Below are 56,329 nucleotides of genomic sequence, written 5' to 3'. Positions count from 1 at the left end.
CACACCCTGGTCCGCCTCTTTCCCCTCTCGAATAATCTGGACCCGGAGTTCTTCACCTGGAAGCACATAGGGCTTCAGGGCGTTGGAGAGCTCGTTAATGTTGAGGACTTCCACGCCTTCGAGCTCGGCAATTTTGTTCAGGTTGAAATCGTTGGTGATGACCCGTGCCCCCATGATTTTCGCCAGCTTAATGAGTTTGGCATCCACATCCCGGATATCGGGGAAATCCCGATCGATGATGCGGATGTTGACCTTCTTTTCCTTTCTCATTCTATTCAGGATGTCAAGACCACGCCGGCCACGGTTCCGCTTGAGAGGGTCCTGGGAATCCGCAACCTGCTGGAGTTCCCGGAGCACAAAGCGAGGGATCAGGAGTTCCCCCTCAAGAAAGCCCGTCCTGCAGATATCCGCAATTCGCCCATCCACAATGGCACTGGTGTCCAGGATTTTCCCCGTCGCTCCCTGACCCCGCAGAAACCGCACCCGGGGAAGACCGGTGAGGAGGGACACTATGTCGTCCTTTCGCAAGAGAAAAATCGCAAGACCAAGAGCCCCACAGATAATGGTCACCACAAGCGGCAGTGCCGCATTCTTAAAGGGCAAAAAGGATATCGGATAGGTGAGGAGTACTCCAATAACCAGTCCGACAATGAGCCCTCCAAGACCAACGAGGATGTCGACCGCCGAAGTCCGGGACAGCACCCCTCCCACCACAGCGAAGGCCTTTTCCAGGGGTTTCACAAACCGCATGCTGACCACCATCACCCCTAAAGCAGCAAAAAGAGCAAAGAGCGTATTCCACAGACGAGAAGACCACAGAGCAAGAAAGAAGGAAAGCATAAAGACACATCCTGCCAGCAAGGCACAGAACACCAGGGAAACCGCCTTCCCCATACCCAACACCTCCACCCCGCTTCTTGAAAAACCCACATCCCAGCATCACGAAAACCTCCGAAAAAAGACGCTCCTTCCTCCATTATACCAATTTTCCCCAGGAAGCAAGGGTCTTAAGCACCAGAGAGGGCACAAAGGGGGATACCGATTACAGTCTGAGTCCTTCCTTTTCGAAGAGTTCAAGGATGTGACCACAGAAGGCGCACTCAATACCTGCAAGGCGGGGCGGGACTTTCTGTCCCCGCGCCAGGACAGCCCGGCGTATGCCCACCCGGAGTGCCTCCTGAAGGCGCTGCTCAAGGAGAGGGACTGACCGCACCTCACCGCCAAGGCCAACTTCACCGCAGAACACGGTATCCTTGCGGACCTCTCTCTCCAGGCGGGAGGAAACGAGGCTGACACACAGGGCAAGATCAAGACCCGTCTCGAGAGTGCGGATGCCCCCGGCGATACTCACATAAACGTCGTGTCGGGAAAAGCGTATTCTTGTGTTCTTCTCCACTACCGCAAGGAGGAGGTGCAGCCGGTTGAGGTCAATGCCGAGGCTCACCCGCCGAGGAAAATCAAAAGAGCTTGGGTGGACGAGAGATTGAATCTCCACCACCATGGCCCTCTTCCCCTCTGCAAGAACCGTTCGGGCCACTCCAGGGCAAGACCCCTCACCATCGAGGAGGAAATACAGAGAGGGATCGCTCACCTCCACAAATCCCTCCTCCCCAAGCTCAAGAAGCCCCACTTCCTGGGTAGACCCAAAACGGTTCTTCATTCCCCGGAGCATCCGCAGCGGACGGTTGGGGTCCCCCTCAAGGTACAGCACCACATCCACAAGGTGCTCCAGAGTCTTCGGCCCGGCAACCACACCCTCCTTGGTGACATGGCCTACAAGGATGCAGGCGATGCCACGCTTTTTGGCGATTCCCATGAACTGGGTGCTCAGTTCCCGCAACATCGCCACGCTCCCGGGGAGGAAATCGCTCTCCTTTCGAGAGAGGTTCTGAATAGAATCAACAATCACAAGGTGGGGAGAGAGGGTATCGATGGCGCTGAGGATGTCTTCAAAAACATCAGAGGAGAGGAGGAAAAGGTAGGGTGTTTTAGAGAAACCAAGGCGGTTCACCCTCAGGTAGACCTGGGCAAGGGACTCCTCACTGGAGACATAGAGCACCGTTTTGCCCGCCCGGGCGACGTTTTCGGCGATCTCAAGAAGGAGAGTAGATTTCCCAATACCCGGGTCTCCACTGAGGAGAATGAGTGACCCTTCCACCACTCCCCCTCCAAGGACCCGGTCGACTTCCCCAATACCAGAAGAGAAACGACGGTACTCCCGGAGGTCCGCCTCGTCCACCTCAGAGAGGCGCACAGGGGTGACCCCCGGAGGGGATAGTGATTTTTTGGGTTTTCGCTCCGTTTTCTCCTCAAAAAAAGTATTCCACCCTCCACACTGGGGACAGCGCCCCATCCAGTTGGGGGTGGAATACCCGCATTCACTGCAGAGATACCTCATCGTCAGGCCTGCAGAGACAGCTCAAGGGGTGCGAACTTCGTGAAGGAAATCTTCCCATCCTCAAGCGTCACGACGATGCGGTCGCCTTCCTTAAAGGCCCCGCTCAGAATGAGTTCCGAGAGTGGATCCTCCACAAGTCGCTGAATGGCCCGGCGGAGCGGACGGGCTCCAAAGTTCGGGTCGTACCCTTCCCGCGCAATGAAGGCACGAGCCTCCGGGGTAAGCTCAATGTCCATTCCGTGCTCCTTCAGGCGGTTCCTCGTTTCCTTCATGAGGAGCTCCACAATCTGCTCGATCTCCTTCTGCTTCAGCGGGCGGAAGACGATAATCTCATCAACACGGTTCAGGAATTCCGGAGTAAAGACCCGCTTGACTTCTTCCATAACCCGCTGCCTGATCTCCTGGTACGAGAGCCCCTCTTCTTTCTTATCCCCAAAACCAATGCTTCCCTGGGAGGCAATCATCCGCGCGCCAAGGTTTGAGGTCATGATGATGATGGTGTTCTTGAAATCCACAATCCTCCCCTGGGCATCAGTGAGCCGGCCCTCTTCCATAATCTGGAGGAGAATGTTGAAGATTTCGGGATTCGCCTTTTCAATCTCATCGAAGAGGACAACAGAGTACGGCCGTCTCCGTACCTTCTCGGTGAGCTGTCCACCCTCCTCATACCCCACATACCCCGGGGGTGAGCCGACAAGGCGAGAAACCGTGAATTTCTCCATGTACTCGGACATGTCCAGGGTGATGAGAGCGTCTTCTCTGCCGAAGAGAAACTCCGCAAGCGCCTTGGCAAGCTCTGTCTTGCCAACGCCCGAAGGACCAAGGAAGATGAACGAGCCAATGGGACGGCGCGGGTCCTTCAACCCAGCTCGGGAACGGCGAATGGCCCGGCACACTGCCTTAACTGCCTCTTCCTGACCCACAATGCGCTTGTGGATCTCCTCCTCCATGTGAACGAGCCGCTCCTTTTCCTCCGTGGCAAGACGTGAAACCGGTATCCCGGTCCAGTTCGAGACCACCGTGGCAACATCCTCCTCGGTAACAAGCGGCCTTGTGGCGTCCACTTCTCGCAGCCAGGCCTCTTTACTCTCCCGGTACTTCCGTTTCAGGCGCTCCTCCTCATCCCGGTAACGGGCAGCCTCCTCAAAATCCTGATTCCGAACCGCCCGCTCTTTCTGGCGACGAACCTCTTCAATCCGCGCTTCGAGCTCCTTGAGCTCTGGGGGGAGCACTGTGGCCCGCAATCGCACCCGGCTTGCCGCCTCATCCATGACGTCGATTGCTTTGTCCGGAAGGTACCGGTCCGAAATGTACCGCTGAGAAAGCTTTGCCGCTGCCTCCAGGGCTTCATCGGTGATGCGCACCTTGTGGTGCTCCTCATACCTTTCCCGGATGCCCCGGAGAATCGCAATGGTGACTTCCACCGAGGGTTCATCAACGTACACAGGCTGGAACCGGCGCTCAAGTGCCGAGTCCTTCTCGATGTACTTCCGGTACTCGGTGATGGTTGTTGCTCCGATAGCCTGGAGCTCTCCCCGGGCAAGGGCAGGTTTCAGGATATTGGCTGCGTCAATGGCCCCTTCCGCTGCTCCAGCCCCTACCAGGGTGTGTACCTCATCGATGAAGAGGATGACTTCCTTGGTCTGGACGATTTCCGAGATGATTTTCTTCAGACGCTTCTCAAACTCTCCGCGGTACTTGGTTCCGGCAACCACCGCGGCAAGGTCAAGGCTCACCACCCGTTTCCCTTTGAGGATTTCGGGAACCTCACCCCTGACAATCTTCTGCGCCAGCCCTTCCACAATGGCGGTCTTCCCTACTCCGGGTTCTCCAATGAGCACAGGGTTGTTCTTCGTCCTCCGGCTCAGAATCTGGATAACCCGCTCGATCTCCTTTTCCCGTCCGATGACCGGATCGAGCTTCTTCTCCAAAGCCAGCTGGGTCAGGTCCCGGCTGAATTCATCAAGAACAGGGGTTCGACTCTCCCGATGCGATGGGGGTGAGTCGGGAAAGTTCTCCTGAGAGGAGGAGCTTTCGTTGAGGAACTCGTAGAGTCTGTTCCGTACCATTTCAAGGTCAAGACCAAGACGGCGGAGAATCTGGGCCCCAACACCCTCCCCTTCCCGGAGAATCCCAAGGAGGATGTGCTCCGTGCCCACGTAGTTGTGCCCCATACGCCGCGTCTCATCAAGGGCAAGCTCGAGAACCCGCTTTGCCCGAGGAGTGAAGGCAACTTCTCTTGAGCCCTGGTACTCCGTTCGATCCACCATGTGCTCAAGCTCACTCCGAACGAGTTCCAGAGTGATATCGAAACTGTCGAGGATTTTCGCTGCCAGGCCTTCCCGCTCTCGCAAAAGACCGAGGAGGAGGTGTTCTGTGCCGATGTGATTGTGCTTCAGGCGAACTGCCTCATCCTGGGCCAGAATGATAACCTTCCGCGCCCTCTCGGTATACCGTTCAAACATCGTCTCGTATCCTCCCCAAAGATACCCCTAGAAATTCCAGTATATCCCCACACACCCCTCGCAGAGGAATGGTTTTCAGCCGCTCTTCCACCCATGTCCCGACGCTCATTCCATTACAACCCCGCCTCCGGGCAAATATTCCCTCCTCCTGCCCGAAACAAAGCAACGACAGGAAGTCCAGTATCTTCTTCCCCTTTGTATCGTCCTCCCGAGCGAGGTCTTTACCCGCTTCCTGCACCTTTTCAAGCAGAGTCCTACGGTGAAGGTCAGAATTCCGGAGGATTTCCCGGATGCTCCGTTCCCACTGAATCACCTTTCGCTCAATCCAGGACATTCCCCGGAAGATTTCCTCTTCCGTCACCCCCAGAGTGTAGCGGTTCGTGATTTCGAAAACGTGTGCCACAGGTTCTCTCGTTCCGCCATACCCTGAGACAATAAATTCCTGGCGCTCCCGGAACCACTGAAGGACCTGGTCCTCACCGTACACCAGGGAAAGGGCAGGGAGGTGGAGCCACACGAAAATTTTGAGGCCCGTTCCCATCCACTGGGGAGAGGCTGTGAGATACCCCCACTGAGGGTCAAAGGCGTAATCGAGGAAACGCTCAAGCCACCGGTCAAACCGCCGCACCACCTCGAAATCGGCACGCCGCAGAGGGGCCATCCTTTCTGAAAAGATTCGCAGGTGATCGCCGCTACCGAGCACCACCCCAAACTTCTGGCCCTTTCGCTCCCGAATGAAGGAAACCGTTCCCTCCTCATCCTGTCTGCGGAGAAACCCGAACCCCCGACCTTCTCCGCAGATGACCCCTGCAACCCTTCGTTCAACCTCCTCAGAGAAAAGGGGGCGGAAAAAGCGCGACGATGGGAAGGGAAGGCCCTCGAGATTCCGGGCAAGGACAATCTGTGTCTTTTCCCGTACCACCCCGAGAGAAGGAAGGGTTTTCTTCCAGGGAAGACAAATGCACGTCCTCATAGGAGCGACCGCAACCTCTCAATGAGCTTCTTCAAACGCTCGGCCTGCTCATACCGCTCTTCAGCCACACACCGCTCAAAATCTCGCAGTGCCTGGGAGAGGCTCTCCTGAATCTTCTTCTTCCGGACAAAGCGCCAGGGCATACTGCCCCGGTGGTGATTCCCTGCCTGCTCTTCCCGTGCCCACCGTTCTATTTCCCGGGAAAAGGCATTGTAGCAGTAGGGACACCCCACAAACCCGCGCTCAAGGACCACCCGCAAAGGCAAAAGGCAAAAAGGACAGCGCTTTCTCTGACGACCCAGGGTTCTTTCTTTCTGGATTCGACCGCTCCGGAGTCCCATTTCAAGAAGGTGAGCAACGGACACACGCATGGCACACTTCCGACACAAAAAGAGCTTATCTCCTGATCCTGCTCGTTCCTGGGCAAGGTACACCACAACCGCTGCCTCACGATGTCCGCAAAAGTCGCACCTCATCTACTTCCCCCAGCTCAGAATCTGCAGGAGCATTTCTTTCAATATCCTTGAGCGAAGCTGGTTCCGCTCCGCCCCAGGAGGAATACCAAGGTCGTCGACTTTCTCCAAAGCCTTAATCATTGCCGCCTTCATGAGCTGACCTTCACGATGCGTGATGAAATTCTCCCGCTCCAGCCAGCTCAGGAGGTCCTCAACGTCGCTCTCTTTGAGCTGCCGCTCGTACTCTTCAAGATAGGCCACAATTGGCTCAATCCGGTCAATAGGAATTTTCCTGATCCGGACGTAGCCACTACCCCCTCGCCGGCTCTCCACAATAAAGCCCCGAAAAACGCTGAAACGGGTGGCAAGAACGTAGTTGATCTGGGACGGAGCACAATCGAACTCACTGGCCAGCTTCCCCCGCTGGATGGTAACCACCTGGTCGGGAGAGCTTTCAATCAGGCGCATGATGTATCGCTCTATAGTGTCACAGAGGGAATACATGGCTCTCCCTCCTCTTGCCCCTTTTGACCATAACTGACATTTTTCATTATACCTGCCTCAAGGACTTTGTCAATCTCCGGCAGGGCGAAGGAGGGGAAAGAGAATAACCTCTCGAATGGAAGGAGCATCGGTGAGGAGCATAACCAGCCGGTCAATCCCAATACCCAGTCCCCCTGTGGGAGGCATCCCGTACTCCAGTGCCTCAAGGTAGTCCTCATCAATAGAATGCGCTTCGAGATCGCCTCTCTGGCGCTTTCGAGCCTGTTCTTCGAAACGCTTCCTCTGCTCGAAGGGGTCATTGAGCTCACTGTAAGCATTCCCGATTTCTTCTCGCCCGATGAAGAGCTCGAAACGCTCAGCCAGGCGAGGATCATCCTTTTTAGCCTTGGCCAGAGGTGAAATCTCTACCGGGTAGTCGAGTACGAAGGTCGGATGGACGAGCTCGGGTTGCACAAAACGCTCAAGAAGCTCGTTCACGAACTTTCCCCGATCCCAGCTCGCTTCCCAGGGCATCCCCAGCGCGTCTGCCTTCTTCTGCATGATTTCAAGAGAATCCCCGAGGATGTCAACCCCGGTTTTCTCCCGAATAGCTTCGGGCAAGAATAAACGCCTCCAGGGTGGAGTGAAATCAATGGTCATCGACTGATAGGTGATGGTGTACGTTCCAAGGACCCTCAAAACTACAGAAGAGAGGAGTTCCTCACAGAGGCGCATCATGGTCTCGTAGTTCCCGTAGGCCTCGTAGAGCTCGAGCATCGTGAATTCCGGATTGTGACGGACCGAAATCCCCTCGTTCCTGAAATTCCGGTTGATTTCGTAGACCTTCTCGAATCCCCCCACCACGAGCCGCTTCAGGAAAAGTTCCGGAGCAATGCGGAGGTAGAGCTCCATCCCCAGAGCGTTGTGGAACGTCTTGAAGGGACGGGCCAGAGCACCTCCAGGAATGACCTGCATCATGGGAGTCTCAACCTCTATGAAGCCTCGCTCATCAAGAAAGGCCCGGATTTCCCGGATGAGGCGGGAACGAAGGAGGAAGACGCTCCGGACCTCGGGGTTCATGATGAGGTCAAGGTACCGCTTCCGGTATCGAACCTCCACATCCCTGAGTCCATGCCACTTCTCCGGAAGAGGACGGAGACATTTCCCGAGAAAAACAAAATCTTCAACGAGGATGGTGAGCTCCCCAGCATGGGTTCGAAAGACTTTCCCCTCCACTCCCAAAAGGTCTCCAACATCAATCACCCGGAAAACCCGGAAGCGGTCATCGCCAAGAACATCCCGCTTGACGTATATCTGAATTCTCCCCGTATAGTCCTGAAGGTCAGCAAAGAGGGCCTTCCCATGCCGCCGAATGGCCATGAGCCTTCCGGCAGTCCGAACCCTGGTCTCACTTTGGATGAGCACTGCTTCGTGGTTACGGATTTCAAGGACTGTATGGGTCTTTCCAAAATGCCCGTTGTAGGGCTCTATGCCGAGATTCCTGAGTTCCTGAAGCTTTTCGAGTTTCTCGCCTGTTTCGACCTCCACGGGATTACCCTCCATAAGCCTCAGTCCCCTTGTTTTTCACCCTACGGAAAGCGTGCAAAAAACTCCCCACCTTCCGACACGTCACCTTCAAGCAAACGCCACCCCTACTCTTCCTTCCTGCGAATGTCCACTATGCGATACCGCACGACCCCTGCCGGAACCTTGATCTCCACGACTTCACCCCGGGCGTGGCCAATGAGTGCCTGGGCAAGAGGAGATTCAAAGGAAATCTTCTGCGCCGAAGGATCCGCTTCCACCGAGTCCACGATGGAGTACTCCACAACCTTCCCTTTGTCAAGGTTCTCAAGGACAACCCGTACACCCAGTCGGACACGGTCGAGGTCCTCTTGAGCATACTCTTCTTCGTCCACGATTTCTGCCCGGCGGAGCTTCTCCTCAAGCACCAGAATCCGTCCTTCGATGAACGCCTGCTCGTTCTTCGCCGCTTCGTACTCTGCATTCTCGCTGAGATCTCCAAAGGAGAGAGCGTGGCTGATTTTATCGGCGATTTCTTTCCGCTTCACTGTTTTGAGGTACCGGAGTTCTTCCTCAAGCTTCTGATACCCTTCTCGAGTCAATCGAATCTTTCCGTCTTCTTTTTTCTTTTCCATACGTTGCTCCCCCACATCTGAAAGGCCGTTACTTTCCCAATAAGGATATAGAAAGGCCTCCAGGCTGTCAAGTTTTTCAGTGCCGCGCAAGGCCGTCAATCCCCAAACCTTCCCGGGGAGATATCGGTCCACTCCCTGTTTTCCTCCGCAGGGCTTCACTCCTCACAAGCAACGTCCCCAGATACCCCACCCCAAAACCTGCAGGCACCGCCCAGAAAAGCAATACGGGGAGATAGAAAAGTAGAGCTCTACTTTGAACGTAGAGGGAAGCCACAACCCACTGCCCCAGGTTGTGAAACACCGCGCCAAGGAGACTTGTCCAGAGCAGGGAGGCGTTTCTCCTGCGAAGGACACTCATAATGCCGAGGCTGGTGAGGCCCCCACCAAGGCTGAGGAAGAAAGCAATGCCAAGGAGCGTTCCAGAAAATAGATTCCCCAGGACAATGCGAACGAGCACCACGTAAAGGACTTCCCGTCCACCAAAGAGGAAAAGTGCCACCAGGGTGACCACATTGGCCAGTCCCACCTTGATGCCGGGAAGGGGAACAGGGGGAGGGAGACACCCCTCAATCACGTGGAGAACGACTCCAAGCCCAGCCAGGAAACCAACAGTCCCGAGTGATACTGTCCTGCGAATGTCCAAAGACCTCCTGTCTCTCAGGGTACCACACGAGGAACGCTTTCGCAAGGGAAAACTCCCTACAGAGAGAAACGAGGAAAGACCCGAGGGTTCTCCAAAAGCAAATGGTGGAGATGACGGGACTTGAACCCGTGACCTCCTCGTTGCGAACGAGGCGCTCTCCCGGCTGAGCTACATCCCCATGTTGGAAAAAACACATGGTGGGCCTATCTGGATTTGAACCAGAGACCTCACGCTTATCAGGCGTGCGCTCTCACCAACTGAGCTATAGGCCCACATCCTGCACCTTGAGAAGAAAATATTCCGCCTACTTCCCTCTTGGCTCCTTAGAAAGGAGGTGATCCAGCCGCAGGTTCCCCTACGGCTACCTTGTTACGACTTCACCCCAATCATCAACCCCACCCTCGGCGCCTGCCTCCCTCTTGCGAGGGTTAGCCCAGCGACTTCAGGTGAAGTCGACTTTCGTGGTGTGACGGGCGGTGTGTACAAGGCCCGGGAACGTATTCACCGCGCCATGGCTGATGCGCGATTACTAGCGATTCCGCGTTCATGCAGGCGGGTTGCAGCCTGCAATCCCAACTGAGGCCGGCTTTCTGGGATTGGCTCCCCCTCGCGGGTTCGCGACCCTCTGTACCGGCCATTGTAGCACGTGTGTCGCCCAGGGCATCAGGGCCATGAGGATTTGACGTCATCCCCACCTTCCTCCGGCTTGTCGCCGGCAGTCCCCTTAGAGTGCCCGGGTTACCCCGGTAGCAACTAAGGGCAAGGGTTGCGCTCGTTGCGGGACTTAACCCAACATCTCACGACACGAGCTGACGACAACCATGCAGCACCTGTGCTGGCTCCCCTGGAAACCAGGGGTCGTCACCCTTTCGGGCTCCTACCACCAGCATGTCAAGCCCTGGTAAGGTTCCTCGCGTTGCATCGAATTAAACCACATGCTCCACCGCTTGTGCGGGCCCCCGTCAATTCCTTTGAGTTTCAACCTTGCGGCCGTACTCCCCAGGCGGGGTACTTAATGCGTTAGCTGCGGCACGGAAGGGGTCGAACCTCCCACACCTAGTACCCATCGTTTACGGCCAGGACTACCCGGGTATCTAATCCGGTTCGCTCCCCTGGCTTTCGCTCCTCAGCGTCAGGGACAGACCAGAGAGCCGCCTTCGCCACTGGTGTTCCTCCCGATATCTACGCATTTCACCGCTACACCGGGAATTCCACTCTCCTCTCCTGCCCTCGAGCTCCCCAGTTTCTCACGACCCTCCCCGGTTGAGCCGGGGGCTTTCACGTGAGACTTAAGGAGCCGCCTACGAGCGCTTTACGCCCAGTGAATCCGGACAACGCTCGCTCCTTACGTATTACCGCGGCTGCTGGCACGTAATTAGCCGGAGCTTTCTCCTGGGATACCGTCACAGGAAGGAGCTATTCACCCCTCCCCTCTTCTTCTCCCAGAACAGGGGTTTACGACCCGAAGGCCTTCTTCCCCCACGCGGCGTCGCTGGGTCAGGCTTTCGCCCATTGCCCAAGATTCCTCACTGCTGCCTCCCGTAGGAGTCTGGGCCGTGTCTCAGTCCCAGTGTGGCTGATCATCCTCTCAGACCAGCTACCCGTCATCGCCTTGGTAGGCCGTTACCCCACCAACAAGCTGATGGGACGCGAGCCCCTCTTGAGGCGCCAGCATGCGAAGCAGAGGCCAGCTTTCCTCCAGAGGCCTTGCGGCCCTGGAGTATATGGGGTATTAGCCCCCCTTTCGAGGGGTTATCCCCCTCCTCAAGGCAGGTTACTCACGCGTTACTCACCCGTTCGCCACTCAGCCTTCCCTTCCTCAGAGAGTCAGGGAAGCTGCGTACGACTTGCATGTGTTAGGCACGCCGCCAGCGTTCGTCCTGAGCCAGGATCAAACCCTCCATGACAAACCTGTGAAGGTCCTCACAGAGGACCTGATTTCCTGGTTCTCTGTACGGTACCACCTTCAGGAAGTAGGCGGAATATTCACTTGTCAAGGTGCGCCTTTTCGCCCTGGGGGAGCCAGGGCAAGAGATAATTTAGCACAGGGGTGGGGAATTGTCAACAAGAACAGAAGCCTCTTGGGAGGAGTTTTTGGCCATTTTTTTCAACCCATACCGGAACGACAAAGCCCACATCCTCAAGCTCCAATCCCTGGTATGGGTTGCAACGTTCGTACTGCACCTCCACAAGGTACAAGCCCCAAGGAGGGAGATTCAGGCGGCGGTAGGCATGATGGGAGGGGTAGGTGAGCATGTGCTCGAGGTCTGCGAGAGATACCCTCCCCATCCCAAGAAGCAGCAGTTCTCCAAAAATCATGCGTGCCATATGGTGGAGAAACCCCTCCGCCACGATGCTGAGAAGCACAAGAGGGAAGCGAAGCTTAACGTCAAGAGCGTACACCGTCCGTACTGAGGAGCACGGAGAGGGGGAACTGAAGGAGGCGAAATCGTGGCGACCGACGAAAAGCCTTGCCCCCTCCTGAACCAGAGTCCAGTCCACCTCCTGCCTAAGGGAATAGACATATCCCCTGAGGAATACTGGACACGTCCCGCAAAAAACGGCGTACACGTATCGCTTGCTCTTTGCCGACTTTCGAGGATGGAAATCCAAAGGAGCCTCCTGGACCCGAAGAACCCGCATGTCATCAGGAAGAAGGGCCTGCAAAGCCCTGTGGAGCATCTTACAGTCAACAGGTTTCTCGGTAGTAAAGCTCACCACCTGACCCAGGGCATGAACTCCCGCGTCAGTCCTCCCTGAAGCTACCGTGGTAACCGGATGACCCAGAATTGAGGAAAGCGATGACTCCAGAACTCCCTGAACGGTTATCCGATCCTTCTGGCGCTGCCATCCGGCATACCTGGTCCCGTCGTACTCAAGGACGAGGAGGAAGTTTCGCAACGGTGCTCACCACGTCAGCCAGGAAAGGCTCAGGGAAAGGGCAAAAACCAGGAAGGAAAGGGAGAGGAAAACGTAATCCCGACGTTCGAACCTTAACACCCGGAGGCGCGTTCGTCCAATACCACCCCGGTAACAGCGAGACTCCATCGCCACCGCGAGGTCTTCGGCGCGACGGAAAGCACTGACAAAAAGGGGAACAAGAAGGGGAACAAGACCCCGGATTCTCTTCATGAACCCCCCTGACTCAAAATCCACCCCTCGAGCCATCTGGGCTTTCATAATACGGTCGGCCTCCTCAAGAAGGGTAGGAATGAAGCGCAGGGCAATGGTCATCATCATAGCCAGTTCGTGAGCCGGAAACCCCCACCGTTTGAGAGGGCTCAGCAGACCTTCAATACCATCGGTGAGCTCTATGGGAGAGGTTGTGAGCGTGAGCAAGGTGGTCGCCACCACAAGGAGCACGAGGCGCGCGACGATAAAAAGCCCCTTGAACAGTCCTCCCAAAGAGACGCGGAGAAACCCAAAAAACACTAGTACCTCATCTGGTGTAAAGAACACGTGGAGACAAAGGGTGAGAACAAGAAGCACCCAGAGAGGACGCAGGCTCTTAAAGACGTACTGAAAGGGGAGGCGGGCAAAGAGGGCAAGGAGGGCAAAGAACCCTCCCAGAAGGGCGAAAGAAAGCCACGATTGAACAAGGAAAAGTGTCACAATTCCTAACGCCACAAAGAAGATTTTGCTTCGGGGATCCAGACGATGCATGGCTGAATCGAGAGGGATGTACTGCCCAATCACTACACTTTTGCCGAACACGGTTTCCTCCTTACAAGGACCTTCTCTTCAATCTCCCGGTAGAGCTCAAGGGGTGTCAGCGGGGGATTCACCTCAAACCCCCGTGCTTGTAGGAGAAAGGCTGCCCGAAGCAGGGGTGAGGGGATAATACCATACTGTCGCATCCGGTGCTCACAGGCAAAGAATTCCCGCACCGGACCATCGAAGACTACCTCCCCTCCTTCGAGAACCACAACCCTTTCTGCTATGCGTGCCACATCTTCAACGTTATGAGAGACAAGCACTACTGTTAAGCCCCACTGCTTGCGAAGGTCCTGGAGACGTTCAAGCAGGGTTGTCCTCCCCTGAGGATCAAGACCAGCAGTAGGCTCATCAAGGACAAGAACTTCGGGTTTCATGGAGAGAATGCTGGCGATGGCCACCCGGCGCATCTGTCCTCCCGAAAGCTCAAAAGGACTTTTGTCTTTCAGCGCCTCGTAGTTCAGCCCCACCGCCTCCATCGCCCAGCGCACCCGCGCCTCGAGCTCTTCACCTTCCACACCCATATTCCGCGGGGCAAAGGCTACTTCCCGAAAAACGGTTTCCTCAAACATCTGGTCCTCAGGGTACTGGAACACAAGCCCCACTTTCTGGCGAATCTCCCTGAGCGCTGCCCCCCGAACCCGGGTATCCACCCCATCGACTACCACTCTCCCCTCCTGGGGAACGAGAAGGCCGTTCAGGTGCTGGACGAGGGTGGATTTCCCGCATCCGGTCCGTCCAAGAATGGCCACGCTCTCGCCCCGGGAGATGGTCAGAGAAACACCCCGCAGTGCCTGGACAGCAAAGGGGGTATTGGCAAGATAGGTAAAGGAAACGTTCTCTACGAGTATGAACACAGGGCATCCACCAGTTCATCCGGAGAAAGGGGAAGAACGGAGAAAAGGTCAGGGTAATCCTTCCACAAAAGGAGCGCCACTTCTACAATCTGGGGGAGTTCCAGTCCCCACTTTTCAATGTCCCTCCCTACGAGGAACACCTCGCGCGGAGACCCTCCAGCCACAATCTCCCCGTTATCGATGACCATAACCCGATCGGCCAAGAGGGCTTCCTCCACGTTATGGGTAATATGGAGAATGCCAATGTCTTTTCGGAGTTCCCGAAGAAGCCGCAAAAGCTCTTCCCGACCCTCCGGGTCAAGCATAGCCGTAGCCTCGTCAAGAACGAGGTACTTCGGATGCATCGCTAAAACTCCTGCAATGGCCACCCGCTGCTTCTGCCCCCCGGAGAGCGTGTGGGGTTCCCGCTTCCTGTACTCACTCATCCCCACCCGTTCCAGGGCTTCGTCAACCCTTTTGCGGATTTCTGACGGAGGGAGACCCAGGTTCTCTGGACCAAAGGCAACGTCCTCCTCGACTGTCGTAGCAATGAGCTGGTTATCTGGGTTCTGGAAAACCAGGCCAACACGCCGGCGGATTTCCCAGAGCACTGACTCATCACGGGTGTCCATCCCATCAACACAAACGCGCCCTCTCCTGGGGACAAGAAGCCCATTGCAGTGCTTGGCCAGCGTCGACTTCCCAGAACCATTGCGACCCAGAAGAACGACGAACTCCCCTTCTCGGAGAACGAAAGACACACCCTGAAGCGCTGCAACTGCCCGGGGGTTTTCCTTTTCTCCGTACCAGAAGTGGACGTCCTCAAAACAAATCATGCCCTATTCCACAATCTCCACAAGCACAAGCGGGGCCCCATCACCGATGCGAAAGCCGGTTTTGACGAGACGACAGTACCCTCCCTTACGTTCCTTCATGCGGGGCACGATACTTCGAAGCAGGGTCTTGAAGGCTTCCTTGTCCCGTACCCAGGACACAACCTGCCGCATGGAGGCATTGTCACCCCTTATGGCCAGAGAGACCACCCGCTCGAAGTACCTTTTGAGCACCTTACCCTTCGCCTCCGTGGTCTCAATCCTGCCATTTTTGATGAGCGAGACTATCATATTGGCCAGCATGCTTTCCTTGTGAGAAGTCTTTCTCCCCAGCTTTTCGGTTCTCTTGCGATGCCTCATGGCTCAGTCACTCCCCGCTTCTCTCTTTTCCCCCAGCTGGTATCCGAGCCTTTCGAGCTTTCCAATAATCTCCTCATACGTCTTCTGACCGAGATTCTTAATTTTCTTCAGGTCTTCCGGGCGATTCTGGACAATCTCCAGGAGCTCCCGAACCGTGTTAATGCGAGCTCTCTTCAGGCAATTATACGCCCGCACAGAAAGCTCGAGCTCCTCGATGGTCATCTCCCGCTCCTCCGGAGAAGCTTTTTCCTCGCCGGGACCCACCCCAAGAGGTGGTTCTCCGATGCGCTCTTTCAGGAGGCTCAAAAGATGCGAGAACTCCTCCACAAGGAGTTCGAGGGCTCTCCGGAAAGCCTGCTGAGGGGTGATAGCACCGTTTGTCCAGATTTCGAGGAGCACCTTGTCGTAGTTGGTGAACTGCCCAACCCGGGTATCCATGACCTGGAAGTTCACTTTCCGCACCGGACTGAACATGGCATCAACCGGGATGATGTCGTAGGTATGGTAGGTGTCCTCCTCTGCCTCACGGTACCCTTTCCCTCTCCCAATGAAAATCCTCATGCTGAGACGGCCGTTCTCCTCGAGTTCCGCAAGATAATGGTCGAGATTAATGATTTCCACATTCGGATTTGGCCGGATATCACGGGCCGTAACCTTCCGAAGCGCACCAGGAGTTCCCCGAACATCAAGGTACAGCGTTTCGCTTTCCGAATACGAACGCACAACAAGACCCTTGAGATTCAGGATAAGGTCCGTAACGTCCTCCCGGACCCCCGGAAGAGGGGAGAACTCGTGGATGATTCCGTCAATCTGAACCGCCGTAACGGCTGCCCCTTCGATTGAGGAAAGGAGAACACGCCGCAGGGCATTGCCCACCGTTATGCCCCAGCCAGACTCAAAGGGCTCAATGGCGAACTTCCCGTACTGGGCGTGCGTCACCGGATCTTCTTGAAACTCAAGAAGCTCACACTTCATGAGACTCTTCAGGTCCTGCATACAGACACCTCAAATCACTTAGAGTAGAACTCCACGATGAGCTGTTCCTGAACCTGGAAGTCGATATCCTCTCGCTTCGGCTCACGAAGAACCACAGCCTTCGCCGAACCTCTGTCCACAGAAAGCCAGGAAGGAACTTGAAGGTCCTCCTTCTCCTCGAGGAGTTCTCGAATCTTCTCGTGCTCTTTCCCCCGCTCTGAAAGCTCGATCACGTCCCCCACTTCCACAAGGTATGAGGGAATGTTGACCCGTTTTCCATTCACCAGGAAATGCCCGTGGAGGACCATCTGGCGAGCCTCTGCCCGGGAGTCGCTCAGGCCCATCCGGAAAACAACGTTGTCGAGCCTGCGCTCAAGAAGCGAAAGCAGGTTCTCCCCGGTGAGCCCGGGCATCTTCGCAGCTATGTCAAAATACTTCTTGAACTGTCTCTCAGTGATACCATAGATGAAACGAACCTTCTGCTTTTCACGAAGCTGCAATCCGTAGCTTGAGAGACGCTTCCGTCCTCCCTTGTGAATACCAGGAGGGAACGGTCGTCGCTCAAAAGCACACTTATCCGTGAAACACCGGGGACCCTTCAGGAAGAGCTTCATCCCCTGCCGACGACAAACACGGCACCGCGGTCCAGTGTATCGTGACATCCTCTATCCTCCTTCAGACCCTTCTCTGCTTTGGTGGCCGGCAACCATTATGGGGTATGGGAGTCACATCCTTGATGGAGTTAATCACAAGTCCTGCTGCCTGGAGTGAACGAATGGCCGTTTCCCGGCCAGCACCAGGACCCTTCACCAGCACGTCAACCTCTCTCAGACCGAAATCCATGGCCTTCTTGGCCGCCTGTTCTGCCGCAAGCTGGGCGGCAAAGGGGGTTCCTTTTTTCGTTCCCTTAAAACCCACCGTGCCGCCACTCGCCCAGGCGATAACGTTCCCCTGGCGGTCCGTAATGGACACGATGGTGTTGTTGAACGTGGACTTAATATGGGCGATACCCTCGCGAACAATGCGCCGCTCTCTCTTTTTCTTCCGGGAAGGTTTTGCCAAGGTGCTTCAGACCTCCTTTTTTCAGGGCTCTTCTACTTCTTCCTCTTGACTCCCACTGTTCTCCGTGGACCTTTACGGGTTCGGGCATTGGTCCGGGTTCGCTGCCCACGAACTGGCAGACCTCTCCGGTGGCGCAACCCCCGGTAACACCCGATAGCGATGAGGCGCTTGATATTCTGCGAAACCCTTGCTCGAAGCTCTCCCTCAACCGGATACTGCTCGACGATTTTCTGAATCCGGCTGATTTCGTCATCAGTCAGGTCCTTCACCTTCACCGCTGGGTCAACCTTGGCCTCTTCGAGGATTTTCTTGGAAAGGCTTCTGCCGATGCCGTATATGTACGTCAGGGCAATGTCAATCCGCTTGTTCGGCGGCAAATCAACACCAGCAATACGAGCCATCTTGAGACCTCCTAACCCTGCCTCTGTTTATGCCGTGGTTCTGAACACACCACAAAAACTCTCCCTTTACGCCGCACAACCTTGCACTTCTCACACCGTGGCTTCACCGAAGCACGGACTTTCACGACCGCAACCTCCTTCCTTACTTGTGCCGGTAGACAATCCTCCCCTTGGTGGGATCGTATTTGGAAATCTGTACGGTCACCTTATCCCCGGGAAGGATGCGAATGTAATGCATGCGCATCTTCCCGGAAATATGTGCCAGGATTACTTTACCGGTCTCCAATTCTACTCGAAACATGGCGTTCGGTAAAGGTTCAATGACTGTACCCTTCACCTCAATGAAATCGTCCTTCGCCATCAGAAGAAATCCCCTCTCTCACTCACGGTAAGGATTTCGGGCTGCCCCTTGCGCACAAGAACCGTGTGCTCGAAGTGGGCAGATAACCCCCCGTCTTCCGTAACCACCGTCCATCCATCTTCAAGGATTTTCACCCTGTACCCCCTCTCATTCGCCATGGGCTCAATGGCAAGAACCATTCCTTCCTCAAGGATCGCTCCCTGTCCTTTCTGTCCAAAGTTCGGAATTTGAGGATCCTCATGGAGGCTTTTTCCTACCCCATGCCCCACGAGATCCCGCACGACGGCAAACCCTTCCCGCTCAATCGTCGTCTGAATGGCATGGGAGATATCCCCCACCCGATTGCCAGGAAGAGCCTGACGAATCCCCGCATAGAGCGCCTTCTTCGTTACCTCCACAAGCCTTCGGGCCACGGGATGACCATCCCCCACAACCATGCTGAAGGCCGCATCGGTGTAAAAGCCCTCAAACTCGACCCCGATATCGATACTGACCAGGTCACCACTTCGGATGACACGCTCCCCTGGAATCCCGTGGACCACCTCGTCGTTAATGGAAATGCACAGCGCTGCCGGAAACCCCCTGTACCCCAGAAAGGCAGGCCGTGCGCCACACCGCACGATAAACTCCCGAACCACTTCTTCGATAAAGGCCGTGTTCACCCCAGGAGCAAGGAGGGTCTTCACCTTCTCCAGAACGTTTCCCAGTATCCGTCCGCTTCTTCGAATCTTCTCAAGGTCCTCTCTCCTCGTCAGCTTAGCCATTGCCGTGTAACTTCTTCGCAAGCATCTCCTTCACTCGGGCATAGGTTTCCTCAATGGAACCCGAGGCTGGTACGGTGACAAGGAGTCCTTTCCGGGCATAGAACTCCACAAGGGGTCTTGTCTGCTCCTCGTACACCGCAAGACGTTTCCGGATAACCTCTGGAGTGTCGTCCGGACGCTGCACCAGCTTCCCCCCACAGCGATCACACACCTCATCAGACCGGGGAGGACTGGAAATGAGGTTGTACGGGGTCTGACAGTTCTCGCAGACCCTCCGAGCCGAGAGCCGTCGAACAAGCTCCTCAGCCGGAATGTCAAAGTACAGCACAGCGTCAATGGCTATGTGGAGCCCTTTCAGTATCTCCTCCAAGGCTTCAGCCTGCCTGAGCGTTCTCGGAAATCCGTCGAGGATGAATCCCCGTCGCACGTCGTCACGGGAAAGCCGCTCCTTCACCACCCCGATGACCACTTCGTCGGGGACAAGCTGTCCCTCCCGAACAAAGGGTTCAGCCTTTTTTCCCCACTCCGTTCCTTCTCTAATTGCCAGGCGGAGAATATCCCCTGTAGCCAGTTGGGGAATCCCAAATTCTTCCTCGATTCTCTTTGCCTGGGTACCCTTTCCTGCCCCTGGAGGTCCAAGGAGAATGATTCGCATGGCTTCTCCCCCTTACCGTCGAATGAATCCTTCGTAATGTCGCATGAGGAGCTGTGCCTCAAGCTGTGTCACCGTTTCAATGGCCACTCCAACCATGATGAGGATGGCCGTGCCGCCGAAGTAAAAGGTGGTGACCTTGGTCAGCTCCACGAGGATATTCGGCACCACAGCAATGAAGGCGAGCACCAGCGCACCCCAGAGGGTGATGCGGGTGAGACAGCGGTCAATGTACTCCACTGTCGGCCTCCCCGGCCGTATCCCCGGGATAAACCCGCCATACTTTTTCATGTTCTCCGCAAGGTCCACCGGGTTGAAGGTGACCGCAGTGTAAAAATAGGTAAAGAAGATGATAAGTGCGGCGTACAGCGTAAGGTACAGTGCCGAATCCGGAGAAAGTGCATTGGCCAGGCTCTTCATAAACCCAGAACCCTCAAAGAACTGCGCCAGAGTTGCAGGGAAAAGCAGTACCGAGGAGGCAAAGATGATAGGGATAACCCCTCCCTGAATCACCCGGATGGGGATATGGGTACTCTGCCCTCCATAAACTCGCCTTCCCACAACCCGCTTGGCGTACTGCACCGGAATCTTTCGCTGCGCTTCCTGAAATTCCACGACAAAGGCTACAATGAAAACCGCCACAACAAGGGCTATGCCGAAGAGGAAGGGATTCACCTCTCCAAGCCGGATCAGCGAGAAAGTCCGGAAAAACTGTGGCATGAGCCGGGCAACAATGCCCGCAAAGATGATGAGCGATATCCCGTTGCCGATACCAAAATCGGAGATGAGTTCCCCAAGCCACATGAGGAACATACTCCCCGCTGCAAGGGTGATAATCACGGTGAAACGATACGCCCATCCTGTGGCCATGACCACTCCGAGATTCTCCATCCACACCGTTATGCCAAACCCCTGAACCAGAGCGAGGAGGATTGCTCCCCAGCGGGTGTACTGGGCTATCTTGTCCCGTCCCTCCTCGCCGCTTTTTGCCAGTTCCTCAAGCTGAGGAACGACCGAGGTCAAAAGCTGGATGATAATGGAGGCGTTAATGTAGGGCATAATCCCCAGGGCCAGAATGGAGAAATTGCTCAACGCTCCTCCTGCAAACATATCGAGGAACCCGAGAACTCCACCCCGGGAAAAGACGTTCGCCAGAGCCTTCGGGTCAATCCCAGGAACGGGGATGTGCGCACCGATACGGAAAACAACAAGCATGAGCAGCGTGAAAATGACCCTTCTTTTCAGGTCCGGTATCCTGAAGAGCTTGACCAGGGATTCCCACATGTCACAGCACCTCGGCCTTTCCGCCTCTTTCCTCAATCAGGGCCTTCGCCCGTGCCGAAAACGCATGGGCCTTCACGACAAGGCGTCGCGCAAGTTCCCCCTTGGCCAGAACCTTGACCTTGGACCTTCTGTCTTCCACAAGACCACACTCCTGCAGAAGCTCCGGGGTGACCTCGGTTCCATCGGGGAAACGGTTCAAGGCACTCACATTCACAATCTCCCACTCTTCAGCGCAGGGATTGTGAAAACCCCTCTTGGGAACCCGCCGAACAAGGGGCATCTGTCCACCCTCAAAACGGGGATGAATCTGCCCTCCTGACCGAGCCTTCTGACCCTTCATTCCTCGACCGGAGGTTTTCCCGTGGCCCGACCCAATGCCCCTTCCCACTCGTTTCCGGGGGTGGAAAGCACCCTTTGCAGGTCGCAGCTCGTTGATTTTCATATTGGCTTCCCCCTATATCTCCTCGACTTTCAGAAGGTATCGAACCTTGGCGATCATGCCCCGCAGAGACGGGGAATCTTCCTTCACGATGGTTTCGTAAAGCTTCCTAAAACCCAATGCCCGAACAGTGCGCTTGTGAGACTCGGGATGCCCAATGGGACTGTGCACCAGGGTCATCCGTAGCATCTTCCCAGCCACATCACTTTCCCCCTTTCTGCGGCTCAAAGAGCTCCTTCAGAGTCTTTCCCCGAAGGGCAGCCACTTCATGAGGGTCCCTCAAGCTCAAAAGCCCCTGAATGGTGGCACGCGCAAGATTGATAGGATTGTTGTTCCCCAGGGACTTCGTCAAGATGTCCTTCACTCCGGCGACCTCCATGATAGCCCTGACAGTACCTCCTGCAATGACCCCTGTCCCTGGAGCCGCAGGTTTCAGCACCACCGTACTTGCGGCGAACTCCCCGCGAACCTCGTGAACGATGGTCGTCCCCCGCATGGGAAAACGAATCAGGGACTTTTTCGCCCGTTCCACTGCTTTCCGAACAGCATCGGGCACTTCCTTCGCTTTTCCAAGGCCTATACCCACAACGCCGTCACCATTGCCCACGGCAACCAGGGCGCGGAATCCGAAGCGCTTCCCTCCCTTGACGACCTTGCTCACCCTGGTCACTGCAATGAGGCGTTCCTGGAGTTCCATTCCTTCTGGATTGATTCTCCCCATAGCGTCCGACCCTCCGCACTCTAAAAGAGTAAACCTGCTTCGCGCGCCCCTTCGGCCAGGGCTTTCACCCGTCCATGGTACTTGTATCCACCACGATCGAAAACCACCTTGGTAATCCCCTTCTCCAGAGCCTTTTGAGCGATGAGGCGGCCAACAGCCCGGGCGATATCTGTTTTCGTCCCCTGCATCCCCCGAATTTCAGGAGAAAGGGAGGACGCTGCCACCAGAGTCCGTCCTTCTTCGTCGTTGATAATTTGGGCGTAAATGTGCTTTAAACTCCGGAACACCGAAAGACGGGGACGATCAGCAGTCCCCCGTACTTTTTTTCGCACTCTTCGATGTCGACGGATTCGGCGTTCCCATTTTCCTCGTTTCTCGCTGATAATCATTCTCCGAACACTCCCCTCAAACTACTTTGCCGCTGCCTTTCCCTGTTTCCTCCGGACGACCTCACCCACATACTTGATGCCGGTACCTTTGTAGGGTTCGACCTTCCGCAGTTTGCGGATATCCGCAGCCACCTGACCAACCCTTTCTTTATCGATGCCTTTTACCCGAATAACCTGCCCCTCGACTTCAAAGGAAATACCTTCAGGAGGCTGAATCTCGACCGGGTGGGTGAAGCCGATGTTCAACACCAGAGTTTCCCCTCGTTTCTGCACACGGTACCCCAGACCGTTCACCTCCAGGGCCTTTTCAAATCCCCTGGTCACGCCCTCGATCATGTTGTGAAGAAGGGTCCGTGTGAGTCCATGAAGGGATTTATCGAGTTTGGTATCTCCCTGGCGGAGCACTCTCAGGACATTGCCGTCTTTCTCGATCCGCATGCGGGGGTGGAAGGTCCGAGTTAGCGTCCCCTTTGGACCCTTTACCGTTACCGTTGTTCCCTCAACAGTGACCTCCACGCCCTGCGGAATCTCAACAGGCTTTCGTCCAATCCGTGACATGGTCATCCTCCTCCATCACCATATGAAGCACAGCACTTCTCCGCCTATGCCGAGCTTCCTCGCCTCTTTCCCCGTCATGACACCCCGGGAGGTGGAGACAATGACTGTCCCCAGGCCTCCAAGGAGAATTGGAATCTCATCCTTCCCAGCGTAGATTCTGAGCCCGGGTTTACTAATCCGGCGCAGACCATTGATCACCCGCTCGCGATGAGGACCGTACTTCAACTCAATAAGCAATTCTCTCTTATTGCCATCTTTAGGAATAACCTTGTAATCCTGAATGTACCCTTCCTCCCGCATGATTCGCGCAATCTCAATCTTCAAACGGGAGGCAGGGACTTTAACCGTTGGATGCCCGGCCTTCAGGGCATTACGAATCCGTGTCAGCATATCCGCAATAGGGTCGGTGTGCGCCATTTCCTCTCCCCTTCCCCTCACCAGCTCGATTTAGTAATGCCGGGGATCTCGCCACGACTCGCCAGAGTTCGGAAACAAATCCGGCACATGCCAAAATCCCGAAGGTATCCCCGCGGTCGACCACACAGAGAACAGCGGTTCCGGTAACGGACCTTGAACTTCAGTTTTTCAAAGTTCTTGTTCTTCTCAATCTTTGCTTTGCGCGCCATTTCAGTCCTCCCTCATTTTCGGAAAGGCAGACCCAGACCCTCAAGGAGGGCTCTGGCCTCTTCGTCTGTTCTTGCTGTGGTCACAAAAGTGATGTTCATCCCCCGTACCCGCTCCACACGGTCATAATTGATTTCGGGGAAAATGAGCTGTTCCTCAATCCCGATGGTACAGTTCCCTCGCCCATCGAAAGAGCTACCGGGGAATCCCCGGAAGTCACGAATCCTGGCGATAGCAATGTTCAGGAAGCGGTCGAGGAACTCGTACATGCGATCTTTCCGAAGCGTTACCTTGCATCCGATGGGCATACCCTTGCGGAGCTTGAAATTGGAAATCGATTTCTTTGCGCGGGTCACCAAGGGCTTCTGCCCTGTGATGAGCGCAAGTTCTTCCACCGCAAGATCAAGGTAGTGAGGGTTCTGCGTAGCATCCCCCACACCCATGTTGATGACGATTTTCTCAAGCCTGGGAACCTGCATGATGTTTTTATAGCCGAACTCCTTCAGGAGCTTGGGAACAACCTCTTTGTAGTACTTTTCCTTCGTAATGGACACCGCTTAAGCCCCCCTGTTTCAGACCTTGTCGATGATTTCACCGCATTTCTTGCAGACCCTCACCCGGAAACGGGAATCGGGGAGTTTCACCCGCTTAATCCGGGTTTTCTGCCCACAGCGGCTGCATACCAGGCGGACATTGGAAATCCTCACGGGGTTCTCCCGTTCAATGATACCTCCCTGGGGGTTATCCTGGGTTGGACGGGTGTGCTTCTTTACCATGTTGACTCCTTCAACAATGACTTTTCCTTCCTGGGGGAAAACGCTCAGAACCTTCCCCCGCTTTCCCCTGTCCTTCCCGTGGATAACCTCCACGAGGTCCCCTTTCTTGATGGGAACCTTCACCCTCTTCGTCTTGAGTTCCATAACCATCACTCCTTACACCACTTCCGGAGCCAAGGAGACAATCCGCATGAAGTTTTTCTCACGTAATTCACGTCCTACTGGCCCGAATACCCGGGTCCCTCGCGGGACATCCTGGTTGGTAACGAGAACGGCCGCATTGTCGTCAAAGCGAACATATGTGCCATCGGGCCGGCGCACTGCTTTCCTTGTTCGAACCACAACGGCACGAACAACATCACCCTTTTTCACATTGGAGTGTGGTTCAGCCTCTTTCACCGAAGCAATGATGACATCACCAATGCTGGCATAGCGTCGGTTGGACCCACCAAGGACCCGAATGCACATGATCCGCTTTGCCCCAGTGTTATCTGCAACCTCAAGCATGGTTCTCGGCTGAATCAACTTCCTCTCCTCCCCTGACTCTTGCTTTCTCAAGCAAAGCGACCACTCTCCACCGCTTGGTTTTACTCAATGGTCGAGTCTCCTCGATAAGAACCTTATCACCCACCGAACACATATTGTGCTCATCGTGGGCCTTGAACTTCACGCTTTTCCGAATCTTCTTCTTGTACAGTGGATGTTCAGTGATGCGCTCCACCCGTACTACCACGGTTTTGTCCATAGCATCACTGACAACCTCGCCAACAAACCGCTTCCGCATACCCATGTCAATGGCCCTCCTGCCGCTTTGCTGCAAGCTCCCGTTCCCGAAGGATGGTTTTAATACGAGCAATGTCCCGCTTCACGGCCTGGATCCTCTTGGGATTCGCCAGCTGTCCTGTAATGGCCTGAAACCTCAGATTGAAGAGCTCCATGCGCAAATCCTTGAGCTTCTGATTGAGTTCTTCATTAGTGAAATTCCTGAGCTCTGAAGCCTTCACCACCATCACCTCTACTCAACCCGTCTCTCAATAATCCTTGTCTTTATGGGAAGCTTGTGAGAGGCGATACGAAGCGCCTCGTAAGCCGTTTCTCTGTCCACGCCTCCCACCTCAAAGAGCACTCGTCCAGGACGGACCACAGCCACCCATCCTTCAACCGGGCCCTTTCCTTTCCCCATTCGGGATTCGGCGGGTTTTTTGGTATAGGGCTTGTCAGGGAAAATGCGAATCCAGATACGACCTTTCTTGATATGCCGGGAAATGGCCACCCGGGCTGCCTCAATCTGAGGGTTGGTGATCCACGCCGGCTCCAGAGCCTGGAGACCGTAATCGCCAAAGTCCACCTCATTGCCCCGAAAGGCAGTCCCCTTGAGTCTTCCGCGCTGTTGCTTCCGGTACTTAACTCTCTTGGGCATCAACATAGTCTTCAAGCTCCTCCTCGTAACGTTCTTCCTGAGGAAGGGAAGCAACTCCCTCTTCGAGGACCTCCCCTGGAGAGATAACCTCACCCTTAAAGATCCAGACTTTCACGCCGATTTTGCCGTATGTGGTGAGCGCTTCGGCAAAACCATAGTCGATGTCAGCACGAAGCGTCTGGAGGGGTAAACGTCCCTCACGGTACCATTCCTCACGAGCGATTTCTGCCCCCCCAAGCCGTCCCGAACAGGCAATCTTGATGCCCTTGGCACCCATTTTCAGCGCCCGGGCAATGGCCTGCTTCATCGCTCGCCGGTACGACACCCGGCGCTCAATCTGAGCGGCGATGTTCTCCGCCACAAGCTGGGCGTCAATTTCAGGAACGGGCACCTCTTCTACCGAAATCTGAATGTTCTGATTCCCCGTGAGGTTCTGGAGCTCCTGGCGGAGCTTCTCCACTTCGCTCCCCTTGCGTCCGATGACGATTCCCGGTCGTGCAGTTTTGATAATGACCTTGATTTGATTTGCCAGACGCTCTATTTCGACCTTGGAAATACCAGAGCGGTAGAACCGCTCTTTAACATAGCGGCGAATCTTCAGGTCCTCAAGAAGGTAATTAGTGTACTTCTCCTTTTCTGCATACCATCGCGACTGCCAGGTGGTCACAATACCCAAACGGAGTCCAATAGGATTGACTTTTTGGCCCAATTACTTTCCCTCCTCCGCTTCAGAGACCACAATGGTGATGTGAGAGGTTCGCTTCCGAATCAAATAGGCCCGTCCAAAGGCCCGGGGGTGAACCCTTTTCCAGGTAGGACCCTGGTCGACATAGGCTCGGGAAACGATAAGCTTGTCAACGTCCATGTTCCAGTTGTTCTCTGCATTGGCAATGGCCGACTGTAGAACCTTGTATACCAGACGAGCGGCCTTCTTGGGAATAAACCGCAAAAGGACCAGGGCCTCCTGAGCCTTTTTCCCCCTGATGAGGTTCACAACCTGCCTGGCCTTTCGGGGAGAAATACGAACATATTTTGCCGTTGCTCTTGCTTCCATCGGCTTTCACCCCTTACTTCAGCGCCGTTGAGCGCTCTGTGGGAGCACCATGGCCCTTAAAGGTTCGGGTTGGGGCAAACTCTCCCAGACGGTGCCCAACCATCTGTTCGGTGATGTAAACGGGGATGTGCCTCCTCCCGTTGTACACCGCGATGGTGTGCCCGACCATTTCCGGGATAATGACACATGCCCGAGCCCAGGTTTTGATGACTCTCTTCTCGCCCCGCTTATTCAGTTCCTCGATCTTTTTCCGGAGTTTTGGGTCGACATATGGACCCTTCTTCGATGACCTGCCCAAAGGACACAGCCTCCCTCCACTACTTTCTCCTCTTGATAATCCACTTGTCGGTTTGCTTGTTCCGCCGGGTCTTGTAGCCTTTCGTGAGCAGACCCCACGGGCTCACAGGGTGCCGGCCACCATGTGCCCGCCCCTCACCACCACCATGGGGATGGTCGATGGGGTTCATGGCTACTCCACGAACAGTGGGTCGGATACCAAGCCACCGGCTCCGCCCCGCCTTTCCGATGGTGATGTTCTCATGGTCCACATTACCAACCTGTCCGATGGTAGCCATACAGTCAAGGTGAATGAGACGGATTTCTCCTGATGGCAAACGAACATGGGCGTAATTTCCCTCTTTGGCAAGGAGCTGGGCGTAACTCCCAGCAGAACGAACGAGTTGCCCTCCCTTGCCTTTGCGAAGTTCGATATTGTGAATCAGCGTCCCCACCGGAATGTTCCGGAGCGGCAGGGCGTTCCCCGGGCGAATATCGGCATCGGGACCACTCATGAGCACATCCCCCACCGAAACCCCCAAGGGTGCGATGATGTACCTCTTCTCTCCATCGGCGTATTTCAGGAGTGCAATGCGGGCCGAGCGGTTGGGGTCATACTCAATGCTCTCCACCACTGCAGGGATACCCCACTTATCCCGTTTGAAATCAATAATCCGGTACTTCCTCTTGTGTCCCCCGCCCCGGTGGCGGACCGCAATGCGCCCCTGGTTGTCCCTTCCCGCTTTGCTCTTGAGAGGTTCAAGGAGGGACCGTTCGGGTTCCTTCTTGGTGATTTCCTCAAAAGTGTACCCCGTCATGTGACGACGACTCGGGGTCACCGGTTTGTATTCTTTGATCGCCATGGTGTCTCAACCTCTCTCCCTCTATCAGGTGATGTCAAAGGCCTTAATGCGTTCACCGGGCTTGACGAAAACGATAGCCTTTTTCCAGGAAGATGTCCGGCCCTCGAATCTCCCCAGGCGTTTCCTCTTGCCCTTCACATTAATAGTGTTCACCTTAAGCACCGTAACACCGAACATCTCCTCCACGGCCTTTTTAATCTCGGGCTTGGTCGCTCTTGGGTCCACCCGGAAAACGTACTTGTTCTCCTTCTGAAGCCGGACCGACTTTTCCGTCACAATGGGATGGATGATGATACTCCGCCTATCCTCCATATCCCCACACCTCCAGGAGGGAGAGAAAAGCCTCTTTCTCCATGATCACCCAATCAGCGTTCAGGATGAAGTACGCCGTGATCTCGTGCACCGGTTTTACGGTCACGTCGGGGATATTGGAAAACACCCGCGACACGCTGGCATCTGCCGACTGGAGAATGATAAGCACTTTTCCACGAGTTTGCAAGACCTCAAGGAAACGAACACCCTCTTTGGTCTTGGGAAGGGAAAAGGCAATTTTCTCAACGAGGATCAACGAAGATGAGCGAATTTTCTCCCGCAGCGCCAGGAACAAAGCCTTGCGCCGTTCTTTTTTGGAAAGCACATGGTAGTACGAACGAGGCCTTGGACCAAAAACAACCCCACCATGACGCCAGATTGGTGACCGGATGCTCCCGTGCCTTGCTCTTCCAGTACCCTTTTGAGGCCAGGGCTTCCGTCCACCTCCCCGAACCTCTCCACGGGTTTTGGTCTTGGCCGTTCCCAGCCTCTGGTTGTCGAGAAAGGCCCGAACTGCAAGATAGAGCAGGTGGGGGTTCTCCTCCACACCCTCCAGCCACTCGTCGTCCACAGATACCGTTTCCACAACCTGCCCTGTCTGGTTTTTTACCGCGAGTTCCATATATCTTCCGCCCCCTACGATGCTCGCTTGAACACCAAAACTCTGCCTCCTGCCGGTCCCGGGACAGCACCACGAACAAGCAAGAGGTTTCTTTCGGGGTACACCCCGACAACCTCAAGGTTCCGTACCGTCACCGTCTCGTTTCCCATTCGTCCCGGAAGACCTTTGCCCTTGAAAACCTTTTCAGGGTCTGTTGCACCAATGGACCCGGGTTCCCGGTAGAACATAGAACCGTGGGATGCCGGACCACCACCGTATCCAAACCTCCGGACAACTCCCTGAAAGCCCTTGCCTTTCGAAACTCCCCGAACGTCCACTCTGTCTCCAACCCTGAAACCATCAACCTTCAGAACCTGCCCGACCTCGTACTTCTCGTGGTCCTTAAAGTGGAACTCCGCCAGGAAACGAAGGGGTGGAACCTGGGCTCTCCTGAAATGGCCCAGAAGGGGCTTGTTGAGCTTTTTCTCCTTTACTTCCTTATACCCAAGCTGCAACGCTTTGTACCCGTCCCGGTCCATGTCCTTTTTCTGGACCACATAACACGGACCACACTGGAGAACTGTTACGGGGACGACAAGACCATCGGGGGTGAAAATCCTGGTCATGCCGATTTTCTCCCCAATAAGACCGTATTCAACTATAGCCTTCATATCCTTTCTCCTCCGGAATACCCTTTAAAGCTTGATTTCTATGTCAACACCTGCAGGCAGATCAAGGTGCATAAGGGCATCCACCGTTTTGGGGTTGGGGTCGATGATATCGATGAGTCTTTTGTGAATCCGCATCTCAAACTGTTCCCGGGACTTTTTGTCAATGTGAGGAGAGCGAAGCACAGTGTACTTTGTAATCTCCGTAGGCAACGGAACAGGACCGGCCACAGCGGCTCCGGTCCGCTCCACCGCCTGAACAATTTTTATCGCTGACTGATCCAAGAGTTTGTGGTCATACGCCTTGAGTTTAATCCGTATTTTCTGAGCCACGTCGCACGCCTCCCCAGGGCCTACTCAATGATCTCCGTAACCACTCCGGCACCAACCGTTCTTCCTCCCTCACGGATGGCAAAGCGCAAGCCCTTCTCCATGGCTACAGGATAAATGAGCTTCACCTCGATGTTGGCGTTGTCCCCGGGCATGACCATCTCCACCCCCTGAGGGAGCTTGATCTCTCCGGTGACGTCAGTAGTTCGGAAGTAGAACTGGGGACGGTAGCCACTGAAGAAGGGGGTGTGCCGGCCACCCTCTTCTTTGGTGAGGACGTAGACCTCGGCCTTGAAGTGGGTGTGGGGGGTGATGGTTCCGGGGGCTGCCAAGACCTGACCCCGTTCTACCTCTTTCTTCTCAATGCCCCGCAAAAGGACACCAATGTTGTCTCCAGCCTGGGCCTCATCGAGGACCTTACGGAACATCTCAATGCCTGTGACCACGGTCTTCTTGATCTCATGGGAGAGCCCCACAATCTCCACAGGATCCCCGAGCTTCAGAGTTCCCCGCTCCACTCTCCCGGTGACCACGGTGCCTCTCCCAGTGATGGAGAAGACGTCCTCAATGGGCATGAGGAAGGGTTTGTCGAGTTCCCGAACCGGGAGGGGGAAGTAGGTGTCCATGGCGTCGAGGAGGTTCCAGATCCCTCCACACCACTGGCACTCCCGCTTCCCGCAGCCGCACTCCAGTGCTTTCAGGGCACTGCCGGTGATGACGGGCACCTCGTCTCCGGGGAACTCGTAGCGGTTGAGGAGGTCCCGGACTTCCATCTCCACGAGCTCCAAGAGTTCCGGGTCATCAACCATGTCGACTTTATTGAGGAAGACGATGATGTAGGGGACACCAACCTGACGGGAGAGGAGAATGTGTTCCCGGGTCTGGGGCATGGGGCCATCAGCAGCCGAGACCACGAGGACTGCCCCATCCATCTGGGCTGCACCGGTAATCATGTTCTTCACGTAGTCGGCATGCCCTGGGCAATCGATGTGGGCGTAGTGGCGCTTCTCCGTCTCGTACTCCACATGGGCAATGGCAATGGTGATCCCCCGCTCCCGCTCTTCGGGGGCTTTATCGATCTGCTCAAAGGGGGTGTACTTGGCAAGGCCGTACTTGGAGAGGACCAGGGTGATGGCAGCGGTGAGGGTGGTCTTCCCGTGGTCCACGTGTCCAATGGTTCCAACGTTAATATGGGGCTTTTTCCTTTCGAACTTCTGCTTGGCCATAGGGTATCCTCCTCTACCGAGCTTTTTCAATAATCTCCTTCATGAGATTCGCAGGGACCTCCTGGTAATGGGAGAACTGCATGGTGTACGTCGCCCGCCCCTGGGTGAGCGAACGAAGCACCGTGGCATACCCAAAAAGCTCAGCCAGGGGGACTTTTGCGTTGATAATCTGCGTTTCGCCTTTGGCCTCAATGCTTTCAATCTTCCCCCGGCGGGCATTGAGGTCCCCGATGACTTCTCCCAGGTATTCCCTGGGGACGATCACCTGAACCCTCATGATAGGTTCAAGAAGCACCGGTGAAGCCTTCTCCACCGCATGCTTCAGCGCAATGGATCCCGCAATCTTAAAGGCAAGGTCTGAGGAATCCACAGGGTGGTACGAGCCATCCACAAGCTTCACCTTCACGTGAATGACCGGAAACCCAGCAATGACACCGTTATCAAGGGCTTCCCGTACCCCTGCTTCCACTGCGGGAATGTACTCTCGCGGGATTGTTCCTCCCACGATATGGTCTTCAAAAACGAAGACCTCCTCACAGGGTTCCACCTCAAGAACCACGTGGCCATACTGTCCCCGTCCGCCCGTCTGGCGAATGAACTTACCCTCTGCCCGGGCAGAGGCCTTGATGGTCTCCTTGTACGCCACCTGAGGTTTACCAACGTTGGCCTCAACCTTGAATTCCCGGAGCAACCGGTCGATGATGATTTCAAGGTGGAGCTCACCCATTCCAGAGATAATGGTCTGAGCAGTCTCCTCATCGCTCCGTACCCGGAAAGTGGGATCCTCTTCTGCAAGCTTTGCCAGAGCAAGGCTGAGCTTATCCTGGTCGGCCCGGGTTTTCGGCTCAATCGCCACAGAAATCACCGGCTCGGGGAACGAGGGAGCTTCAAGGATAATGGGGTACCGCTCATCACAGAGCGTGTCCCCGGTTGTGGCCCGACGCAGCCCGACAATGCCACAAAGATCTCCTGCCTTCACCTCGTCGACATCTTCCCGGTGACTTGCATGGATAATCAGGAGGCGGCTCACTCGCTCCTTCTCCCTCTTTGTGGCATTATACACGTAGGTACCACTTTTCAGAACACCAGAGTACACCCGCACAAAAGAGATTTTCCCTGCATGGGGGTCCATGACGATTTTGAAGACGAGCGCCGCAAAGGGTTCCTTGGCGAGTGGTAGTCTCGTCTCTTCCTCCCTGGTCTCAGGATGAAATCCCCTGACCGGTGGGAGATCCAGAGGTGAGGGGAGGTAAAAGACCACAGCATCAAGGAGCGGCTGAATGGCCTTATTTTTCAGGGCCGATCCACCAAGAACAGGGACGAATTTTCCAGCAATGGTGCCCCTGCGGATGGCCTCGCGCAAAAGCGCAGGCGGAAGGTCTTCTCCCTCGAGGTACCGGACAAGAATCTCCTCATCAATCTCTGCAAGGGCCTCGATGAGACGTTCCCGCTCCCTCTGGGCCTCCTGAAGAAGTTCGGGAGGAACATCTTCCACCCGGTACGTGGCACCGGTCTCGTCAATGTCATAGAAGTATGCCTTCATCTCTATGAGATCCACAACGCCCACGAAATCCGCCTCTTTCCCTATGGGAATCTGCACAGGGTGGGCGTTGGCGTTGAGTTTCTCTCGAATGGCCTTCACTACTGCATAGAAATCCGCCCCGACACGGTCGAGTTTGTTGACAAAAGCAATGCGCGGAACCCGGTACTTGTCAGCCTGGTGCCAGACGGTTTCAGACTGGGGCTCTACTCCTCCCACGCCACAGAACACTGCAATGGCCCCGTCAAGCACCCGGAGGCTTCGTTCTACCTCCACGGTAAAGTCCACGTGCCCTGGCGTATCGATGATGTTAATGCGGCAATCCTTCCAGAAACACGTCGTCACCGCCGAGCTTATCGTGATTCCTCGTTCTTGCTCCTGAGGGAGAAAGTCCATAGTGGCTGTTCCTTCGTGGACCTCTCCCATGCGGTGGATTTTCCCAGTATAGTAGAGAATGCGTTCCGTGACGGTTGTTTTCCCTGCATCGATGTGGGCCATGATACCGATATTACGGACCTGGGATATGGCGTAATCTCCAAAGGTCTGGAAATTCTGCTGAACTCTATTCATTGCCTTACTCACGCCTTCTCTCAAACCTCCCTCAGAACCACCGGTAGTGGGCAAAAGCTTTGTTTGCTTCAGCCATACGATGGGTGTCCTCGCGTTTCTTCACCGCGCCACCAGTACCATTCGCCGCATCCATGATTTCCTGAGCGAGTTTCTCTATCATGCTCTTCCCCTGACGTTCCCGGGCATACTGAACAAGCCATCGCAAACCGAGGCTCTTACTCCGGTCAGGTCGAACCTCAATGGGAACCTGGTAATTGGCTCCCCTCACCCGGCGGGGACGAACCTCCACAAGGGGCATGACGTTGTTCAGCGCCTGGTAGAAAACCTCAAGAGGATCGCGCTTGGTCTTTTCCCGGATAAGGTCAAAAGCCCCGTAGACAATTTTCTCCGCAATGCTCTTTTTCCCGTCCTTCATCACCTTGTTGATGAGCCTTGCCACATCAACGTTATTGTACAGGGGATCAGGAGCGATTTCTCTCTTTGGAACAGGACCTTTTCTTGGCAAAGTTCTTCACACTCCTTACGACTTCGGCCTCTTCGCCCCGTATTTTGAACGACCCTGTCTTCTGTTCTCCACACCGGCTGCATCCAGGGCCCCACGAATGATGTGGTACCGCACCCCAGGAAGATCCTTCACACGACCTCCCCGGATGAGGACGATGGAGTGTTCCTGGAGGTTGTGACCGATCCCCGGAATGTATGCAGTAACCTCCATGCCATTGGTCAGGCGGACACGAGCAACTTTACGCAACGCCGAGTTCGGCTTCTTCGGAGTGATGGTCCAGACCCGAGTACACACCCCTCGTTTCTGAGGTGACCCCTTCAGAGCCGGAGCGCCACTCCGGTTTTTGGGTTTCTTTCTCCCCTCGCGAACAAGCTGGTTAATTGTCGGCATGAATCATCCCCCTCTAATCTTTTTACTCTTCCACGATGGCAGCGCAGGAAGAGCGAACCTCGATGCCACACACCCTGCCGAGATCCCGGGCGTTCTCCACATACTCCACGGGGATATTCTTCTCTCTGGCCAGGGTGACAATTGCCTCCCGAATCGGGGCATCGACATCGAGGGCGACGAAAACCTTCTTCGCCCTCCCCCGCTCTATAGCTCTCTGAGTCTCTCGCATACCCACAACTCTCTTTGCGGTTCGCAGCTCTTCAAGCCCCATAGCCAAAAGCGACAGAGGAATTGTAACAGCACGACACGCTCATGTCAATTCCCCATCGGCTTCATCAACATCCCCATCAGCCTCGAAGTCGAATTCTTCCTGTTCTTCGAATTCTTCCTCTTCTTCGAATTCTTCCTCTTCTTCGAATTCCTCTTCCGGTAGAAACTCCGGGGACTCATCCATGCTCATGAGTTCACGGAGATCAAAGCCTTCTTCCATAAACTCCTCCGTCTGTGCCGCAGCTTCTTCTTTTTCCGTGGAGAGACGAATTCTCCGGTATTTCTCGTAACCTGTGCCTGCGGGAATGAGTTTTCCGATGATGACGTTTTCTTTCAACCCGATGAGCTCGTCGATCTTCCCCTTAATCGCGGCATCAGCAAGAACATGGGTGGTCTGCTGGAACGACGCCGCAGAGAGGAAGCTATCCACAGCAAGGGATGCCTTAGTGATGCCCAGAGCCACAGGTCGTCCTGTGGCAACCTGCTTGAGCCCGGGGAGGTACACGACCTCCTCCACCAGGGTTCGTATTTCCTTCTCCCCTTCCGCATCCCTGAGGAGCAAAAAGCCAACGTTATCTTCAGCAATCTTCACTACGTCATCCCGGTCAATAACTTCTCCAGCTCTCACCAGCACATCGCCGTTTGCACCAACGACGATGTCCTGAGCAGCAACCTTCCCAACCACTTCCTTCTCGAGGAGCTCAATAAGCCTCCCCTCGATGGAGAAGAAACGGCCATCGCTCAGGGGAACTTCCTTGATACCCTCCACAACGAGGCGGCGGGCAACACTCCTGCTTATGGCCTGGCCCGCTTGGATGATGACCTCTCCAGTCTGGGGACTGATGATATCCTTGGCCACTTCCTTGTTCAGAATCTCTTCCCGGAGTACCCGCACAAGGCTCTCTTTTACCGGGAAGACGCGGACGTTCTTCCAGATAACAACTCTTTCAACATCATGCTCTTCAAGGAGGGCGATTTCGCTCTGATCCAGACGCGTGTTGGCAGAAAGGAGAACCTTTCCGGTCTCTGGATCAAGAACGTCCTCAGCAAGAATGGTCCCCCGAAGCTTTTCCCAAGTCGCCTGCTCTCTTACCCGGAGCCGGAGAGGACCAATCTCGCCAAGCCGCTCAAGGAGCGGTTCTTTTAGAACCTCACCCGCCTTGACGAGAACCTTTCCGGATGGCTCCCGAACCTCCTCAACGCACATGCGGTTGAGGAGTTCACTTTCGAGGTTCTTCTGGCCCCTCAGGACCCGAAGGAGCACCCCATCCTTTCGAACCAGGAAGGGCCGGCACTCACTGGAGAGCAAAGCCTCGACGTCCTGAGCTTCAAGGACTCTGCCTCTCGTGAAGAGCGCGTTCCCCGAAACGTCAAGAACATGCTCTTCAAGGACACACCCTTCAAGGAGTTCCTGGGCTTTCTCTTTCAGAAGGGCATTTTCCTCAAGAACACGAGCATTTTCCCTTTCAAAGTCTTCGACAAAAACCATTTCTCCAGACAGGAGATTGGTGTCTCCAGCGTTCTCCACCATAATTTTGTTAAGACGGGCAATCTGGCGGATGATGATTTCGATGTGCTTGTCGTTAATGGCCACACCCTGGGAGATATAGACCGACTGGATCTCCTCAAGGAGGTATTTCTGCACCGCCCTGATACCCTTAATCCTCAGGATATCCTTCGGGTTTATGGGGCCAAGGGTGAGGCGATCCCCAGCCCGAACCCGGTCACCTTCGGTCACCGCAATCTTCACGTCATGAGGGACGAAGTAGGTTCGGACTTCCTGGCTCTCCTCGTCCTCACTCGGCCGGACATAGATTTTCCGGCGGTTGCCAATAACCTCAATCTTCTCCACCACACCGTCCACATCAGAAAGGATAGCCGCCTTCTTAGGCTTTCGTACTTCAAAGAGCTGCTCGACTCGTGGGAGACCCTGAGTGATATCCTCTCCAGCAATACGCACACCACCGGTGTGGAAAGTTCTCATGGTGAGCTGTGTTCCTGGTTCTCCGATGGACTGCGCTGCCACAATACCAACAGCTTCGCCCACGTCCACCAGACGACCGGTGGCAAGATTCCGTCCGTAACATTTGGCACAGACACCGTGTTTCGTCCGGCAGGTCAAAACGGACCGTACCCAGGCCTGACGGATGTTGCGCCTGCGGAGTTCTTCAACCACCCGTTCGTCAATCTCCTCTCCAGCCCGAACGATAATCTCCCCGGTGGTGGCATCCACAATGTCCCGGAGGGCAATTCGCCCAAGAACCCGTTCCTCAAACGGCTCGACAATGTTGTCGTTCTCGTCCCTCAGGTCTTCAAGGAGAATCCCATCATCTGTACCGCAGTCTTCCTCCCGGACGATAACGTCCTGAGCCACGTCCACAAGCCTGCGGGTAAGGTAACCGGACTTGGCCGTCCGCAGGGCAGTATCCGCAAGGCCTTTCCGTGCTCCATGGGTCGAGATAAAGTACTCCAGTACGCTCAATCCCTCACGGAAGTTCGCCTTGATGGGGTACTCGATGATGCGCCCTGACGGGTCAGCCATAAGTCCCCGCATACCGCAGAGCTGGCTCACCTGGCGCACACTCCCTCGAGCACCGGAGGTGGCCATCATGTTCACCGGGTTGAAATCGGGGAGGACTTCGAGGATGGCATCGGCGATCTTGTTCGCCGCATCCGTCCAGACATCCACAACCTTCTGCTCTCGCTCCTCAGCCGTAATAAGCCCCTGGTTGTAGTGTTCGTTGATTTCCTCGACACGGCGGGTAGCCTCTTCAATGATGTGCTCCTTCTCCGGGGGAATCTCGAGATCCAGGACGCTGATGGTGGCTCCGGATTTTGTGGCATAGTGGAATCCTGCCTCTTTAATCCGGTCAAGCATCTCCACCGTGACCTTGTTGCCGAACTTGCGGTAACAGAGGTCCACAATGTCTGAGAGCTTCTTCTTGGTCACCGGCTCGTTGTAGTAGGGCATCCCCTCTGGCAGAAGGCCGTTGAAAATGACCCGCCCGACCGTGGTCTCCAGAACCTCAGGGTGCTTCTCGGTCACTTCCCGGATGAACACCGGCTCGTGAAGGTCCACTTTACCGAACTCATAGGCCATGAGCGCCTCATCGACGCTGTAGAACCTCTTTACTGGCCCCCTCCGGGCCCCAAGAAGGGTGAGGTAGTAGCACCCAAGGACCATATCCTGAGTCGGCACTGCAATGGGTTTTCCGTGCGCTGGAGAGAGGATGTTGTGCGAGGAGAGCATGAGAATCTGCGATTCCGCCTGAGCTTCCGCAGAGAGCGGCACGTGAACCGCCATCTGGTCGCCGTCAAAGTCGGCGTTGAACGCCGGGCACACCAGCGGATGGAGCTGGATGGCGTTCCCCTCAATGAGGACTGGCTGAAATGCCTGGATACTCAGGCGGTGAAGTGTTGGTGCCCGGTTGAGGAGGACCGGGTGTTCGGCAATGACTTCTTCAAGGACGCCCCAGACCTCTTCCCGGGCCTTCTCCACCATCTTCTTCGCACTTTTTATGTTATGAGCAAGCCCCTTATCAACAAGTTTCTTCATGACAAAGGGCTTGAAAAGTTCCAGGGCCATTTTCTTAGGGAGGCCACACTGGTCAAACCGGAGTCTCGGTCCAGCCACAATGACCGATCGACCGGAATAGTCCACCCGCTTCCCCAGAAGGTTCTGGCGGAACCGGCCCTTTTTGCCCCGGAGCATGTCGCTCAGAGACTTCAGTGGACGGTTCCCCGGACCAAGAACAGGGCGACCCCGGCGACCGTTGTCGAAGAGGGCATCAACAGCTTCCTGGAGCATGCGCTTCTCATTCTTGACGATGATTTCCGGTGCTCCGAGCTGCAAAAGACGCTTGAGCCGATTGTTGCGATTGATGACTCTCCGGTAGAGGTCGTTGAGGTCTGACGTGGCAAACCGCCCGCCATCAAGCTGCACCATAGGCCGCAGATCTGGTGGGAGCACGGGGATGACCTCAAGAATCATCCATTCTGGGCGATTTCCCGACTTCAGGAAGGCCTCAACAACCTGGAGGCGCTTGATGAGCTTTTTGGCTTTTTGTCCCGTTGCCTCCTTGAGCTCCTTGCGGAGATCCCGAGCCAGCTGCTGGAGATCAAGGTTTTTCAGAATTTCCCGAACCGCTTCAGCACCCACTCCCGCCCTGAACTCAGGATCGTATCGGGAGAGGAGTTTCGCCTCTGTTTCAAGAATCATCTGGGCGGTCTTGAGTCCCGTCTGCCCGGGGTTGATCACGATGTAACAGGGTTCCTCCACCGTTTCAGAAAGAATGGTTTCCTCAAAGAGATTTCCAAAGGTTTCCCGAAGCTCGTTCACTTCTGATTCAGCAAGCTCGTCATCCCGCTGGTATGGGAAGGCCCGGATATCGACGACTTCAAAGGTGTTTTCATCAATCTGCTCCACTGTAAAGCTCTCCCGGTACTTGGAACGATACCGGGCGTAGTCCTTCAGGCTCAAGCGGTCACCAATGGAGAACGGTAGGGTGTGGACTTCAGTGATCCGGTGGGCAAGTTCTGCCCTGAAAGCGGGATCGTACTTGCTGTAAATTTTGTACTCCGTCTCGCGGATAGTCGCCCCGACTTCGAGGTTGGTCGAACCGGGCTCGATAACCTTGTAGCAATCTTCGCGCTTCCTCCCCGAGGCGAAATACAGCACCTTCTCTAAGTTCTTGGGGAGAATCCCAAGAAGGAGTGCCATTTTGCTCGGGATGCTCTTGAAGTACCAGATGTGCGACACCGGAGCCGCAAGCTCAATGTGGCCAAGACGCTCTCTCCGGACCGAAGCACGGGTGACCTCCACTCCGCAGCGGTCACAGACAATTCCCTTGTCCCGGACTCTCTTGTACTTCCCGCAGTAGCACTCCCAATCCTTCGTGGGACCAAAGATTTTCTCGCAGAACAGACCGTCTTTTTCCGGTTTCAGGGTGCGGTAATTTATGGTTTCGGGCTTCTTCACTTCCCCGTGAGACCACTTGCGAATCTCCTCGGGAGAAGCCAACCCAATTTGAATTGCCCTGATGTCGTTGACGTCCACCAAGGACTCTTCCCCCTTCTTTCACTTTTTCTCTCGACCCTGGAGATTTACGCCAAGGTGTGGGACTTCCTCCTCAGCGCTCTCCATCTCCTCCAGGGAGATTTCTCTCCCCTTCGCGTCAAAAATCTTCACACTCAGACAGAGACTCTGGAGTTCCTTCACGAGCACTTTAAAGGATTCCGGAAGGGACGGCTGCAGCACGTTCTTCCCCTTGACAATAGCCTCATAGGCTTTCACACGTCCAGCAATATCGTCGGACTTCACGGTGAGCATTTCCTGCAGTGTATACGCCGCACCGTAGCCCTCCAGAGCCCACACTTCCATCTCACCAAAACGCTGCCCACCAAACTGGGCCTTCCCACCAAGGGGCTGCTGCGTCACCAGCGAATACGGTCCTGTGGATCGGGCGTGAATCTTGGTCTCCACAAGGTGGGCAAGCTTCATCATGTAGATGTAACCCACGGTTACCTCGTTATCAAAGGGTTCACCAGTCCGACCATCGTAGAGCACCGTCTTCCCCTGAGGGAAGAGACAGAAATCCGGAGACACCCTGTGGTCGAAGAATTCCTCAAAGGGGACACTCCCCTCGGGAGTCCTGGCGTTCTTCATGGCCTCGAGGATCTCTTCCTCCCGGGCACCGTCAAAGGGAGGACTGGCCAGGAACTTCCGTTCTTTGTTCGCCACCCACCCCAGGTGGGTCTCGAGAATCTGCCCGATATTCATTCTTGACGGAACCCCAAGGGGGTTGAGAACGATGTCCACGGGCGTACCATCAGGGAGATAGGGCATATCCTCTTCCGGGAGGATTCGGGCAATAACTCCCTTGTTCCCGTGCCGCCCAGCCATTTTGTCTCCTACCGTGATTTTTCGCTTCTGGGCAACGTACACTTTCACGAGCTTATTGACCCCAGGGGCCAGCTCGTCCCCGTTTTCTCGAGAGAACACCTTCACATCGATAACCTTCCCGTACTCTCCGTGGGGTACCCGAAGCGACGTATCGCGAACCTCCCGGGCTTTCTCTCCAAAAATGGCTCGGAGAAGCTTCTCCTCGGGGGTAAGCTCGGTTTCACCCTTTGGAGTTACTTTGCCCACAAGAATATCCCCGGGTTTCACATCGGCACCAATACGAATGATGCCATCTTCATCGAGATTGCGCAGGGCCTCTTCGCTGAGGTTCGGGATATCCCGGGTGATTTCCTCAGGACCGAGTTTTGTGTCCCTTGCTTCAACTTCGTATTCCTCTATATGAATGGAGGTAAAGATATCCTCCTTCACCAGACGCTCGCTGATGACGATGGCGTCTTCGAAATTCTCTCCTTCCCAGGGCATGAAGGCCACAAGGACATTCCGCCCCAAGGAGACTTCACCCATGCTTGTGCACGGGCCATCGGCAATAATCTGGTTCTCCCTGACGTACTCCCCCTTGCGGACAATGGGTCGGTGGTTGATGCAGGTGCTCTGGTTGGAACGCTGGAACTTCTCGAGGTAGTACACATCTCTTGTTCCGTCCTCTGCCTCAATTTCAATCCGGGTGGAATCGGCGAAGACCACCTTTCCAGCTCTTCTGGCCGTGACCGTGGCCCCCGAATCCTGGGCAACCTTGTACTCTATCCCTGTGCCAATGTAGGGAGGATGGGAGACAAGAAGCGGCACAGCCTGCCGTTGCATGTTGGCTCCCATGAGCGCTCGGTTAGCGTCATTGTGCTCCAGGAAGGGAATGAGTGAAGCGGAAGCACTGAGAATCTGCTGGGGCGAGACGTCCATAAAGTCCACCCGATCCCTGGGCACCTCTATGATTTTCCCCCGGAAGCGGACTACCACCTGATCCGCGGCAATGGACCCGTCGTCGTTGAGTTTTGTGTCAGAAGGAGCGATGTAGTACCGGTCCTCTTCATCAGCCGTCAGGTACACAATGTCATTCGTTACCTTCCCATCAACAACCCGCCGGTATGGTGTTTCGATAAACCCGTACTCATTCACCCGACCGTAGATGCACAAAGAGGTGATGAGACCGATATTCGGTCCCTCCGGTGTCTCAATGGGGCACATCCGACCATAGTGGGTGTAGTGCACGTCCCGGACCTCAAATCCTGCACGTTCCCGACTCAGACCTCCAGGACCAAGAGCACTGAGCCTCCGCTTGTGGGTGAGTTCAGAGAGAGGGTTGACCTGGTCCATGAACTGGGAAAGAGGACTCGAACCCAGGAATTCCCTCAGGGCGGCAATGACAGGCCGGACGTTGATGAGACTCTGGGGTGTCGGGGATTCCGTATCCGGCTGGATGGTCATCCGCTCACGAATGACCTTTTCCACCCGAAGAAGGCCGGTACGGAACTGATTCTGCAGAAGTTCTCCCACAAGACGGGCCCGACGGTTTCCCAGGTGGTCAATGTCATCGCTATATCCGATGCCATCGATGAGGTTGAGGAGATACCGGATGCCCCCCACCACGTCCTCAGGGGCAAGGGTCCGTCCCTTCTTTACCCAGACCCTGGTGATGCCGATTTCCCGGAGATCCCGAATGACCTCAAGGGTCAGAACCGTCTCCTTTGGAACCAGAACCCGCCCGGTCTCCGGGTCAAGGACGTTCCGACTGACCACCCGCCCTTCAAGGTCGTCGGAGAGAACCTCGAGGGTATCATCGGTCTCGATGTAGACCTTCACGGGAAGACTTTCGCTATTTAGGACCGTGACGTATTCAATAGCATATTCTTCGTTGAGTCGTTCAATTTCCTGAGCAATTCTCCGGCTGATACGGTCACCGGCGCGGAGCACAACCCGGTACCTTTCCGGGTCAAAATGTTCCCCAAGGCTCTCCATGCTCCGCACGCAACGCTTCTCCCAGAGGTCGATGACCAGGTCTTCAGCCGCCACAAGCTCCTCGACCCCAACGATCCGTTCCTCGAACTTCAGTTTGTTATTGATTTTGTACCGGCCGACTTCTCCAAGGTCGTAATGGCGGGGATTGAAGAAGAGGTACTTGATGAAATCCCGAGTGTTCTCCTCCGTTGGCGGCTCACTCGGCCGGAGACGACGGAAAATTTCCACAATGGCCTCTTTCGTTGACGAGGAAGGATCTCGTTCCAGGGTCTTTCGAATAAAGGTGTGGTAGTCAAAAAGGGCAAGGATTTCTTCATTCGAGCTATATCCCAAAGCCCGCACCAGCGTACAGGCGTTGATTTTTCTCCGTTTGTCGACCCGGACAAAAAGGATGTCCCCGGGGTCAATGCCAAACTCCAGCCACGCACCCCGGTTGGGGATGATCTTGAAACCGTACTCCACCCTCCCTGTGGGCGTCACCTCCCGGGAGAAGAACATCCCTGGGGAACGGACAAGCTGAGTCACCACAACCCTTTCAGCCCCATTCACCACAAAGGTACCCTTGTCTGTCATGAGCGGGAGATCGCCCATATACACGTCCTGCTCTTTGATTTCGTTGGTGTGCTGGTCAATGAGGCGAACACGAACGTACAGGGGCGCAGCATACGTTCGACCCTTTTCTTTGGCCTCCCGTACGCTGAGCGGCGGCTCCTCCAGTCGGTACCCAAGGTATTCCAGAACGAACTTCCCCGTGAAATCCTGGATGGGGAAGATTTCCAGAAAGACTTCCTCTAATCCCTGGCGCTTCCGTTTTTCAGGGGGGACGTCTTTCTGGAGGAACCACTCGAAGGACTTCTTCTGGATTTCTATGAAGTTCGGCAGCTCAGCACAGGGAGGAATTTTCGCAAAACTTCGCCTCTCAATGTAACCAACGCCCACTGATCACACCACCTTCGGGGGATTTCAATTGGAGTCAGCTCTCAAACACCGAAGAAGAATTCCGCATCTTCACCCTCCCAAACCGACAATTGGTCATTGTAAAAGATTCCCAAAATCGTGTCAATAGGAGGGAAGGAATTTTTAAGATGGCCTTTTTGGAACCCAACGGCTACCGCGAGGTTTTCAGCACCTGGTCGATAATTTTCAAAAATTCCCGATTGGAACGGGTATTCTTCATGCGTTTAATGACCATCTGCGTTGCTTCCTGAGGGTCGACATTGGCAAGAAGCCTCCGGAGCATCCAGATGCGTTCAAGGTCTTCCTTTTTGAGCAGCAACTCCTCCCGGCGGGTTCCCGAGCGGTGGATATCGATGGCGGGGAAAATGCGGCTCTCAGCCAGGGCACGGCTCAGATGGAGCTCCATATTTCCCGTTCCCTTGAACTCCTCGTAGATGACCTCGTCCATGCGGGATCCGGTATCAATGAGCGCCGTGGCAATAATGGTGAGGCTCCCACCCTCCTCGATATTCCTCGCCGCGCCGAAAAACCGCTTTGGCCAGTGGAGGGCAGAGGAATCAATCCCTCCGGAGAGGGTTTTCCCGGTTGTGGGGACAACGAGGTTATTGGCCCGGGCAAGACGGGTAATGCTATCGAGGAGAATCACCACATCTTTTCCCTCTTCGACAAGCCTCTTCGCCCGTTCCAGGGTGAGCTCTGCCACCCGGATGTGGTTTTCCGGCCTCTGGTCAAAGGTTGAAGCAATGACATGTCCTTTCACCGAGCGTTCCATCTGCGTGACTTCCTCAGGACGCTCATCAATGAGGAGGACAATCAGCACAACGTCTGGATAGTTCGTAGTAATGCCATTGGCGATTTTCTCAAGGAGGATTGTTTTCCCAGCCTTGGGTGGGGCAACAATGAGTCCCCGCTGTCCTTTCCCGATAGGAGCAAAAATATCGATGATGCGGGTGGCAATCTCGTCAGGTGTTGTCTCAAGAACATATTGCTTATTCGGGAAAATGGGGGTCAGATTCTCAAAGAGAGGACGCTTTTTCGCCTGTTCTGGGTCTTCGTCGTTAATTGCCTCAATACGCAGAAGGGCGTAGTACCGTTCTCCCTCTTTGGGTGGGCGAACCTGACCGGCGACTTTGTCCCCGCTACTCAAGCCGAAGCGCTTGATCTGCGAGGGCGAAACGTACACATCGTTCTCGCTCGGTGCAAAGTCATCGGCAGTCCGCAGAAACCCGTACCCTTCAGGGGTGATTTCCAGAATTCCCTCACTGAAAAGGTATCCCTTCGCTTCCGCACCCTTTTTCAGGATCTCGAAGATGAGGTCGTTTTTCCGTTTCCGGCTATAGCCTGAAATGCCAAGGCTCTGGGCGATTTCGGCAAGCTCGCTGTTCGTTTTTGCCTTCAGCTCTGCCAAGGTGTACTGAGGGATTTCGACCTTCCTTTCTTCTTCTTTTTCTTCGGTTACGATTTCCATGTGGTTGTTTTCAGTCACCACGTGAACCTCCTCCCGCTCTCTTTTTCACTCAAGGAGTTTCTCAGCCAGAACAACATGTTCCACCCGGTCAACGTCAAAACCAATTTCGGCATAAGGCGTGATGATTGCCCGACCTCTCATCCCCAGGATGCGCTCCACTCGATCCTCGATGTCACGAATGGAAAGACGTCGCAAGAGAAGCTTCAGGATAATCCTAAACCCTAAAAGTCGGGCAATGGCCACAGGACTCTTCCGGAGAGCGACAACACGGGCAATCCAATCCCTCTTTGCCTCCACCACTTTGGGATCAAGAAGCAGCAAATTCCCCCCTGTGAAACACCCCTCCTTAAGGCAGACAAATGTTCGTTTCCCCTTCCCTATTCTGGCCTCGTAGCTCTCCTTCCGAACTATGGGGTAGTAGAAATCCGCGGTCACTTCCGCGCACCGGGCAAGGAAATCCCGAACCGCTTCAGCCCGGAGAAGGGGCAGGTCACTTGTGGCTACAAGAACTTTCTCCTGTGCCTTAAGAACCTCAAGACCTCTGAGCGTGCTCTCAAAAGGGTCATCTCCTGCTGGGACAACAGCATCAACCCGGGTCCCGATTCGTGCCTGGAGCACATGAACTGGTCCAACAACGACTATTCTTCCAACTGAGGATACGTTCCTGAGGGCCTCTATAACATACTCTATCATAAATTTCCCCCGAATGACAAGAAGGGCACGGTTGAGAACACCAAATTTTTTTTCGATCTCCCCATCCTGACTTCCCCCCGCAAGAATCACAGCATCAGGCATGGTTCTCCCCTCCATGGTCTCCACAGCGAGTCACAGTCCAGAGAGCAGACAATCCTCGCTTCCGGAGTCGGTCAACCACCGTCTCACCCTCTTCCCTGCTTCCCACAACCCCCACAAGGGTTGAGCCACTCCCCGTGAGGAAAGCCTTCCGACACCCAAGCTTAAGGAGGAGATTCCGGTACTTGAGGAGCACGGGGTACTCCTCAAAAAGAACCTCCTCAAAGTCATTCCATATGACTTCCTCAATACCCCCGGGGTCCTGCCTTTTGAGAAACGCAACGAGCCGCTCTTCCAGCGAAAAGCCCCCCTCGCGTTTTCGCTCATCCCACTTCCTGTATGCCCAGGAGGTGGAAACGGGAAAAGGAGGGAAAAGGAGGACTAGATGACGGCGTGGAGGGAAAGAAAGCGGCGTGACCCGTTCCCCGCGTCCCTCAACCAGGGCAAAGGGAGCACCAACCACAAAAAAGGGAATATCCGAACCGAGGGACAGGGAAAGCGCCACAAGCTCCTCAAGCTGGGGGCGGTACCCTGCAAGTTGCGGGAGGAACCGCAAAAGTGCGGCGGCATTGCTACTCCCTCCTCCCAGCCCTCCCCCCGGAGGAATGGATTTCTTTACCGTGATGGCAAAACGCATCCGGGAAAGCTCGGGGAAGGCTCCCCGCAGGACGTCAACCGTCTTCTGTAAGAGGCTATCCTCCCCCAGGGGGATTGAGAAGTTGCACGAGAAAGCGTCCGAAGAAGCAAGAGTGATATGAATTTCATCGGCAAGCTCAACCTGCTGCATGAGGGAGGTGATATCGTGGTACCCATCCTGACGAAGTCCTCGTATTGCGAGGAACCAGTTGATCTTGGCGTAGGAGTACAGCACATAAGCGGTTCTCTCATCCCCATGCATGGGCCACCCACCTGCAGGCGTTCTCAAAGGAGACCACATCCATCTCCAGAGGGAAACAGAAGCGTTCAATCACCCGGAGAAACCCTTCCCGGTCTCCCCGCACAAAGACCGTCAGGGGCCCCGGTTTCTGAGGCTGGCCCAAAGGCAAGAATTTCCCAACCTCTTGGGCACAGCTTACTGCAGGGTTCACGATGGGGAAAAGCCCCCGAGCAAGCTCTTCAAAAAAGGTACTGATGAGGGCGAAATGGGTGCACCCCATGATGACGCCCCGTACACCCCGGGCATGGAGTGCCTCAAGACGCTCCCGCGCCCAGAGCCGCCACGAAGGGGTATCGAACACTCCCCCTTCCACAGCCTCGATGAACTCCGGCCAGGCCTCCTCAACTACCTCAACCCCTGGCCGGAAACGGGTAAGGGCCTGGCGAAAGGCTCCCACGCGAATGGTTGCCCGGGTGGCCAGAACACCTATCGCTCCCTCCTGAACCACCGCCAGGGCTTCCCGGCACGCCGGTTCAACAATGCCAAGTATCGGGAGGGTATACCTTTTCCGAAGCTCCGGAAGGAGAAGGGAACTCACCGTGCCACAGGCCACAACAAGAAGTCCTACTTTTATCCCGTGAACGAGAAAATCCACAACGGGCTGCACAATTGGCGCAAGCTCCTCCTTTCGCTTCTCCCCATAGGGGAAATGCAGGGGGTCGGCAAAGTAGACGATGGGACAGAAAGGGAAGAGCTTTCGCACCTCGAGGACCACACTGAACCCACCAATGCCGGAATCCATGATGCCAATGGGCGCGGATTTCAAACCTGTCCTCTCCTCTGACGAAAATCGCATGAGGCCTTTAAAAATCCCAGAAAGAGCGGATGGGGACGATTGGGACGGGACTTGAACTCGGGATGGAACTGCACACCCACAAAAAAAGGGTGCTCCCGGAACTCCACAATCTCAACAACCTGGTACTCCGGATTGAACCCCGCCATCACCATGCCCCTTTTCTCAAGCTGGTCCACAAAGTACTCATTGAGCTCGTACCGGTGACGGTGCCGCTCCCATATTTCCTCCTGGCCGTAGAGGGCGAAACTCTGCGAGGACCGCTCAAGGAGACAGCGGTAATTCCCAAGGCGCATCGTACCGCCCTTATTTCGCATTCCCCGCTGAGAGGGAAGGAGGTCAATGACTGGATGGGTCGTATCGGGGTTGAACTCAGTGGAATGTGCATCGGAAAATCCAAGAACATTCCGGGCAAATTCAATCACCGCCACCTGCATCCCAAGGCATATCCCCAAAAAGGGAACACCCCGTTCACGGGCATACCGTACTGCCTCGATTTTCCCCTCAATCCCCCGGTGTCCGAATCCTCCAGGAACAAGGACACCATCAACTCCGGAGAGGACATCAGCAACGTTCGTCTCTTTCAGCATACCCGCCTCAATCGGGCGGATGACCACCTGAACTCCCAGGGAAGCAGCACTGTGCTTGAGGGCTTCGCAGATACTGAGGTAAGCATCCTTGGATTCCACGTATTTCCCCACAAGACCAATCACAACGCTGTCTTTCGCCCCCTTCATTCGCTGCACCATATCCGACCAGCCGGCCAGGTCTGCCTCATGAGCGCTCAGCCCGAGCTTGGCTGTAACAAGGTCTCCAACGCCACGCTCTTCAAGAACCAGGGGAACCTCGTAAATCGACGGAACGTCCATAAGGGGAACAATAGCTTCCTTTTCGATGTCACAGAAAAGGGCGATTTTCGAAATTACCTCGGCAGTGATGGGTCGAGAGGACCTGCACACGATGACATCAGGTTGAATGCCAATGCTCCGGAGTTCCTTCACGCTGTGTTGAGTGGGTTTGGACTTTAACTCTCCTGCCGCCTCAATGTACGGGACAAGAGTGACGTGGACATAGAGGCAATTGTCCTTACCGATGTCGTTTTTAATCTGCCGGATGGCCTCAAGGAAAGGCAACCCCTCGATATCCCCCACCGTTCCTCCAATCTCCACAATCGAGACCTCCGCTCCGCTTGCTTCCCGGAGACGGAAAATCTCTTCTTTAATCTGATTGGTAATATGGGGAATCACCTGGACGGTGGCCCCCAGGAAATCTCCCCGCCGTTCCTTGTCGATAACTGAGCTATAGATTTTCCCTGTGGTGACGTTACTTGATTTTGAGAGTTCCTCATCGATAAACCTCTCGTAGTGTCCAAGGTCAAGGTCTGTCTCTCCCCCATCGTACGTGACAAAAACCTCTCCGTGCTGATACGGATTCATGGTACCGGCATCCACATTGAGGTAGGGGTCGAATTTCTGCATCGTGACTTTCACCCCGCGGCTCTTGAGGATTCTCCCCAAAGAGGCCGCAGTGATGCCTTTTCCCAGGGAGGAGACAACCCCACCCGTCACAAAAATATACTTCCCAGCCTTTTTCCCCATGGTCTCAACCTCGCTCACATGCTCTCCGGAACCGAGATCCCAAGGAGCTCCAGGGCATTTCGCAGCACAATCTGGGTGAGTCGACACAGAGTCAGGCGAAAGGCCGTACGTGGAGTGTTTTCCTCGTCGAGGATTCGATGGAGATTGTAGAAGGCGTGAAAAGTCCCCGCAAGGTCGTGGAGGTAGTTGCAGAGAAGGTACGGCTGCCGGAGAAGGGCGCTCTGTTTCACGACCTCCGGGAAGTACACGATGGCCCTGGCAATGTCCCGCTCTTCCTCGTTCTCAAAGCCAGGACAGAGCGCCTCTGCAGAAGGTGCCCACTCCACACCTCGCTTTCTGGCTTCCCGGAAAACCGAAACAATCCGGGCATGGGCATACTGCACGTAGTACACCGGATTGTCCATGGATTGGCGCTTTGCCTCCTCTACATCGAACTCAAGGTGCGCTTCAGGATCCCGCATGAGGAAGTAATACCGGGCCACATCTACCCCCACTTCGTCAATCAGGCTTCGCAGAGGCACAAATTCCCCCTGTCGTGTGGACATCCGTTCCGGCTGTCCTCCGCGAAGGAGTGTTACAAACTGGACAATAAAGACCTCGAGGAAGTCCTCAGGAAGCCCCAGAGCCCGCATGGCAGCGTACATCCTCGGGATGTACCCGTGGTGGTCAGCTCCCCAGATGTCGATGACCCGCTCAAACCCCCGCTTCCATTTGTTCCAGTGGTAAGCAATGTCAGAAGCAAAGTACGTTGGCGCTCCGTTTTCCCGTACCAGTACCCGGTCCTTGTCGTCCCCCCAGAGAGTCGTCCGAAGCCACAGAGCCCCATCCTTCTCGTACGTGTACCCCCTCTCCCGGAGGAGTGAGAGCACGTACTCCACCTCTCCATTCTCGTACAGTGAGCGCTCGCTGAACCACACATCAAAGGAAACCCGGAAATCGTCAAGATCCCTCCGGATGTTCTCAAGGATTTTCCCCACAGCATATTCCCGGAAAACCCTTGCCCTCTCCTCCTCCGGTAGGTGGAGGAGAGCTGCTCCGCGCTCTTTGAAGAGTTCCCGGGCAATGTCCACCAGGTATTCTCCCCGGTATCCCCCCTCAGGGATATCCGCCTCTTCTCCAAGGAGCTGGCGGAAACGGGCTTCAAGAGAAGCCCCAAGGAGCTCTATCTGTTTCCCTGCATCGTTGATGTAATACTCCTTCTCAACCTGAAAGCCTGCTTTTTTCAGGATCCTGGCTAAAGCATCGCCGAAGGCCGCACACTTCCCATGTCCCACATGGAGAGGCCCGGTGGGGTTGACGCTCACAAACTCCACTTGAATTCTCTTTCCCTTGCCAAGGTCAATCTCTCCAAAACGTTCGTCCTCCTCCAGGACTCTGGCGAGGAGCTTCAGAAGAAAACCATCCTCAAGGATGAAGTTGATGAAGCCCCCTCCAGCCACTTCAACCCGGGCCATACCCGAAAGCAGCTCCTGAAGAACTCCCCGGAGGTCCTGCGCCACCTCTCTTGGCGGACGCTTCGCAATACGGGCCAAAAGAAAAGCAACATTGGTGGCAAAGTCCCCGTGTTTCTTTTCCCGCGTTGGCTCAACCACAAACTCGACATGTTCCCAAGAAGAGTCGAAAGACCGAAGGGCTTCACAGACCTTTTCTCTGAGCGATTCAAGAATGAGGTAACTCATCGTCGCTCTCCCCAGTTCTACGAGTCCTCCTGGAATCCTGGGTCATTATATATTTTTTTCTCCCTCGCTTCAACCAAAAAGAAAGGGAGCTCCTGCTCTCCCTGAGGAAGAGCTCCCTCGAAGTGCTGACAAAGCTCGGTCTTGTCCTTCCTCCACACTCATGGTAAGCTCATGGGAGAAGTGCCACCAAAGGACAGCAGGAGGAGACCATGGAGTACTTCCTTGGGATTGATCTTGGAACTCAGAGTGTCAAGGTCGTCTGTTACGACGAGGAGGGGAATTTTGTCGCCTTAGCGAGTCGGGAATACTCCATTCTGACCCCAACCCCGGGGTATGCAGAGCAACATCCGGAGACCTGGTGGGAAAAAACCAGAGAAGCCATACAGGAGGTTCTTGCCACCCTCCCGGAGCCTACAATCCGGGCCCTGAGTTTTTCCGGACAGATGCACGGAACAGTGATGCTTGATGAAAGTCTCGTCCCCCTGTACCCAGCCATCATCTGGGCCGACCAGAGAAGTCACCAGGAAGCCCGGGAAATCCGAGAAAAAGTCGGTGAATACCTAAAACTTGCGGGAAGCGATGTTGCCACAGGCTTTATGGCGGCAACGCTTCTTTGGGTTCGAAGAAACCTCCCGGATGTCTACCGCCGGGTCCGCTTCGTTCTTCTTCCCAAAGACTTCTTGAAGGTGAAACTGGGGCTCCCTCCCACAACGGATGTTGCCGACGCCTCCTCAACGCTCCTTTTCAACATTCGCCTGCGGAACTGGTCGGAAGAAATCCTCGCCGCTCTTGGCCTTGACCGGGCGATTTTCCCTCCTGTCCATGAGTCCACCCAGGTCATAGGACAGGTGGCAAGAAACGTCCGGGAAGAATTGGGAATGAAAGGGCCTTGCCTTGTGGTGGCAGGAGCAGGAGACCAGCACTGTGCCGCTTTAGGGAACGGCGTCACCGATGAGGGAGAACTCCTCGTCACCATCGGCACCGGAGGACAGGTTTTCACCCCGATCACGCAGCCCCTTGTGGATGCGAAGCTTCGCATCCACACCTTCTGCCACGCCGTCCCGGGATTCTGGCACCTCCTTGGGGCCACGCTCTGCGCAGGGCTTTCCCTGAGCTGGTTCAAGAAGTCCATCCTCGACTCAGGCACACACGTTTTCGACTTCCGCAACCTCGACCAGGAAGCGCAAAAGGTCGACGCCGGATGCAATGGATTGCTCTTCTTTCCTTACCTCATTGGAGAGCGCACCCCGTACATGGACCCTCATGCCCGGGGTGCTTTCGTGAATCTCCACCTTACCCACCAGCGAGGGCATTTCGTCCGGGCCATCATGGAAGGAGTGGGTTTCGGCCTCAGGAACGCCGTTGAGGTGTTCCGTGAGCTCGGAGTCGACTTCCAGCGAACGGTCTTTTCAGGAGGCGGGGCAAGGAGCAACCTCTGGCGGCGAATCGTTGCCTCGATCCTCGACATGCCCCTTTTCACCACCCAGGTCAGGGAAGAGGCCGCCACTGGGGCGTGTATCCTCGCGATGGTCGGCAGCGGACGCTTCGGAAGCGTCGATGAGGCCACACGAGTCCTCGTCCAGTATACCCACCCTACGCTCCCTGATCCAGCGTGGGTGGAGGTATACCACAGGCTGTACCAGAAATTCCAGAAGGGATACACTGCCCTCCGCGAACTCTCCCCGGGAACCTAACCCTTTTTCCGGAACTCGTGGGAGATTTGCTCAATCCGGGCAAACCGCTCCGCGTCGATGTCGATGTGGAAGACCTGAGCAATGACCTGGGTCCACCCGTGGATGAAGTATATCCACCCGTCTTCCACGTGGAGATGTCGCTCTTTTGCCTGCGCCAGGGCCTGGTGCATGAACTTGAGATCCCCCCGGTAGTTCAGCTCCCAAACGAGGCTGTGCATGGGGAAAACGCACGCATCGGTGAGAGGAGAGCCAGGACGGTCCTTGCCAAGTCCTGTGGCATTCACGATGAGAGAGTACGGCTTGACCCGCGCCAAAACTGCATCGTTCACCTCAGACGTGGGGGCATGGATGTACTCTGCATCGACATTGGGGTTGATTTTGGGCATGAGTTCTTTCATCGCTTCAAGGCGAGGGGTACTGCGGTTCGTTACGTAGAGCTTCGTGGGCATGTTGTCCTTCTTTTTGGGATCAAAAAGATACGCAGCAATCGCCCGGGCACTGCCCCCTGCCCCCATGATGAAGACTTCCCCACCGTGCTCTTTCCAGAAATTGGGCGGGATGAACGCCTCCATGGCCAGGCCGCTTGAGATGGGATCCTTGGCATGTCCCTCAAGGCGCCCGTTGTTCTTCGAGATTGAAGAGAGCTCTCCAAAAAGCTGGGCATAGGGGTCAAGGTAATCGAAAAGGTCTCTGGCTGCCTCATAGAGGTCAATCTTGTGGGTTGTGACAAGCGCTCCAAGAGAGAGCGGGTCCTCTTTGATGAAGGACACCACCTCCCGGTAGACCTCCCGGGGCGCATGGATCTCGATGTCTATCCCTTTGAGGACTGCATCCTTGAGTCCCAGCTCTTGAGCCCAGAGCGGGAAAAGCTTCATGATCGAGGACTGGGATGTGGTAACCCCGATGAAGTACATCGTGGGTTGCGTTGCCTTTTCAGGAAGCCGAAAGCCCATGCCTCATCCTCCTCACCTTTTAGGTTTCCATTTCGGGTTCTCCCGCACGACAACCTGTCCATCCTCTTCAAGGACGACCTTCGGAAAGCCCGTCTCCTCGATCGTGGCGTAATCATGCCCTGCGTCAGCCGGGAAAATGCAGTAGAAGATGAGGGGTTCTCTCCCCACGTTAACGGAACGATGCGACCAGAAAGGCGGAATGTACGAGGCCGTCCCGGGATACATGGGAAGGACCTCACACTCTCCTTCCGGTGACGCCATGATGAGTCGACCTTCACCGCGGAGGCAAAAGTAAATCTCGGCGGTGTCGAGTTTCTCGTGGAGGTGTCCCTTGGTCAGGAAGAACTCCTGTCCGACCTTCCCGGGGTAAATAATGGTCGTGCAATGGGCGAGGTGCCCGGGTTCCTCGGGAATCTCAGCGTAGATGACCTCGTAGACGAGAGGGTCTCCTTCCCGAAGCATGGCTTCTGCCGCCTCCTGGTTCTGGAAGATGTACCTCACATCGCTGAGACGGCGCACAACCCTTTTCCCTGGCTTCAACTCTCCAGTGGTGAAGTCCACAAAAACGTTGAATGGTTTCATAGCGGATCTCCTCGCTTTCTCACGGAATAAGGACAACCTTTAAGGCATCCTTCCCCTCCATGAGCCGCAAGCCCTCTTCAATGGCCTCAAGGGGGAGCGTGTGGCTCACAAGGTAGGAGAGGTCAAGCTGCCGCACAAGAAGGTCCAAAGCGGCACGGACGTGGAAATTGTTCGAGCGAGTGGTTCCGGTCACAAGGAGCTCCTTGTAGTGGATGAGGTTTGTGGCAAGGGGAACTTCAGGAGTACCAGGCGGAAGACCTCCAAAGAAGTTGATTCGCCCGAAAACTCCGGCCACTTCCAGGGCCTCTCTCTGGGCATCGGGTGCCGGAGCAGCCACAATGACCACATCCACATCGCGGAGGACGTCCTTGACTTTCCTCTCGCCCACGACAATCGTTCGGGCTCCCCTTGCAGCAGCTCTCTCAAGGCGGGAAGGGCTGATATCGGCCATCCATATCTCCCGGGCTCCAGAAAGGCGGGCAAGCTCAAGGAACATGAGACCGATGGGTCCTGCACCGTAGATGAGGACCGTGTCGCGGAAACTCACCGAAAGGGGCAAAAATCCGTGAACCACACAGGCAAGGGCTTCCGCAAAGGAAAACATCACCGGATCCGCTTCAGGTGGCAGAGGAAAGACGTTGCCCTGGCGCACCGCCTCTTCCGGAACCCGCATGTACTCGGCAAACCCACCGTCTTCGGTAATCCCCAGGGCTTTCCCGGAGGGACAGTGGTGCTGTGCTCCGGCAACGCAAAAACGGCACTTTCCACAGCCGTAGTTCGGTGCCACAAGAACGAGCATGCCCTCTGCGAGATCCGTAACTCCCTCCCCAACCTCCACGATTTCCCCCACGACCTCGTGCCCCAAAATGCGCTGCACTCCCTGTGGAATGGACCCGTGGCCTCTTCGGGCAATCCGGAGATCCGTTCCACAGAGGCTCGCTGCGCGCACCCGCAAAAGCACCTCACCCCGGCCAATCTGGGGAACGGGGACATCCACGATACGTATACCTTGGGGGTAGGAAAACACCGCCGCTTTCATGGCTTTCTCCTTTCCTCAGCGAATGAGTGACCTGAAACGCGTCATGACCTCGTTCATCTTCTCCATGGTCTCAAGGTAGAACGGTAAGAACTCCTGGTACTGCCTGTGGAGGTTCTCGTCAGGCTCAAAAACGGAAACCTTTGCCACAGAGGAGAACGCCTTCTCCTCGAGATTGGTGAACACACCTACACCAAATCCCGCAACCATCGCCGAGCCCCAGATGGAGAATTCCTCCCGATTGAGTGTCACATAGGGTATGCCGAGGATGCTTGCCTTGAGGCGGTTCCAGAATGCCGACTTTGCTCCGCCACCGATGACCCGAACCTCGGAGAAGTGGATTTCCGGCATGAGCTCCCGAAGAACCTTGAGGTAAAAGGCATACTCAAAGGCAATACCCTCAAGAATGGCAAGGAAGAGATGCTCCCGGGTGTGGTCCCAGCTAAATCCAGCAAAAACTCCCCGAAGGTACGGCTGTGTGGGGCAATTCCTCCCCCGAAGATGGGGAAGGAAGACAATGCCAGAAGGCGGCACGACACGCTTTTCCACCTCTTCATTGATGCGGGCAAAGGCATCGGGGTTGTGCACAAGCTCCCGGAAGAGCTCGTTCCGGGCCCACTCCACATCCATGCCGCCCCCGTTGATGTAGGCCATGGGGTAATAGTATCCCTCAAGAACAGAACGGGGGAAAAGGAGGGTTTTGTGCTGCACATCGGGCACAAACCGGTCCACAAAAACGGCAAAACACGAGGCCGTCCCGGCGATATCAAAGGCAATCCCGGGCCTCACCACCCCTGCCCCCAGGGTGTTCGCCGCCTGGTCCCCGCACCCGGCAACGATGGGAATACCCGAGGGAAGGCCCATGGCCTCTGCCCACTCTGCCCGGAGCGTCCCCACAATTTCCCAGGGAGCAAGAATACGGGGCATTTTCTCCTTTTCGATATCGAAAAGCCCGAGAATCTCCTCATCCCACGTTTTCCTCTCGAGGTCAGCAAAGCAGGAGAAATGAATATAGGTGTAATCGATGTACGTTTCATCCCCCTGGAGTCCCGCGAGCTTCTGTGCCACCCAGCAGGCCGGAACGGTGAACTTGGCAATGCGCTGGTAAACTTCAGGGTGCTCGTGTTTCCACCAGAGGATTTTCGGTCCGTGATTGATGCTTGGACCCATGCCGGATCTCGTGATGATGAGATCCTCAGCTTTCTTCATCTCCTCGGCATATGGGGCCGAACGCACGTCAAGCCAGGAGTCGTAAGGGGTCGCCGCTTCCCCCCTTGCATCCACCCCCATAATACCTGCCATCTGGCCATCGATGGCTATCGCAAGGATCTCTCTTGGGTTCACCCCGCTTTTTTCCACAACCTCCCTTACTGTGCGGACCACCGAGAGGAGCATTTCCTGGGGGTCCTGCGTGACGCTCCCATCCCGGCCATAGATAATGTTGGAACTCTCCCGGGCAATGGCCAGAGCGTTCCCCTCGGTATCAAAAAGCCCGGTTTTCGTGGCCGTCGTCCCAAGGTCACACCCAATGAGAAACGCCACCATCACCACTCCTTTATCGCCACTGGTTGCCCCAGGGCGAGGGATTCGTGTCCTGCCTCAACAACCCGCACC

At 55.4% G+C, this 56,329-nt stretch carries 63 protein-coding genes, 2 tRNA genes and 1 rRNA gene (2 of these 66 only partly in view); 1 reads left to right on the top strand and 65 read right to left on the bottom strand.

What is annotated here, in order from left to right; genetic code table 11:
• From ACPT9Q_RS08910 to argS, 60 genes are all read right to left on the bottom strand, one after another.
• Positions 1–894 carry the 5' portion of a PIN domain-containing protein gene (locus ACPT9Q_RS08910; protein ID WP_017872891.1) on the bottom strand. It extends 141 nt beyond the left edge of the window, so 894 of the gene's 1,035 nt are visible here — the first part of the coding sequence; it begins with the start codon at positions 892–894; its stop codon lies off the left edge, out of view.
• A gap of 148 nt (positions 895–1,042) precedes the next feature.
• Entirely contained in the window at positions 1,043–2,398 is a 1,356-nt protein-coding gene (radA, locus tag ACPT9Q_RS08905) for a DNA repair protein RadA (protein WP_017872892.1), read from the bottom strand.
• A gap of 2 nt (positions 2,399–2,400) precedes the next feature.
• A complete protein-coding gene (locus tag ACPT9Q_RS08900) occupies positions 2,401–4,863 on the bottom strand; it encodes an AAA family ATPase (protein WP_017872893.1) in 2,463 nt (820 codons plus the stop codon).
• Positions 4,856–5,836 (bottom strand): hypothetical protein, encoded by a 981-nt coding sequence (locus ACPT9Q_RS08895; protein WP_017872894.1) that lies wholly within the window; start codon positions 5,834–5,836, stop codon positions 4,856–4,858. The genes ACPT9Q_RS08900 and ACPT9Q_RS08895 overlap by 8 nt, the downstream gene beginning before the upstream one ends.
• Positions 5,833–6,312, bottom strand: coding sequence for a hypothetical protein (locus ACPT9Q_RS08890; RefSeq protein WP_017872895.1), 480 nt, complete (start codon positions 6,310–6,312; stop codon positions 5,833–5,835). Before ACPT9Q_RS08890 ends, ACPT9Q_RS08895 begins: the two co-directional genes overlap by 4 nt.
• A complete protein-coding gene (locus tag ACPT9Q_RS08885; protein WP_017872896.1) occupies positions 6,313–6,795 on the bottom strand; it encodes a CtsR family transcriptional regulator in 483 nt (160 codons plus the stop codon).
• A 69-nt stretch (positions 6,796–6,864) separates the two neighbouring features.
• A complete protein-coding gene (gene lysS / locus ACPT9Q_RS08880) occupies positions 6,865–8,337 on the bottom strand; it encodes a lysine--tRNA ligase (protein ID WP_038304570.1) in 1,473 nt (490 codons plus the stop codon).
• An 89-nt stretch (positions 8,338–8,426) separates the two neighbouring features.
• Positions 8,427–8,933, bottom strand: coding sequence for a transcription elongation factor GreA (greA, locus tag ACPT9Q_RS08875; protein WP_017872898.1), 507 nt, complete (start codon positions 8,931–8,933; stop codon positions 8,427–8,429).
• Positions 8,934–9,009: 76 nt separating this feature from the next.
• A complete protein-coding gene (locus tag ACPT9Q_RS08870) occupies positions 9,010–9,576 on the bottom strand; it encodes a Gx transporter family protein (protein ID WP_427365606.1) in 567 nt (188 codons plus the stop codon).
• Between the two features lie 102 nt (positions 9,577–9,678).
• Positions 9,679–9,754, bottom strand: a tRNA-Ala gene (locus ACPT9Q_RS08865).
• A 17-nt stretch (positions 9,755–9,771) separates the two neighbouring features.
• Positions 9,772–9,848: transfer RNA gene (locus ACPT9Q_RS08860), tRNA-Ile, on the bottom strand.
• Positions 9,849–9,903: 55 nt separating this feature from the next.
• Positions 9,904–11,483, bottom strand: a 16S ribosomal RNA gene (locus ACPT9Q_RS08855).
• A gap of 154 nt (positions 11,484–11,637) precedes the next feature.
• Positions 11,638–12,477 carry a tRNA pseudouridine(38-40) synthase TruA gene (truA, locus tag ACPT9Q_RS08850; RefSeq protein WP_017872979.1) on the bottom strand — a complete coding sequence of 280 codons (840 nt, stop codon included), beginning with the start codon at positions 12,475–12,477 and terminating at the stop codon, positions 11,638–11,640.
• Between the two features lie 6 nt (positions 12,478–12,483).
• A complete protein-coding gene (locus ACPT9Q_RS08845; protein ID WP_427366755.1) occupies positions 12,484–13,272 on the bottom strand; it encodes an energy-coupling factor transporter transmembrane component T family protein in 789 nt (262 codons plus the stop codon).
• A complete protein-coding gene (locus tag ACPT9Q_RS08840) occupies positions 13,272–14,147 on the bottom strand; it encodes an energy-coupling factor transporter ATPase (RefSeq protein WP_017872977.1) in 876 nt (291 codons plus the stop codon). Before ACPT9Q_RS08840 ends, ACPT9Q_RS08845 begins: the two co-directional genes overlap by 1 nt.
• Complete coding sequence (locus ACPT9Q_RS08835; RefSeq protein ID WP_017872976.1) at positions 14,132–14,962, bottom strand: energy-coupling factor transporter ATPase; 831 nt, start codon at positions 14,960–14,962, stop codon at positions 14,132–14,134. The genes ACPT9Q_RS08840 and ACPT9Q_RS08835 overlap by 16 nt, the downstream gene beginning before the upstream one ends.
• 3 nt (positions 14,963–14,965) lie before the next feature.
• Positions 14,966–15,319 (bottom strand): 50S ribosomal protein L17, encoded by a 354-nt coding sequence (rplQ, locus tag ACPT9Q_RS08830; protein ID WP_017872975.1) that lies wholly within the window; start codon positions 15,317–15,319, stop codon positions 14,966–14,968.
• 3 nt (positions 15,320–15,322) lie between these two features.
• Positions 15,323–16,315 (bottom strand): DNA-directed RNA polymerase subunit alpha, encoded by a 993-nt coding sequence (locus ACPT9Q_RS08825; protein WP_017872974.1) that lies wholly within the window; start codon positions 16,313–16,315, stop codon positions 15,323–15,325.
• Between the two features lie 14 nt (positions 16,316–16,329).
• Positions 16,330–16,956 carry a 30S ribosomal protein S4 gene (rpsD, locus tag ACPT9Q_RS08820; protein WP_017872973.1) on the bottom strand — a complete coding sequence of 209 codons (627 nt, stop codon included), beginning with the start codon at positions 16,954–16,956 and terminating at the stop codon, positions 16,330–16,332.
• A 13-nt stretch (positions 16,957–16,969) separates the two neighbouring features.
• The gene (gene rpsK, locus ACPT9Q_RS08815) at positions 16,970–17,356 is read right to left on the bottom strand and encodes a 30S ribosomal protein S11 (protein ID WP_017872972.1); all 387 of its coding nucleotides are present in this window, start codon (positions 17,354–17,356) and stop codon (positions 16,970–16,972) included.
• 32 nt (positions 17,357–17,388) lie between these two features.
• The gene (gene rpsM, locus ACPT9Q_RS08810; protein ID WP_017872971.1) at positions 17,389–17,757 is read right to left on the bottom strand and encodes a 30S ribosomal protein S13; all 369 of its coding nucleotides are present in this window, start codon (positions 17,755–17,757) and stop codon (positions 17,389–17,391) included.
• 11 nt (positions 17,758–17,768) lie between these two features.
• Positions 17,769–17,882, bottom strand: coding sequence for a 50S ribosomal protein L36 (gene rpmJ, locus ACPT9Q_RS08805; protein ID WP_017872970.1), 114 nt, complete (start codon positions 17,880–17,882; stop codon positions 17,769–17,771).
• 17 nt (positions 17,883–17,899) lie between these two features.
• Positions 17,900–18,118, bottom strand: coding sequence for a translation initiation factor IF-1 (gene infA, locus ACPT9Q_RS08800; protein WP_017872969.1), 219 nt, complete (start codon positions 18,116–18,118; stop codon positions 17,900–17,902).
• Positions 18,118–18,882: a type I methionyl aminopeptidase gene (map, locus tag ACPT9Q_RS08795; RefSeq protein WP_017872968.1), complete on the bottom strand. Its 765-nt coding sequence runs from the start codon at positions 18,880–18,882 to the stop codon at positions 18,118–18,120. Before map ends, infA begins: the two co-directional genes overlap by 1 nt.
• The gene (locus tag ACPT9Q_RS08790) at positions 18,875–19,537 is read right to left on the bottom strand and encodes an adenylate kinase (RefSeq protein ID WP_017872967.1); all 663 of its coding nucleotides are present in this window, start codon (positions 19,535–19,537) and stop codon (positions 18,875–18,877) included. Before ACPT9Q_RS08790 ends, map begins: the two co-directional genes overlap by 8 nt.
• A 12-nt stretch (positions 19,538–19,549) precedes the next feature.
• Complete coding sequence (secY, locus tag ACPT9Q_RS08785) at positions 19,550–20,818, bottom strand: preprotein translocase subunit SecY (protein WP_017872966.1); 1,269 nt, start codon at positions 20,816–20,818, stop codon at positions 19,550–19,552.
• A gap of 1 nt (position 20,819) precedes the next feature.
• Positions 20,820–21,260, bottom strand: a complete 441-nt coding sequence (gene rplO, locus ACPT9Q_RS08780) for a 50S ribosomal protein L15 (RefSeq protein ID WP_017872965.1) — start codon at positions 21,258–21,260, stop codon at positions 20,820–20,822.
• Between the two features lie 12 nt (positions 21,261–21,272).
• Complete coding sequence (rpmD, locus tag ACPT9Q_RS08775; protein WP_017872964.1) at positions 21,273–21,458, bottom strand: 50S ribosomal protein L30; 186 nt, start codon at positions 21,456–21,458, stop codon at positions 21,273–21,275.
• A 1-nt stretch (position 21,459) separates the two neighbouring features.
• Positions 21,460–21,978, bottom strand: a complete 519-nt coding sequence (gene rpsE / locus ACPT9Q_RS08770; RefSeq protein WP_017872963.1) for a 30S ribosomal protein S5 — start codon at positions 21,976–21,978, stop codon at positions 21,460–21,462.
• Positions 21,979–21,998: 20 nt separating this feature from the next.
• Positions 21,999–22,367 carry a 50S ribosomal protein L18 gene (gene rplR / locus ACPT9Q_RS08765; protein ID WP_017872962.1) on the bottom strand — a complete coding sequence of 123 codons (369 nt, stop codon included), beginning with the start codon at positions 22,365–22,367 and terminating at the stop codon, positions 21,999–22,001.
• 21 nt (positions 22,368–22,388) lie between these two features.
• Entirely contained in the window at positions 22,389–22,925 is a 537-nt protein-coding gene (gene rplF / locus ACPT9Q_RS08760; RefSeq protein WP_017872961.1) for a 50S ribosomal protein L6, read from the bottom strand.
• A gap of 15 nt (positions 22,926–22,940) precedes the next feature.
• Positions 22,941–23,342 (bottom strand): 30S ribosomal protein S8, encoded by a 402-nt coding sequence (rpsH, locus tag ACPT9Q_RS08755; protein WP_017872960.1) that lies wholly within the window; start codon positions 23,340–23,342, stop codon positions 22,941–22,943.
• Between the two features lie 17 nt (positions 23,343–23,359).
• A complete protein-coding gene (locus ACPT9Q_RS08750) occupies positions 23,360–23,551 on the bottom strand; it encodes a type Z 30S ribosomal protein S14 (RefSeq protein ID WP_017872959.1) in 192 nt (63 codons plus the stop codon).
• A 12-nt stretch (positions 23,552–23,563) separates the two neighbouring features.
• Positions 23,564–24,103, bottom strand: coding sequence for a 50S ribosomal protein L5 (gene rplE, locus ACPT9Q_RS08745; protein ID WP_017872958.1), 540 nt, complete (start codon positions 24,101–24,103; stop codon positions 23,564–23,566).
• Between the two features lie 18 nt (positions 24,104–24,121).
• Complete coding sequence (gene rplX / locus ACPT9Q_RS08740) at positions 24,122–24,469, bottom strand: 50S ribosomal protein L24 (protein WP_017872957.1); 348 nt, start codon at positions 24,467–24,469, stop codon at positions 24,122–24,124.
• Between the two features lie 12 nt (positions 24,470–24,481).
• On the bottom strand, positions 24,482–24,850 hold the full coding sequence (gene rplN / locus ACPT9Q_RS08735; RefSeq protein WP_026137268.1) for a 50S ribosomal protein L14: 369 nt from the start codon (positions 24,848–24,850) through the stop codon (positions 24,482–24,484).
• Complete coding sequence (gene rpsQ, locus ACPT9Q_RS08730) at positions 24,825–25,115, bottom strand: 30S ribosomal protein S17 (protein WP_017872955.1); 291 nt, start codon at positions 25,113–25,115, stop codon at positions 24,825–24,827. Before rpsQ ends, rplN begins: the two co-directional genes overlap by 26 nt.
• Before the next feature lies 1 nt (position 25,116).
• Complete coding sequence (rpmC, locus tag ACPT9Q_RS08725) at positions 25,117–25,329, bottom strand: 50S ribosomal protein L29 (protein ID WP_026137267.1); 213 nt, start codon at positions 25,327–25,329, stop codon at positions 25,117–25,119.
• Between the two features lie 11 nt (positions 25,330–25,340).
• Complete coding sequence (gene rplP, locus ACPT9Q_RS08720) at positions 25,341–25,751, bottom strand: 50S ribosomal protein L16 (RefSeq protein ID WP_026137266.1); 411 nt, start codon at positions 25,749–25,751, stop codon at positions 25,341–25,343.
• Positions 25,729–26,454, bottom strand: coding sequence for a 30S ribosomal protein S3 (gene rpsC, locus ACPT9Q_RS08715; RefSeq protein WP_017872952.1), 726 nt, complete (start codon positions 26,452–26,454; stop codon positions 25,729–25,731). Before rpsC ends, rplP begins: the two co-directional genes overlap by 23 nt.
• Complete coding sequence (gene rplV, locus ACPT9Q_RS08710; RefSeq protein WP_017872951.1) at positions 26,455–26,799, bottom strand: 50S ribosomal protein L22; 345 nt, start codon at positions 26,797–26,799, stop codon at positions 26,455–26,457.
• 13 nt (positions 26,800–26,812) lie between these two features.
• A complete protein-coding gene (gene rpsS / locus ACPT9Q_RS08705) occupies positions 26,813–27,097 on the bottom strand; it encodes a 30S ribosomal protein S19 (protein WP_017872950.1) in 285 nt (94 codons plus the stop codon).
• A gap of 19 nt (positions 27,098–27,116) precedes the next feature.
• On the bottom strand, positions 27,117–27,938 hold the full coding sequence (gene rplB / locus ACPT9Q_RS08700; protein ID WP_017872949.1) for a 50S ribosomal protein L2: 822 nt from the start codon (positions 27,936–27,938) through the stop codon (positions 27,117–27,119).
• A gap of 24 nt (positions 27,939–27,962) precedes the next feature.
• On the bottom strand, positions 27,963–28,250 hold the full coding sequence (gene rplW, locus ACPT9Q_RS08695; RefSeq protein WP_017872948.1) for a 50S ribosomal protein L23: 288 nt from the start codon (positions 28,248–28,250) through the stop codon (positions 27,963–27,965).
• Entirely contained in the window at positions 28,240–28,872 is a 633-nt protein-coding gene (rplD, locus tag ACPT9Q_RS08690) for a 50S ribosomal protein L4 (protein WP_427365605.1), read from the bottom strand. Before rplD ends, rplW begins: the two co-directional genes overlap by 11 nt.
• A 14-nt stretch (positions 28,873–28,886) precedes the next feature.
• A complete protein-coding gene (rplC, locus tag ACPT9Q_RS08685; protein ID WP_017872946.1) occupies positions 28,887–29,522 on the bottom strand; it encodes a 50S ribosomal protein L3 in 636 nt (211 codons plus the stop codon).
• 24 nt (positions 29,523–29,546) lie between these two features.
• Positions 29,547–29,852: a 30S ribosomal protein S10 gene (gene rpsJ / locus ACPT9Q_RS08680; RefSeq protein ID WP_017872945.1), complete on the bottom strand. Its 306-nt coding sequence runs from the start codon at positions 29,850–29,852 to the stop codon at positions 29,547–29,549.
• Between the two features lie 20 nt (positions 29,853–29,872).
• Positions 29,873–31,075 carry an elongation factor Tu gene (gene tuf, locus ACPT9Q_RS08675; RefSeq protein WP_026137265.1) on the bottom strand — a complete coding sequence of 401 codons (1,203 nt, stop codon included), beginning with the start codon at positions 31,073–31,075 and terminating at the stop codon, positions 29,873–29,875.
• 13 nt (positions 31,076–31,088) lie between these two features.
• Complete coding sequence (gene fusA, locus ACPT9Q_RS08670) at positions 31,089–33,185, bottom strand: elongation factor G (protein WP_017873155.1); 2,097 nt, start codon at positions 33,183–33,185, stop codon at positions 31,089–31,091.
• Positions 33,186–33,216: 31 nt separating this feature from the next.
• Positions 33,217–33,690, bottom strand: a complete 474-nt coding sequence (rpsG, locus tag ACPT9Q_RS08665) for a 30S ribosomal protein S7 (RefSeq protein ID WP_427365604.1) — start codon at positions 33,688–33,690, stop codon at positions 33,217–33,219.
• 15 nt (positions 33,691–33,705) lie between these two features.
• Positions 33,706–34,080 (bottom strand): 30S ribosomal protein S12, encoded by a 375-nt coding sequence (gene rpsL, locus ACPT9Q_RS08660; RefSeq protein WP_017873157.1) that lies wholly within the window; start codon positions 34,078–34,080, stop codon positions 33,706–33,708.
• Between the two features lie 22 nt (positions 34,081–34,102).
• The gene (locus ACPT9Q_RS08655) at positions 34,103–34,309 is read right to left on the bottom strand and encodes a ribosomal L7Ae/L30e/S12e/Gadd45 family protein (protein ID WP_017873158.1); all 207 of its coding nucleotides are present in this window, start codon (positions 34,307–34,309) and stop codon (positions 34,103–34,105) included.
• Positions 34,310–34,390: 81 nt separating this feature from the next.
• Entirely contained in the window at positions 34,391–39,409 is a 5,019-nt protein-coding gene (gene rpoC, locus ACPT9Q_RS08650) for a DNA-directed RNA polymerase subunit beta' (RefSeq protein ID WP_427365603.1), read from the bottom strand.
• A gap of 18 nt (positions 39,410–39,427) precedes the next feature.
• A complete protein-coding gene (gene rpoB / locus ACPT9Q_RS08645) occupies positions 39,428–43,165 on the bottom strand; it encodes a DNA-directed RNA polymerase subunit beta (protein WP_017873160.1) in 3,738 nt (1,245 codons plus the stop codon).
• A 169-nt stretch (positions 43,166–43,334) separates the two neighbouring features.
• Positions 43,335–44,669: a transcription termination factor Rho gene (gene rho, locus ACPT9Q_RS08640; protein ID WP_427365602.1), complete on the bottom strand. Its 1,335-nt coding sequence runs from the start codon at positions 44,667–44,669 to the stop codon at positions 43,335–43,337.
• 27 nt (positions 44,670–44,696) lie between these two features.
• Positions 44,697–45,446 carry an NTP transferase domain-containing protein gene (locus ACPT9Q_RS08635; protein ID WP_017873162.1) on the bottom strand — a complete coding sequence of 250 codons (750 nt, stop codon included), beginning with the start codon at positions 45,444–45,446 and terminating at the stop codon, positions 44,697–44,699.
• Positions 45,439–46,341, bottom strand: a complete 903-nt coding sequence (gene ispE, locus ACPT9Q_RS08630) for a 4-(cytidine 5'-diphospho)-2-C-methyl-D-erythritol kinase (RefSeq protein WP_427365601.1) — start codon at positions 46,339–46,341, stop codon at positions 45,439–45,441. Before ispE ends, ACPT9Q_RS08635 begins: the two co-directional genes overlap by 8 nt.
• Positions 46,328–47,146: a glutamate racemase gene (murI, locus tag ACPT9Q_RS08625; RefSeq protein ID WP_427365600.1), complete on the bottom strand. Its 819-nt coding sequence runs from the start codon at positions 47,144–47,146 to the stop codon at positions 46,328–46,330. Before murI ends, ispE begins: the two co-directional genes overlap by 14 nt.
• Complete coding sequence (locus ACPT9Q_RS08620) at positions 47,143–48,771, bottom strand: CTP synthase (protein ID WP_427366753.1); 1,629 nt, start codon at positions 48,769–48,771, stop codon at positions 47,143–47,145. The genes murI and ACPT9Q_RS08620 overlap by 4 nt, the downstream gene beginning before the upstream one ends.
• 14 nt (positions 48,772–48,785) lie before the next feature.
• On the bottom strand, positions 48,786–50,450 hold the full coding sequence (gene argS, locus ACPT9Q_RS08615) for an arginine--tRNA ligase (protein ID WP_427365599.1): 1,665 nt from the start codon (positions 50,448–50,450) through the stop codon (positions 48,786–48,788).
• 209 nt (positions 50,451–50,659) lie between these two features.
• On the opposite strand from argS, the gene xylB reads away from it, so the two are divergent.
• Positions 50,660–52,144 carry a xylulokinase gene (gene xylB, locus ACPT9Q_RS08610; RefSeq protein ID WP_427365598.1) on the top strand — a complete coding sequence of 495 codons (1,485 nt, stop codon included), beginning with the start codon at positions 50,660–50,662 and terminating at the stop codon, positions 52,142–52,144.
• On the opposite strand, the gene ACPT9Q_RS08605 is transcribed toward xylB, so the two are convergent.
• The 5 genes in view from ACPT9Q_RS08605 to ACPT9Q_RS08585 are tightly spaced (at most 19 nt apart) and all read right to left on the bottom strand, a layout consistent with a single transcriptional unit that may run on beyond the window.
• Entirely contained in the window at positions 52,141–53,097 is a 957-nt protein-coding gene (locus ACPT9Q_RS08605) for a shikimate dehydrogenase family protein (protein WP_427365597.1), read from the bottom strand. The two genes, xylB and ACPT9Q_RS08605, sit on opposite strands and share 4 nt — an antisense overlap.
• Positions 53,098–53,109: 12 nt before the next feature.
• Positions 53,110–53,679, bottom strand: coding sequence for a glucose-6-phosphate isomerase family protein (locus ACPT9Q_RS08600; protein WP_017873055.1), 570 nt, complete (start codon positions 53,677–53,679; stop codon positions 53,110–53,112).
• A 19-nt stretch (positions 53,680–53,698) separates the two neighbouring features.
• A complete protein-coding gene (locus ACPT9Q_RS08595; protein WP_017873056.1) occupies positions 53,699–54,718 on the bottom strand; it encodes an alcohol dehydrogenase catalytic domain-containing protein in 1,020 nt (339 codons plus the stop codon).
• A gap of 15 nt (positions 54,719–54,733) precedes the next feature.
• Positions 54,734–56,260, bottom strand: a complete 1,527-nt coding sequence (locus ACPT9Q_RS08590; protein WP_427365596.1) for a xylulokinase — start codon at positions 56,258–56,260, stop codon at positions 54,734–54,736.
• Positions 56,260–56,329: the end of a Gfo/Idh/MocA family oxidoreductase gene (locus tag ACPT9Q_RS08585; RefSeq protein WP_017873058.1), read on the bottom strand. The gene runs 950 nt beyond the window's last position; only the last 70 of its 1,020 coding nucleotides appear in the window; its start codon lies off the right edge, out of view — the gene reads right to left on this strand; its stop codon occupies positions 56,260–56,262. Before ACPT9Q_RS08585 ends, ACPT9Q_RS08590 begins: the two co-directional genes overlap by 1 nt.

The organism is Candidatus Caldatribacterium saccharofermentans (assembly GCF_050267035.1).
Taxonomy (GTDB): domain Bacteria; phylum Atribacterota; class Atribacteria; order Atribacterales; family Caldatribacteriaceae; genus Caldatribacterium; species Caldatribacterium saccharofermentans.
Note: the sequence above shows the minus strand (reverse complement) of the source record. Positions and strands in the feature narration are given on the sequence as shown.

What these genes read in the sequence shown, in the direction of transcription:
- rplV (WP_017872951.1), bottom strand. Translation starts at nt 26,799, where the DNA reads ATGGAAGCAAGAGCAACGGCAAAATATGTTCGTATTTCTCCCCGAAAG.
- rplO (WP_017872965.1), bottom strand. Translation starts at nt 21,260, where the DNA reads ATGAAAATCAACGAGCTGCGACCTGCAAAGGGTGCTTTCCACCCCCGG.
- ispE (WP_427365601.1), bottom strand. Translation starts at nt 46,341, where the DNA reads ATGCATGGGGATGAGAGAACCGCTTATGTGCTGTACTCCTACGCCAAG.
- rpsH (WP_017872960.1), bottom strand. Translation starts at nt 23,342, where the DNA reads ATGGCGCACACCGACCCTATTGCGGATATGCTGACACGGATTCGTAAT.
- radA (WP_017872892.1), bottom strand. Translation starts at nt 2,398, where the DNA reads ATGAGGTATCTCTGCAGTGAATGCGGGTATTCCACCCCCAACTGGATG.
- rpsM (WP_017872971.1), bottom strand. Translation starts at nt 17,757, where the DNA reads ATGGCTCGTATTGCTGGTGTTGATTTGCCGCCGAACAAGCGGATTGAC.
- tuf (WP_026137265.1), bottom strand. Translation starts at nt 31,075, where the DNA reads ATGGCCAAGCAGAAGTTCGAAAGGAAAAAGCCCCATATTAACGTTGGA.
- secY (WP_017872966.1), bottom strand. Translation starts at nt 20,818, where the DNA reads ATGTGGGAATCCCTGGTCAAGCTCTTCAGGATACCGGACCTGAAAAGA.
- rplB (WP_017872949.1), bottom strand. Translation starts at nt 27,938, where the DNA reads ATGGCGATCAAAGAATACAAACCGGTGACCCCGAGTCGTCGTCACATG.
- ACPT9Q_RS08790 (WP_017872967.1), bottom strand. Translation starts at nt 19,537, where the DNA reads ATGCGAATCATTCTCCTTGGACCTCCAGGGGCAGGAAAGGGTACCCAG.
- ACPT9Q_RS08750 (WP_017872959.1), bottom strand. Translation starts at nt 23,551, where the DNA reads ATGGCGCGCAAAGCAAAGATTGAGAAGAACAAGAACTTTGAAAAACTG.
- ACPT9Q_RS08605 (WP_427365597.1), bottom strand. Translation starts at nt 53,097, where the DNA reads ATGGGCTTTCGGCTTCCTGAAAAGGCAACGCAACCCACGATGTACTTC.
- ACPT9Q_RS08600 (WP_017873055.1), bottom strand. Translation starts at nt 53,679, where the DNA reads ATGAAACCATTCAACGTTTTTGTGGACTTCACCACTGGAGAGTTGAAG.
- ACPT9Q_RS08655 (WP_017873158.1), bottom strand. Translation starts at nt 34,309, where the DNA reads ATGCGAGAGACTCAGAGAGCTATAGAGCGGGGGAGGGCGAAGAAGGTT.
- ACPT9Q_RS08595 (WP_017873056.1), bottom strand. Translation starts at nt 54,718, where the DNA reads ATGAAAGCGGCGGTGTTTTCCTACCCCCAAGGTATACGTATCGTGGAT.
- rpsL (WP_017873157.1), bottom strand. Translation starts at nt 34,080, where the DNA reads ATGCCGACAATTAACCAGCTTGTTCGCGAGGGGAGAAAGAAACCCAAA.
- ACPT9Q_RS08635 (WP_017873162.1), bottom strand. Translation starts at nt 45,446, where the DNA reads ATGCCTGATGCTGTGATTCTTGCGGGGGGAAGTCAGGATGGGGAGATC.
- fusA (WP_017873155.1), bottom strand. Translation starts at nt 33,185, where the DNA reads ATGAATAGAGTTCAGCAGAATTTCCAGACCTTTGGAGATTACGCCATA.
- ACPT9Q_RS08890 (WP_017872895.1), bottom strand. Translation starts at nt 6,312, where the DNA reads ATGAGGTGCGACTTTTGCGGACATCGTGAGGCAGCGGTTGTGGTGTAC.
- rplX (WP_017872957.1), bottom strand. Translation starts at nt 24,469, where the DNA reads ATGGAACTCAAGACGAAGAGGGTGAAGGTTCCCATCAAGAAAGGGGAC.
- greA (WP_017872898.1), bottom strand. Translation starts at nt 8,933, where the DNA reads ATGGAAAAGAAAAAAGAAGACGGAAAGATTCGATTGACTCGAGAAGGG.
- ACPT9Q_RS08825 (WP_017872974.1), bottom strand. Translation starts at nt 16,315, where the DNA reads ATGCAGGACCTGAAGAGTCTCATGAAGTGTGAGCTTCTTGAGTTTCAA.
- rpsE (WP_017872963.1), bottom strand. Translation starts at nt 21,978, where the DNA reads ATGGGGAGAATCAATCCAGAAGGAATGGAACTCCAGGAACGCCTCATT.
- rplD (WP_427365605.1), bottom strand. Translation starts at nt 28,872, where the DNA reads ATGGAACTCGCGGTAAAAAACCAGACAGGGCAGGTTGTGGAAACGGTA.
- ACPT9Q_RS08590 (WP_427365596.1), bottom strand. Translation starts at nt 56,260, where the DNA reads ATGGTGGCGTTTCTCATTGGGTGTGACCTTGGGACGACGGCCACGAAA.
- ACPT9Q_RS08835 (WP_017872976.1), bottom strand. Translation starts at nt 14,962, where the DNA reads ATGATTTGTTTTGAGGACGTCCACTTCTGGTACGGAGAAAAGGAAAAC.
- ACPT9Q_RS08620 (WP_427366753.1), bottom strand. Translation starts at nt 48,771, where the DNA reads ATGGGGAAAAAGGCTGGGAAGTATATTTTTGTGACGGGTGGGGTTGTC.
- rplP (WP_026137266.1), bottom strand. Translation starts at nt 25,751, where the DNA reads ATGTTGATGCCCAAGAGAGTTAAGTACCGGAAGCAACAGCGCGGAAGA.
- rplR (WP_017872962.1), bottom strand. Translation starts at nt 22,367, where the DNA reads ATGATTATCAGCGAGAAACGAGGAAAATGGGAACGCCGAATCCGTCGA.
- rplQ (WP_017872975.1), bottom strand. Translation starts at nt 15,319, where the DNA reads ATGAGGCATCGCAAGAGAACCGAAAAGCTGGGGAGAAAGACTTCTCAC.
- rpsQ (WP_017872955.1), bottom strand. Translation starts at nt 25,115, where the DNA reads ATGGGTATGCGGAAGCGGTTTGTTGGCGAGGTTGTCAGTGATGCTATG.
- argS (WP_427365599.1), bottom strand. Translation starts at nt 50,450, where the DNA reads ATGAGTTACCTCATTCTTGAATCGCTCAGAGAAAAGGTCTGTGAAGCC.
- rplW (WP_017872948.1), bottom strand. Translation starts at nt 28,250, where the DNA reads ATGGAGGATAGGCGGAGTATCATCATCCATCCCATTGTGACGGAAAAG.
- ACPT9Q_RS08885 (WP_017872896.1), bottom strand. Translation starts at nt 6,795, where the DNA reads ATGTATTCCCTCTGTGACACTATAGAGCGATACATCATGCGCCTGATT.
- rplF (WP_017872961.1), bottom strand. Translation starts at nt 22,925, where the DNA reads ATGTCACGGATTGGACGAAAGCCTGTTGAGATTCCGCAGGGCGTGGAG.
- ACPT9Q_RS08900 (WP_017872893.1), bottom strand. Translation starts at nt 4,863, where the DNA reads ATGTTTGAACGGTATACCGAGAGGGCGCGGAAGGTTATCATTCTGGCC.
- ACPT9Q_RS08895 (WP_017872894.1), bottom strand. Translation starts at nt 5,836, where the DNA reads ATGAGGACGTGCATTTGTCTTCCCTGGAAGAAAACCCTTCCTTCTCTC.
- xylB (WP_427365598.1), top strand. Translation starts at nt 50,660, where the DNA reads ATGGAGTACTTCCTTGGGATTGATCTTGGAACTCAGAGTGTCAAGGTC.
- map (WP_017872968.1), bottom strand. Translation starts at nt 18,882, where the DNA reads ATGGCTAAGCTGACGAGGAGAGAGGACCTTGAGAAGATTCGAAGAAGC.
- rplC (WP_017872946.1), bottom strand. Translation starts at nt 29,522, where the DNA reads ATGAAGGCTATAGTTGAATACGGTCTTATTGGGGAGAAAATCGGCATG.
- infA (WP_017872969.1), bottom strand. Translation starts at nt 18,118, where the DNA reads ATGGCGAAGGACGATTTCATTGAGGTGAAGGGTACAGTCATTGAACCT.
- lysS (WP_038304570.1), bottom strand. Translation starts at nt 8,337, where the DNA reads ATGGAGGGTAATCCCGTGGAGGTCGAAACAGGCGAGAAACTCGAAAAG.
- rpsD (WP_017872973.1), bottom strand. Translation starts at nt 16,956, where the DNA reads ATGTCACGATACACTGGACCGCGGTGCCGTGTTTGTCGTCGGCAGGGG.